Raw genomic sequence first — 57,671 nt, forward strand, 5'->3', positions numbered from 1 at the left:
GGGGACCCTGTGGGAGAGTAGGACGCCGCCGAACAATCATTCACAGAGAACCCCCATCCGGGAGACCGGATGGGGGTTCTCTGCATTTCCGGGGCTCCAGGGCCTCAGGGCCTTACCGAGGCGCAGCCGGCCGGGCCCGCCGCCTTCCGGCCCGGACACAGACGATGAGCAGATCCACCACTGACATCAGCACCGTCAGCACCGTGCGCACGATGACGGCGAACACTATCTGGGTCCGGTTCCACACCATTGACGACACCACTCCCTTTCGGCCCCGACCGGGCCACCGACGAGCATGAGAACCAAGCACACAACACGAAGGCCGGCCGGAGGCGCGCGCCTCCGGCCGGTACTCGCCCAACTGACCGTCAGGGTGCGATCGTCACCTTGAGCCCCGCTCCCCGCTCCAGGATCTCCAGAGCATCAGCGAACCGGTCCAGGGGGAACGTGTGGGTGATCAGGTCGTCCACCCGGACGGTGCCGTCGGCGATCAGCTCCAATGCGCGGGCGTTCTGGGCCGGGCTGGAGGAGTTGGCACCCACGATCGTGAGCTCGCGGTAGTGCACGAGGTTGGCGTCGACGGCGGTCATCGGAGCGCCCTGGGGCAGTCCGCCGAAGAGGCTGATCCTGCCTCGCCGCGCGGCGTACCGGACGGCCTCCTCCTGTGCGGGGACGGAGGCCGAGGCGGTGATCACGACGTCGGCGCCGAGTCCGTCGGTGAGCCGGAACACCTCGTCGGTGACGTCCGTGTCCGCGGCGCAGATCACCCCGTCAGGCTCGACCAGCTCGGCGGCGCGGGCCAGGCGCTCGCGGTTGAGCTCGACCAGGAACACTCGGGAGGCGCCCCTGGCGCGGGCGAGCCGTGCGTGCAGGCAGCCGATTGGCCCCGAGCCCACGATCACCACGTCGTCCCCGGCACCGACCCCGGCGAGTTCCTGTCCGTTGAGCACGCACGCGAGCGGCTCCGCGACGGATGCCTCGGCGAAGCTCACGCCGTCCGGGATGCGGTGCACCCCGCCCACGGCGACGACCTTCTCCGGGACGACCATGTACTCGGCGAATCCGCCGTCGTAGTGGTAACCCATCGCCTCGAAGTTCGGGCAGACCGTCATCCGCCCGCGCCGGCACTCGGGACAGTGCCCGCACGGGATGGCGCCGATCACCTGGACGCGGTCGCCCACCGCCCAGCCCTCGACGCCGATGCCCAGCTCCACCACCTCACCGGCGATCTCGTGGCCGAGCACCCGCGGCGGGTCGATCCGGTGGTTGCCGTACTGGTAGATCTTCAGATCGGTGCCGCAGAGCGAGGTGTTGTGGACCTTGAGCTTCACCTCACCCGGACCGGGTGCGGGCTCGGGCGAGTCCTCGATGAGGATCTTCTCGGGAGCGTAAAAGCGCGCAACCTTCACTTCGCTGACTTTCTCGTAGGGGAACAGTCCAAGGGGCCCGGAGGCCGGGAGCGCGGGCGGGCGCCTGCTCAGCTCGCGCCGGGTGCGGCGCCGGCCAGGGCCCTGAGGCCGAGCAGCTCCTGGGCGCGCTCCACCACCGCGGCGGTGCTGACCCCGAACTCGGCGAGCACCTCGTCACGGGGGCCCAGCGGCAGGAACGCGGGCGGCAGTGCGATCTCCGCCGTGCCGGGCCGCCTGCCGGGGGCGTCGGCACGGTCGGCCTCCGCGAGGTGGGAGAGCAGGTCGGTGTAGAGGCCGGAGCCCGCCACCAGGTCCTCGACGGTGATGACCGCCCGGTGCGCCAGTGCGTCGGCGAACACCTCGCCGACCGCCGGTCGCAGCCGTACGACCTCCCACACCGTGGACGAGATGCCGTGCCGGCGTTCCAGCTCGTCCGCTGCGGACATCGCCGTCTGCACCGTGGCCCCGTGCGCCAGCAGGCAGAGGTCCCTGCCGCGGCGGCGCAGCAGGGCGCTGGTGCGGGCGCCGTCGGGCTCGTCCCGCAGGGGTTTCCACTTCGCGTACCGGACCACGGTCGGGCCGCTCTCGCGGGCGACGGCCGAGCGGAGCAGGCCGGTCAGCTGGGCGCCGCTGGTGGGCGCGTAGATCTCCAGGCCGGGGACGGTACGGAGCAGCCCGACATCGTAGATGCCGTGGGACGAGGCGCCGTCGCCGCCGGTCACCCCGGCCCGGTCGACCACGAAGGTGACCGGGAGTCCGTGCAGTGCGACGTCGTTGACGACCTGGTCGAGCGCGCGAGTGAAGAAGGTGGCGAAGACCGGGAAGACGGGACGGCAGCCCTCGCTGGCCAGTCCGGCGGCGAGGCCGACCGCCAGCTGTTCGCAGATCCCCACGTCGTGGTAGCGCTCGGGGAAGCGGCGCTGGAACTCCAGCAGGCCGAGGCTGTCCGGCATCGCCGCGGTGATCACGTGAACGCGGGGGTCCTGTTCGGCGAGCTCGCACAGGGTGCCGCCGAGCACGTCGCCCCACGACCGGCTGCCGAGCGGGAGTTGTACGCCTTCCCCGGCCGCGCCGTCCCCGACTTCGCCCTTCCCGAGTACGCGCTCCCCGGCCGCGGACGGGTTCCCGACGCCGGCCGCCACTGGCCCCGGCGCGGCCGGGGCCGTCCCGCCGACCTGGTGCAGCCGCATGATCTCGTCGCCCTCGGCCTCGGACCAGCCGAGCCCCTTCTGGGTCCGCACGTGCACCACGACCGGTCCGTCGGTGTCCGCCGCATCCGCGAGGGCCGCCTCCAGCTTCCCGAAGTCGTGGCCGTCGACCGCGCCGACGTAGCTGAACCCGAGTGCGGTGAAGAAGAGTTCGACGTTGCGCTGGTCGTCCGCTCCGCCGGTCTCGGTGTCGCAGGGCTCTCCGAGGGTCAGGCGGCTCATGGTCCTCGCGTAGGACCTCCCGTTGTCGTTGTAGACGATGACCACGGGCTGCCGGCGCACGCCGATGGCGTTGATGGCCTCGTAGGCCACGCCTCCGGTCAGCGCGCCGTCACCGATGACCACCACCGACCTGGTCCCGCGGGCCAGGGTGATGCCGAGCCCCCAGGCCGGCCCGGTGGAGGAGTGGCTGTTCTCCATCAGGTCGTGCGGGGATTCCGCGCGCGACGGGAACCCGGACATCCCGGTCCGCTGCCGGAAGTCGACGAAGCCGCCGGCGCGCCCGGTGAGGATCTTGTGGGTGTAGGCCTGGTGGCCGATGTCGAAGATGATCGGGTCGTCGGGGGAGCGGAACACCCGGTGCAGGGCGATGGTCAGCTCGACCACGCCGAGGTTTCCCCCGAGGTGCCCGCCGGTCCGGTTGACCTCCGTGATCAGGAAGCTCCGGATCTGCGCGGCGAGGCGCTCGCACCCCGCCGCGTCCAAAGCGCGGACCGCCTCCGGGGTGAGGCCGTTCAGATCGAATTCGGTATCGGATCCGGTAGCGAATTCAGTGTCGTTGCCCTTGACGCCAGGCGCAGCCACGAGGAAATCCTTTCACGAGAAAAGACACCGCTACTTCAGCAGCGTCAGCTGGATCCGGACATTCGTCTGCTGGTAGTCCACGACCGTGTCGCGCAGCCGGCGTAGGTACTTGAGGTAGAGGTCGAAGTTCTGCTTGCGGGGCAGTTGCACCAGCAGGCTGCTGAACTTCAGGACGTCGGCGAGCGCGGCGTCCATCAGGCCGATCTGGTCCCGGATCTCATCGCACAGCTCCTCGCCGAGGGCCGCGGTGATCGTCGGCTCGCCGAGCAGGTAGTGCAGGTAGTGCTGGACCGGCTGGAACCGGTTCTGGATGTGCTTGTTCAGGCGGGACTGGTCGTTGAAGAGGACGGCGCCCGCCGCGAGGATCTCGTCGGCCCGGCGCTCCCAGTCGGCGATGAGTCGGTCGATCCCGTCCACACCGACGACCACCGGGGTGACGTACCGGCTGAGCCGTCCGTCGTACAGGCGCAGTCCGAACTCGGCGAACACGGCGCGGAACGCCTCCAGCGGGGGGAGGCCGACCAGTCGGTCGATGACGGCCGAGGGCCGGATCTCGGTGACGGGGACCAGGCCGTCCTCCGTGTACGCGAGGTTCTCGGCCAGCTTGGCGAACGGGACGGGCTTTCGGTCGGCCCGGAAGTTCGGGTCCGGGCTGGTCTTCGTGTAGTAGACGGTGTCCTCGTCGTCGATGTCCACGACGAGCCACTCGGTGAGGTAGGGCGTGCCGTCGGTGTGCACCAGGGACACCAGGAGGGCCACGTGCGAGCCGGCTCCCACGGCGGCCCGGATCTCCTTGGCCAACTGCTCCCGGGGGACGTCGCGTTCGGCCCAGGAGTCCCGGCAGACCAGCTCCATGAAGCCGTTGTGGCGGCTGATGATCGGGACGTCGCCGGTGATCTCGAACTGCCAGTCGTAGCAGCGGTCCATGAAGAGCAGGGGGAACGCGGGCGAGTCGCGCAGGATGCAGTAGCGGTGGAAGACGTGCCGCTCGTGGCACACGTAGTACTGGGACCGGTCGAGCTGTACCTCACGGCGGGCCTGCTCCGAGGCGGTCATGGCGACGTCATTCGTCTCGGTCACCGTCACTCCTTCACTGTGGGTCGGCGGATTCACCGGGGTGGTCAGGACGGAAAAAAGAACAGCGGGCAGAACGCGCCGGCAGTCAGGATGAAATCCACGAAGAGATTCACGAAGAGATTTGCGAAGAGATTTGCGAAGAGGATGCACAAAAGGGCTGGAGCGTTGCCGGTCAGATCGTCCGGGCCGCTTCGTCGAGCGCGCGCAGGGCCCAGTCGGAGACGCTGAGGCTGGCCTGGTCGGCCGCGGCCTGCCAGAGCTTGACGCGGTCGGCGGTGATCTCCAGTTGCAGGTCGATCTCGCTGTCCCGGGCCCGGACGGCTTCGCCGGCCTCTCCCTTCGCGCCGTCGGCGGGCGCGTCCGACGCCCCCGCGCGCTCGTTGAGGCTGGCCCGCACCTCGGCGCGCAGGCGATTGCGGGACCACCCGTGGTCCTCCGCCTTGCGCAGCCAGTAGTCCTGCTCCGGATCGGCCAGCGAGGCGACCTCCGCGTGATGGCCGAAGCTGAGCGCGTCCCGCCGGCGGGACAGCGGGAATCGCCGGGCGACCCAGGCGTAGTTCCGCAGGGTCTGGTAGTTCAGGGAGCAGGTCTCGACGGCCTCGCGGTAGCGGCCGCTGTAGGCGGTTTCCCCGTGCACGAGCCAGTCCCCCAGGCACCAGGCGGACGACGCGTGCACCGTCGACAGCAGGCGCCCCATGAGGACCCATTTTTCGTACGGCAACCGGTTCGGCAGGTCGAGACCGGTCCGCGGAATCGAAATGGCGCCGGCCTCGGCTGCCGGCCCGAATTCCACCAGTTGTTTCTGTGACTTTGCCACGTCAGCGGCTGCGGCAACAGCGACTGTCATGCTTTCTCCTCGCAGCGGAACCCGCGATGTGCAGGACGGTGGACGTCCGCGCGAAATCGGCCGGCGAATTCAGCGACGTGCACGGCCTGCGGACGGCGGAGAAAGGTCAGGCTGATGAAGGCACCGCGATCACTGTTTCCCCCGTATTCATCCACTGTTCACCTAAAGTTTGAATTGCGTTCCCCGTAATGCCATCTTGATCATGGCAGGACAGTCCCAGGGGGTCAAGCGTTCGAGACTTCGGGGCCGGACTCGGTGAAGAATGGCGGGAATGTCCGAAACACGCCGGTCATAGTGCGGGCGAACCTTTTAGTGGTGAATCACGTGGTCGCGCGAAGGGCCTTTGCCCGGCCCGTTCCAGCCGCACCCACGGTCGCCGCCGTGCTGTAGGTGCCGGCGGACTGGTCGTACGGCCGCGCCAGGCCGGCCCGCGCCGCGACCGTGCTGTAGGTGCTGGACGCGGGTGTGTACGCCGGGTCGGTGATGATCTCGCCGGCCAGGATGTCGTCGATCCGCCCCATCGTCGCCTCGTCCAGGCGGACTCCGGACGCCGCGGCGTTCTCCCTGACCTGGCCGGGGCGCGATGCCCCGACGATGGCGGCGGAGACCGCCGGGTTCTGCAGCGTCCAGGCCACCGCGAGCTGGGCGAGCGTCAGCCCGGCCTCCTGCGCGACCGGCTTGAGGCGCTGGATCTTCCCCAGGATCTCGTCGGCGAGGAAGTACCTGATGAAGTTGGCACCGTGCTCGTCGGTGGCCCGCGAGCCGGCGGGCGGGGCGGCCCCCGGCAGGTACTTACCGGTCAGCGCCCCCTGCGCGATGGGTGAGAAGACCATCTGGCCGACGCCGTACCGCCGGCTCACCGGCACGACCTCGGTCTCGATCACCCGCCAGATCATGTTGTACTGCGGCTGGTTGGAGACGATCCGGTCCAGCCCGAGGTCGTCGGCTATCCGCATGGCCTCGGCGATCTCCTCGGCCCGCCACTCCGACACCCCGATGTACAGGACCTTGCCCTGCCGCACCAGGTCGTCGAACGCGCGCAGCGTCTCGGCCAGGGGGATCTCGTGGTCGTAGCGGTGCGCCTGGTAGAGGTCGATGTAGTCGGTGCCCAGGCGGCGCAGCGAGGCGTTCGCCGATTCGACGATGTGCTTGCGGGAGAGCCCCCGGTCGTTGGCGCCCGGCCCGGTCGGCCAGTAGACCTTGGTGCAGATCTCGACGGACTCGCGCCGCACGCCGGCCAGCGCCTTTCCCAGGACTTCCTCGGCCTTGGTGAGGGCGTAGACGTCGGCGGTGTCGAAGGTGGTGATCCCCTCGTCCAGGGCCGCGGAGATGCACTCCCGTGCGCTGTCCTCCTCGATCTGCGACCCGTGGGTGAGCCAGTTTCCGTACGCGATCTCGCTGACCTTCAGGCCGCTGTGGCCGAGTTGACGGTATTCCATGCCGATTCCTAGCCGATTCCTCGCTGACCGGTGTGCGTTCCGCCGCTGCGTTCCGCCCGGAGGAAACAGGGCAGAACGGGGGCGGACAGCTCAGTAGACGATCTCTATCGTTTCGTCGAAGCTCTTCAGGAGCTCCGGCAGGCTCGGGCCGCCCGGTATCTCGCGGTGGCGCCCCATGATGTTGCAGAAGTAGTCCGAGATCAGGTCACCGTCCGGGTGGAGGTGGTGGCCCGGTTCCTTGAAGCAGACGCAGAGCAGGACGTCGTCGCGCTCGCGCAGTTCGTCGAGGCCCTCGATCGCGCGGATCATCCCGGATCCCCGGTAGGGCATGTTGTACCAGAAGTAGGTGACGCGCCCGGGGGCGTCCGCCGGCTCCGGACGCGGGGCCCCGGGCTGCCGAAGGGCCGGTCCGGTCCGCCGGTCGAACTCCTCCCGGCCGTCGCAGACCAGGCTGAGGTACATCGCCCGCATGAGATCGTCGCCGCGGGCCTGACGCGCGAGGTCGTAGAAGATCCCACCGGCCCCGGGCCGGGCCGCCGCCTCCAGTACGTAGGGGGTGCCGTCGTGGAACCGGACCTCGGTGTGCGTGGGGCCGTAGGAGATGCCCAGGGCGCGGACGGCGTCGTGCGTCAGGTCGATGACGGTCCGGCGCAACTCCTCCGGCAGCGCCGGGTCCAGCGTGTACAGCCGGTCGGGGAAGTACTGCCCGAAGGACACCTGTTCGGGGTTGTTCGCCAGCAGGAAGTCCGTGGCCGGCTCACCGTCGAACCAGACGGTGTCGACGCTGTACTCGTGCCCTTCGAGGTACTGCTCGACCAGGAACCCGGCGCCCGGCACACCCTCCTGCGCCATGGTGGTGGCGTTGAGCAGGGAGATCTTGCGGACCTGCGCCAGCAGTTCGGCCTCGGACTCGACCCGCCGGACGCCGCAGCTGGCGAAGCCGTGCGTGGGTTTGACGATCGCGGGGTACACGACCGCCGCGAGGTCCAGCCCGGCACGGGAGGCGCAGTAGGTGCCGTGGGGCGTGCTGACCCCGGCCGCCTGCCAGATCTCCTTCATCCGCGACTTGTCGCGGGCCGCGCCCGCCGACGCGACCGGGTTCCGGCCCACGCCGAGGGCCTCAGCCACCGCCGCCGTCGCGATGACGTACGGCTCCTGGTTGGTGAAGGCCGCGACGGCCGGCTCTGCCGCGCAGGCCGCCTCGATGGCCGCCGCCGCCCGCTCCGGGCCGTCGCGCACGTCGAGCCGGAGCAGCCGGATGCCGGCCGGGGGTTCGGCACGGGCGGAGACGAACAGCAGCCGGTCGCCCTCGGCCCGGGCCACCTGCTCCATCGCCAGGGTGAAGTACGCGGTCGTCTCCACGCAGACGAAGGTCCGGTTCACGACCACTCCCCGCTGAGCCGCTCGGCGTTCGCGGCGACGCGGTCGGCGAGCGCGGCCAGGTCGGTGTCCCCGCGCTCGGTGAGCAGGAAGGCCAACCGGTCGATGCCGAAGCCGATGCACAGGGTGGAAGCGGCCAGGCCGCGCTCGTCGCGGATCCGGAAGGCGTCGGAGAAGTGGCTGCCGTGCTTGTTGAGCGAGGCGCTGGCGACCTTGCGGCCGAGGGTGTGCGAGCGGACGGCCAGCTCGATCTTGTTGTCGGAGACGAGCTGTGCGAACAACTGCGCGCCGGCGCCGTCGTTGAAGAACATGTCCGAGGCCGTCTCCAGGGAGAAGTCCAGACCCAGCAGGAGCCCGGTCATGGCCATCAGGTCCAGCAGTTCGCCGTGCATCCGCTCCACCGGCCCGGCGCCGCCGACCACGACGCCCTCGCGCATCCGGAACTCGTACAGGCGCTCCTGGTTGTTCAGGTTGCCGGACTCGTCCCGGAAGACGGAGCCGCCCACCGTCATCACCAGGGCCTCGTCCTCGGCGAAGACCTCGTCCTCCAGGAGCCGGTAGCAGTGCAGACAGGCCGCGGGGTTGAGGAGGTCGCGCGGGGCCTTCAGGTAGTCGAGCACCTGCCGGTCCGTACCCCGTTCGCCCTTCTCGGCCGACCCCCGCCAGAACGGCAGGAAGTCCTCGAACAGGTCGGGGTCGTTGCTCACCGGTGCCACGAAGCTCAGGTGCTGGCAGCCGGTCTCGAAGTATCCCGACCGGTCCACGACCGAACTCGGGATCAGCGAGGGGATCAGCAGTTCCTCCGCGTCGTACGCCTGGGCGATGCAGCGGGTGGCGAAGCGGTCGAGCGCCGCCAGCAGCGCCGCGCTCTCGTGCCCGTACACGTTGATGCCCGAACGCAGCTCCGCCGTACGGCCGGTGACGGCCCGGCGCCCCGGCCGCCGCGCCACCCGGCGCAGCTCCTCGGCGAAGTCGGCCGCCGCGCTGCCCAGGACCGCCGAGGGGAACCGGGCGGGGCGGGCGGTGAGCCAGGTGTCGACGGAGGCCTCGTCACCGGAGTCGAGCAGGGTCCTGCTCCGCACGCCGGGGGGAATCGCGCGGAACCGCTCCAGGATCAGCTGGACGGAACGTTCCAGCTTCTCCCGCGGCACGGAACTCTCCGACACGACCGTCAGTTCGGCCGTGCCGAACTCGACCGCGGTGATCTGCGGAAAGTAGAAACGCAGCTGCGTGGTGAGCGTGTCACGCACCGCCGGCTGTCCGACAGCCGCCTTGATGGTGGTCCTCAGCGTGTTCACCGGATCAGTCAACTCCCAGAAATTCCTTGATCCTGCCCAGCGTCGACACGTCGGACAGCTGGAAGGCCTCGTAGTCGATCTCCTTGCCGAAGTCCGTCTCCATCCTGACCACCAGCCCCATCACGGCCATGGATTCGAGTCCGAGCTGCGTCAACGGGGTGTCCTGGTAGGCGTCGTACTGGTCGCAGACCAGGCTGACGGTCTCCTCCGGCAACAGCCCGCTGAACAACGTACGAATCCATCGGTGGTCCATCGGCGGGGCCTTTCTCGTCCTGAGCTGCCGACGGACGGAGGGCGCCGGCCGTCGGGGGAATGATCCTTCGGCGACGAATACTCTCAGCCACTGCCCGTATCGCGGCAAGAGATTCTCGGCCGCACCGGCTCCGCGACCGGCTCCGCGACCGGCGGGTGTCCCGCCGGCGGGACACCCGCCGGTCGCGGCCCTCCCGCCACAGCTCCGGAGGCAGGCTCCGGCCCGGGTTCTTGCCAGCCTCGCCGACGAGGACTGTCCTGGCTGCCGCGATCACCTGCCGTAGCACGACGACGGCCTGGCCTGTGGTTCCGGGGAGGGAGCCGCAGGCCGGGCCGGGCTACCTGGTGGCGGACTTACCGGGTGGGGGGCGACGATGAACGGGCCGCCGCCACCGACACCCGGCTCATCACCGGCCGCATCACTGGCCTGCGCGCCTCCCGCGTCCAGTGGCCGGGATGCGCCTGGACTCCGTCGACTTCGAGAGCACGGACCCTGGCTCGGCCGCCTGGAGTGACAGCAAGCCCTCCCGCGTCGCCTTCCGCAACTGCAAGCCCTGCGGCGCCCTGCCCGCTCACGCCCGGAGCTCGTCGTCAGCGCCGACGGGCACGCGGTGGTCAGCCACGCCGGTTCGCGCCCGCTTGCAGACCTGGCCGACGCCACCACGCTGACCAGCGCCTGCTCCGAGGCTCTGCGCCGGTTGCGGCCGCGCGGCACCGGGCACGATCTGGTACTCGCGACAGCTGGCGACCTGGAACAGACCGGCGATGGCGGTCAGGAAACGGTTGGCGCCGGCGAAGTCCCGGCCGTGAGGGAAGCGCCGTACAGCGGCGGGCCAGTCACGTCAGGTGTGTGCATGACTACGGACAAGGGGGCGGTCGAGCCGCCATCTTGACCTGAACCTGTCGACAATTCGTTCGACGGCTGTGCCCGCCCGGGGCGCATGCACCCCCTGACGTGCGCCGTCGCGCCCGCCGGTCGAACGCGGGCGGGTGCGTCGGCCGTGGTACCGGTAGAGGCCGGTCGGCGGTCGGCGCGAGGACGGATGCGGGAGGACAGCGATGGCCTGGTACCAGGGGCAGAGCCGGATCACGGTGACGGCGGTGGAGGGGCAGTGGCCGCAGCGGGCGGTGGTGACGGTGCGCGGCGGCCGTCCGGTCGAGATTCCCGGGACGGTCGGGGCGAGCCACCTCGTGGACGCCGAGCGCTGGGAGCTCGACCTGGAGCACCGGCGGGAGGGCGAGTGGTGTCCCAACATCCGCGCGGTGCAGGGGCGCTGGCAGGAGGTTCGGGGTGTGCTGACGCAGGTGGTGCACAGTCGCAACCGGGACGGGGGCGGTGACCGCAGCGACCGGAACCTGGTGCTGCGGATCGAGCGGGTCGAATCGGGCGGCGGCGCGCCGGTGGACGTGGCCGCGCAGGGCCGCGCGACCGCGCCGCGCACCTCGACGGACCGGCCGGTGGCGGCGTCCGGGGCGTCGGCCCCGCGGACTTCCGCCGCGCCGGTGCGCGGGACGTCGACGACCTCGTCGGCGCCGACCGTACGGACCAGCGGTTCGGGGATCGAGTCGGCCGGGTCGGGTTCGTCCGCTCCGTCGCGCGCGGTGACGTCCACCGGTGCCGCGGCGACTCCGCCCTCGACCGGCCGTTCCTGGCGGGGCTGACGGGCGTTCTGAGCCCGCCCGCGTTACGGCGCGTGGCGGATCCGCCTCGGCCGCCCCGCTCCCGGGGCGGCCGAGCGCGGCAGTCCTTCCGTGACCCGGGCGCGTACAGGCGCACCAGGGCACACGCGCACCAGGGCACACGCGCATCAGAGCCCTCATTGATCCACTCGCGACGCACCTGATCTGTTCCGTCGCATTCCTGCACAACCGCCCCAGGCGTCAGGGGAATCACTCGACTATTCCCGTGGAAACCTGGCCGGGTGGCCGGGAAGATCCGGGTGCCACAGTTTCGGCCAAAGAATTCACACCCGTCATCAGGCGTTCCGGGCGTGGCCGGGAGTCACACCAGCGATTTTGCGGTTCCGATTACGGGGAGAGTTGCTTTCCGTTCAATCGCCAGGGGTTGCGAGCGGGTGACCCGCCGTGAAGACTGTTCCGCGTTCGTCGTTCCGAGCGTTCGGGCCGTCACGGTATTGCCCGGTCCTCGCGACGGTCGTGGCAGGTTCCGCACGGTGGTTGCGGGGAGGGATCGCAGGGGGATAGGCATGCTGGGCGCAACGATCGCGCAGGTCAGGGCCGTTGGAGCGGCCGACTGGAGCGTTCGGGATTCCTGTCCGGCCCCGCCTGCGGGGTGAGGTCATTCGGCGGTCGGCCGTTCGCCGCTCACCGTTCCCGCTCACCGTTCCTCCCGTTCGCCGTTCCTGGGCGGTGTGGAATTCGGATCGCATTCGCACCGCCCGGTCGGGGAGCGCCGAAGCGGCCCGGAACGGTTCCCGTGGGGCGCGTGCGGCGCCCTGCCGGGAGCGGTCGGGGATTCCCGTTCGCACCCGCCGGCCGTCATCGGCAGGGCTTCCGTCGATTCCCGTTGTTCCCGCGAGTCTTGAGTCGAGGAGCGCAGGTGGCAGGAAATTTCACGGTGTTCTCCACGCTAATCCGGAATTCATCCGCGGACGCTTGCCGCGCCCGCATCTGAGCACCAGTCGACGGGAGCGTCCGCCCATGCCGTACCCCAGTTCCGCGCCCGTCCGCGAGCGCGCGCCGTTCCTCTTACGCCGCGAACTGCAGCACCGGCTCGACACGCTCGCGCGCACCCACCGGGTGCCGGGCGCCCAGGTGGTGCTGGACACCGGCGCGGAGGTCGTGGCCCTGCACACCGGTGTGGCCGACGCCGCCACCGGTGCGCCCTTCACCGGGGACACCGTCGTGCCGGTGGGATCACTCACCAAGCCCTACACGGCGGCCCTGGTGATGCTCCTCGCCGATGACGGCGACCTCGACCTCGACGACCGGGTCGCCGATCACCTGCCCGAGCTTCGCCGGATGCCTGCAGTAACGATTCGCCAACTCCTCAGCCACACCGGCGGACTGCCCACCGGGCCGGACTCCGACGCCGCCGCCCGGACCACCGTGGCGCACTACCTGTCGTCCGTGTGCACGGCCGGGGACGCGCTCTTCCCGCCCGGGACGGACTTCTCCTACTCCAACGCCGGCTACGTCGCCGCCGGACGCCTGGTGGAGGCGGTGACCGGGATGCCCTGGCACGAGGCCGTGGCCGCCCTGCTGCTCGAACCGCTCGGCACCGTGCCCGTGTTCGTCGACGCGAGCGCACCCGCCCGCCCGGTCGCCGCCGGGCACGCGCTCAACGCCGCGACCGGCCGGGCCCGGCCGGTCCGGCAGAACCTGGCCCCGCTGGAGGCCCCGGCCGGCGCCCTGCTGGCGAGCGCCGCGGACCTCGCCGCGCTCGGCGGCGCCCTGGTCGGCCGGGCCAAGGCCCTGCCCCCCGCCGTCGCCGAGGAGATGCGCCGCCCGCAGCCCGGCGCCCGGCCGGGTGCGCTCGCGGACGGCTGGGGCCCGGGTCTCGCCCTCTACCAGCAGGACGGCCGCCTGTGGTGCGGCCACGACGGCAACGCCATGGGGACCTCCTGCCACCTGCGGGCCGACCCGGACAGCGGCGTGGTGGTCGCCTTCGCGGGCAACGCCGGCGCCGCCACCGCGCTCTGGCGCGAGCTCGCGGCCGACCTGGCCGAACTGGCGGGCGTCCGGGTGCCCGCCGCGATCGCGCCGGCGGGCGCGGGCGAGCCCGTCGCCCTGCCCGAGTGCGCGGGCACCTACCGCAACGGTTCGATCCGGTACCGCGTCGAGCCCGCGGGCGACGGATCGTCCACGCTCTCCGTGGACGGGGACCTCCCGCTACCCCTGCGCTGTTTCGCCGACCTCTCCTACGACCTGCTCGCCCCCGACACCGGCCGCCCCGAGCCGGGCGGGCGCTTCCACCGGGATCCCGCCACCGGCGTGATCGACCGGGTGCAGGTGTCCGGGCGCACGGCGCGGCGCGCCGACCCCGCCTGAGGCGCCTTCCGCCCGCCGGCCGCTGCCCGTCGGCCGAGGCGTCCGCCGCCGTGCCGACGCCGCTCCACCGGGCGCACCCCCCGCTCCCCCCCGGCCCCCGTTCCCGGGCCCGAGGGCCGGCCCCCGCCTGCCCCGGCGCCCGCATCGCCTCCTCCCCGTCCGGAAGGACCTACCGCCATGACCGACCGGCCTGCCCAGCCCGCGCGTTCGTCCACTCCGCCGCAGGCCGGCGACACCCCTGGCGCCCCGGGGACCGATGCCGCCCCGCCGCCGGCGCACCGGACGCTCGACGTGCTGTTCGCCGCCCAGGTGGCCCGCGCGCCGCACGCGCCCGCGGTGACCGACGGCCGGCGCAGCTGGACGTACCGGGAACTGGCCGACCGGGTCGAGCGCCTGGCGTGTGACCTCGCACGGCGCGGCGCCGGGACGGACCGGACGGTGGCGCTGGTCCTGCCGCGCTCGATGGAACTGGTCGCGGCGGAGCTGGCCGTCGCGCGGACGGGCGCCGCCTTCCTGCCCGTGGATCCGGCCTACCCCGCCGGGAGACGGGCGCTGATGCTCGCCGACGCCGCCCCCGCCGTCGTCCTGGACGATCCGGCCCGGGTCCGCGCGCTGCTGGAGACGGACCCGGCCGACACCACGGACCGGGCCGACACCACGGACCGGGCCGACACCGCGGACCGGGCCGACACCGCGGACACGCCCGGCAGCACGGACACGCCCGGTACCGCCGCCGCGCCCGGCACCGGCCTGTCGGGCCCGACCGGCACCGACCACGCGGCGTACGTGATCTACACCTCGGGCTCCACCGGGACGCCCAAGGGCGTGGTCGTCACCCACCGGGGGATCGGCGGCTTCGCCGAGGCGGCCCGCGCGCACTACGCCGTGCGCCCCGGCGACCGGGTGCTGCAGTTCTCCTCGCCCAGCTTCGACGCCTCCGTCCTCGAACTGTTCATCTCCGTGCTGGCCGGGGCCACGCTGGTGATCCCCCCGCACGGCCCCTGGCTGGGCGAGGAACTCGCCGCCGTGCTCGACGAGCACCGCATCACCCACGCCCTCATCCCGCCGGCCGCCCTGGCCACCGTGCCCGGCGGCGCGGGCCGCCGTCTGCGCACGCTGATCGTCGGAGCCGAGGCCTGCCCCGCCGAACTGGTCGACCGCTGGGCGCCCGGCCGGCGCATGATCAACTCCTACGGCCCGACCGAGGCGACCATCGTCGCCACCTGGACCGGCCCGCTGACCGCCGGCAGCGGCGCACCCCCCATCGGCGGCGCGCTGCCGCACACCCGGGCGTACGTGCTCGACGCGGCGATGCGGCCCCAACCACCGGGTGCCGACGGCGAGTTGTACGTCGGCGGGGAGGGCGTGGCCCGTGGCTACCTGGGCCGCCCCGGCCTGACCGCCGGGCGCTTCGTCGCCGACCCCTTCGGCCCGCCCGGCGCCCGGCTCTACCGCACCGGAGACCGCGCCCGGTGGACCGCCGACGGGGAACTGGAGTTCCTCGGCCGGCTCGACCGGCAGGTGAAGATCCGCGGCTTCCGGATCGAGCCGGGGGAGATCGAGGCCGCCCTGCGGGCGCACCCCGCCGTCGACCAGGCCGTCGTCGTGGTCCGGGAGGACGAACCGGGCCGCGAACGCCTGGTCGGCTACGCCACGCCCGCCGACCCGGAGCACGCCCCGGACCCGGCGGAGCTGCGCGCGGCGCTGGCCGCCGCCCTGCCGGCCCACCTGGTGCCGTCCGCCGTGGTCGTCCTGGCCGCGTTGCCGCTCACCCCGCAGCACAAGATCGACCAGCAGGCACTGCCCGCGCCCGCCCGCTCCGGGGCGGCCGCACCCGTCGCCCCGCGCACCGAGCGCGAACGCGCCCTGGCCGCCATCTGGGCCGAGGTCCTCGGCGTCGACGAGGTGGGGGCCACGGACGACTTCTTCGACCTGGGCGGCGACTCGATCCTCGCCGCCCGAACCCTGGCCCGGGTCACCGAGCGGCTGGGCGTCCGGCTCACGCTCCGGGACGTCTTCACCGCGCGGACCGTCGCCGCCCTGGCCCCGCTGGTGGACGAGCGGCACACCGCCGCGCCGCCGGAGCCGATCCCGCCCGCCCCGCGCGAGGAGCCGCTGCCGCTGTCCAGTGCCCAGCGCCGCCTGTGGTTCCTCGACGACCTCACCGTCGGGGGGACGGAGTACAACACCGGCGTGGCCCTGCGGCTGCACGGGACGGCGGACCCGGAGGCCCTGCACCGGGCCCTGGGCCGGCTCGCCGCCCGCCACGACTCGCTGCGCACCACCTTCGCCACCGTCGACGGGCAGCTCGTGCAGCGCGTCGCGGCGGCGGGCGCCCTGCCGCTGCGCACCGCGGACGTCGGCGACCGGCCGGCCGGGGAGCGCGCCGAGGCGGCCGAACGGCTGCTGACCGAGGAGTTGAACCGGCCCTACGACCTGGCGGACGGCCCGCTCGCCCGGGCGCTGCTGGTCCGCCTCGCCGCCGACGAGCACCTGCTGCTGCTGGCGCAGCACCACATCATCACCGACGGCTGGTCGGTGGGCGTCCTCACCCGCGAGCTGGCCGCGCTCTACCGGGCGGAGGTCTCCGGCGAACCGGACGCGCTCGCCGCCCCCGCCCTCCAGTACCCCGACTTCGCGCGCTGGGAGCAGCACCGGCGGACCCAAGCCGGAGCGGAGGACGCGCCGGACCTCGCCTACTGGAAGCGGAACCTGGCGGAGCTGCAACCCCTGCAACTGCCCACCGACCGGCCCCGGCCCGCCCAGCGCACGACGAACGGCGCGGCGCACCGCCACCGTCTCCCGGCCGAACTGGTGGCCCGGCTGCGGCACCTTGCCGCGGGCCGCGGCACGACGCTGTTCACCCTGTTCGCGGGGGCGTCCGCGCTGCTGTTCTCGCGCTACTCCGGCCAGCGGGACGTGGCGTTCGGCACCGTCACCACCGGGCGCGACCGGCGGGAGCTGGAGGAGGTGACCGGTTTCTTCGTCAACACCGTGGTGCTGCGCGGCGACGTGGACGAGCGGGCGACGGTCGACCGGTTCGTGGAGAGCGTGCGCACCACCCTGCTGGACGCCTTCGCCCACGCCGCGGTGCCCTTCGACCGGGTGGTCGAGGAACTGGCCCCGCCCCGCGACCCGAGCCGCACCCCGCTGGTCCAGGTCATGGTCGTCCAGCAGAGCCCCACCACGCCGCCGCCCGCCGCAGGCCTGCGCTTCGACGACCACCCGCTGCCCCGCCCGGCCGCCCGGTTCGACCTGGTGCTGGAGTTCACCCCGGAGGACACCGACGGCTGCGCGCTGACGGTGGAGTACAACACGGACCTGTTCGACGCCCGGACGGTGGCCCGGATGGCCCGCCACCTGCACCGCCTGCTGGCGGGCATGGCGGACGGCCCGCAGCGCATCCTCGCCGAACTGCCCATGCTCTCCGAGGGGGAGCAGCGCACGCTGCTCGACTCCTGGAACCCGCCCGCGCACGCCGCCGGCGACCTCCCGGACACCGTGCTGCCCGTGCTGTTCGAGGCGCAGGCGGCCCGCACGCCCGGGCGGACCGCCGTCGGCTGCGGCCCGGTGCGGCGGGACTACGCGGAGGTCAACCGGCGGGCCAACCGCCTCGCCCGGCTGCTGGTCGCCCGGGGCGCGGGCCCCGAGCGGCTGGTCGCGCTGTGCCTGCCGCGCTCCGCCGACCTGCCGTCGGTGCTGTGGGCCGTGCTCAAGTCGGGTGCGGCGTACCTGCCGGTGGACCCGGGCTACCCGGCCGAGCGGATCCGCTTCATGCTGGCGGACGCCGGGCCCGCGCTGGTCCTCGCCACCCGGGAGACGGCGGCCGCGCTGCCCGAGGGGTGGCCCGTCCTGCTGCTGGAGGACGGCGCCGACCTGGCCGCCGACGCCGGCCCGGCAGGCACCGGCCCGGCGGACCGCGACGACACCGGGGACGCCGGGGACGCCGACCTCACGGACGCCGACCTCACGGACGCCGACCGCCTCCGGCCGCTGCTGCCGGAGCACCCCGCCTACGTCATCTACACCTCGGGGTCGACCGGCCGGCCCAAGGGCGTCGTGATCACCCACCGCAGCGTCGTCGCCCTCGCCCGCTGGGCGGCCGAGCGGTTCGGGCCCGGCGGGCTGGACCACGTGGTCGCCGCCACCTCGCTCAACTTCGACGTGTCGGTCTTCGAACTGCTCTGCCCGCTGCTCGCGGGCGGGAGCGTCGAGGTGGTCGCCGACCTGGCCGCCCTCGCCGAGGAGCCGGCCCCGCGCCGCGTCGGCCTGGTCAGCGGCGTGCCCTCGGTGATCTCCCGGCTGCTCGCCGGGGGCGCCGCCCCGGTCGACGCGGGCACCGTCGTGCTGGCCGGCGAGGCCCTCTCCGCCCAGGCGGTGGGCGACCTGCGGCGCGCCCTGCCCGGCAGCGCGATCGCCAACATCTACGGCCCCACCGAGGCCACCGTCTACGCCACCGCCTGGTTCGCCGGTGACCGGCTGCCGGAGCAGGCGCCGCCGATCGGCAGGCCGCTCGCGCTGACCCGGACGTACGTCCTGGACCCCGGGCTGCGCCCGCAACCGCCGGGCGTGGTCGGCGAGTTGTACCTCGGTGGCGGCGGCCTGGCGCGCGGCTACCTGGGCCGCCCCGGGCTCACCTCCGCCCGGTTCGTCGCCGACCCGTACGGCGCGCCGGGGGAGCGGATGTACCGCACCGGCGACCGGGTGCGGTGGAACGCCGACGGCGACCTGGAGTACCTCGGCCGGATCGACCAGCAGGTCAAGGTGCGCGGCTTCCGGATCGAACTGGGCGAGGTGGAGGAGGCGCTGCGGCGCTGCGAGGGCGTGGCGGAGGCGGCCGCCACCGTCGCCGACGGCGGGGGCAACCGCCGCCTGGTCGGCTACGTGGTCCCCGTCCCGGGCGGGCGGGTGGAGCCCGAGGCCGTACGCCGGGCGCTCGGCCTGGCCCTGCCGGACTACCTGGTGCCCTCGGTCGTCGTGCCGCTGCCCGCGCTGCCGCTCAACCCCAACGGCAAGCTCGACCGGAGCCGGCTGCCCGATCCGGGGCCGGCCGTGCCCGCCGTACGCCACGTCGCCCCCCGGACCCCCGCCGAACAGGCGCTCGCCGCCATCTGGGCGGAGGTGCTGCGGCTGGAACGGGTCGGCGCGGACGACAACTTCTTCGACCTCGGCGGCGACTCCATCCTCGGCATCCAGGTGGTGGCCCGCTCCCGGCAGGCAGGGCTGGCGGTGACCTCCGGGGACCTCTACCGGCACCAGACGGTCGCCGCGCTGGCCCGGTGCGCGGACGACGCCGAACGGCCGGCCGTGACCGCCCGGGTGGCCGCCACCGGGGCGGGCGTCCTGACCCCGATCCAGCGCTGGTGGCTCGACCGGGCCGCGGGGCGCGCCGGGCACTTCAACCAGGCGCTCTCCCTCCTGCTGGGCGCCGACGTGGACCGGGCGGCACTGGAGGACGCCCTGAACGACGTGGTCGCCCACCACGACGCGCTGCGCTCCGCCTTCACGGCTGACCTCGTAGAGCCCGATCCCGCAGAGCCTCGCAGCGGCGAGATCGGTACCGGCGCCGGGGTGCGCTGGCGGATCGACGAGCGGGCGCCCCGGATCCGCCTGGGCCGGCACACGGGCCCGGACGGCGACACCCCGCACTTCGGCCCCTTCGACCTGGGCGGCGGCGACGGCCCGCTGCTGCGCGCCGTGCTGCACGAGCGCGGTGCGGGGCGGCCGCCGGTCCTGCACCTGGCCGTCCACCACCTGGTCGTCGACGGGGTCTCCTGGCGGGTGCTGGCGGAGGACCTCGACACGGCCTACCGCGCCCGCCGCGACGGCCGGGACGGGGCGGCGGCCCTGCCGGCGAAGTCCTCGCCGCTGCGGCAGTGGGGCGAGCGGCTCGGCGCCCACGCCGCGGCCGGCGGCTTCGAGGACGAGACGGAGTACTGGGCGCGGGCCGTCCCCGCGCAGGACGGCGACGCCCCGGCGGACCCGTTCCCGGCCGACCTCGCGGGGGCCGACACCCACGCCTCGGCCCGCTCCGTCACCGTGCGCCTCGACCCCGCCGACACCGCCGCCCTCCTGCGCACCCTGCCCGACACCTACCGCACCCAGGCCAACGACGTGCTGCTGAGCGCCCTCGGCCGGGCCCTGTGCGGGGCGAGCGGGCAGGAACGGGTCGTGGTGGACGTCGAGGGGCACGGCCGCGAGGAGCTGTTCGCCGACCTCGACCTGAGCCGCACGGTCGGCTGGTTCACCACCCGGCACCCCGTGGCGCTGGCCGTGCCCGCCGGGGCCGACTGGGACGGCGTCCTCAAGCGGGTCAAGGAGCAGCTGCGCGCCGTCCCCCGACGGGGCCTCGGTTTCGACGCCCTGCGCCACCTGGGGCGCCCCGGCACGGCCCCCGACGCCCCGGCCGCGCGGATCAGCTTCAACTACCTCGGCCGGATGTCCTTCCCGCAGGACGCGGCCGGGCTCTACCGCGGCACCTTCCGGCCCCTGGAACTGGACGCCGACCCGCGCGTCGAGCGCCCGCACGCCCTGGAGGTGGTCGGCCGGCTGGACGGCGACGCGCTGGAGTTCAGCTGGTTCTACTCCGGCGCCGTGCACCGGCGCGACACCGTCGAGGCCCTGGCCCGGCGCTTCGCCGCCGAGCTGGCCGACCTCGCGCGGTACGCGGCCCGCCCGGGCGCCGCCGGGCGCACCCCGTCCGACTTCCCGCTGGCCCGGCTCGACCAGGCGGCCGTGGACCTGATCACCGGCGACGACCCGGGCGCGGTGGAGGACGTCCTCCCGCTGACGCCGACCCAGTCCGGGATGCTCTTCCACGGCCTCGCCGAGGAGGACAGCGGCGCCTACTTCCAGCAGCTGGACTTCGTCCTGGACGGCGTGCCCGACCCCGGGCGGCTCGCCGCCGCCTGGCAGTGGGTCACCGACCGCACCCCGGTGCTGCGCGCCCACGTCCGCTGGCAGGAGGTGCCCGAGCCGCTGCTGGTGGTGCGGCGGCGGGCGGCCGTTCCGGTCGGTCACCTGGACTGGCGCGAGCTGCCCGAGTCCGAGCGCAGGGGCCGGCTGGCCGAGCTTTTGGACCGCGACCGGGCCCGCGGCCTGGACCTGGCCCTGGCCCCGCTCCAGCGCCTGCTGCTCATCCGCCTCTCCGACACCCGGGTGCGCGTGCTGTGGTCCTTCCACCACCTCGTCCTGGACGGCTGGAGCCTCTTCCAGGTGCTGTCCGACGTGTTCGCCGTGCACGCCGCGGCGGCCCGCTCCGGGCCGGAGGCAGGAGAACTCCCGTCCGGCACCGAACCCTTCGGCACCGAACCCTTCGGCACCGAACCCTCCTTCGGCACCGTCCCGTACGGCACGGTGCCGGAGCGCCGGCCCTACCGCGACTTCGTGGCCTGGCTGCGCGAGCGCGACCCGGCGGAGGCCGAGCAGCACTGGCACGGGCGCCTGGCCGGGCTGGCCGAGCCGACGCCGCTGCCGTACGACCGCGAGCCGCGCCAGAGCCACCGCGCGGAATCCACCCGGGCCGTGCCGTTCACCCTCCCCGCCGCCGAGACCCGGGCGCTGGAAGGCCTCGCGCGCAGCTCCGGCCTGACCCTGAACACCCTGGTCCAGGGCGCCTGGGCGATCCTGCTGGGCCGTCAGGCGAACCGGGACGAGGTGGTGTTCGGCACCACCTCGTCCGGGCGGCCGCCCGAGCTGCCCGGCGTCGAGTCGATGACCGGCCTGTTCATCACCACCCTGCCCACCCGGACGGCCGTGCCCGCCGGCGGCACCCTGCTCGACTGGCTCCGCACGCTGCAACGGGAGCAGGGCGAGGACCGGCGCCACGGCTTCGTCCCGCTCACCCGCCTGCGGGCCGCCACCGACCTCCCCGAGCAGACCGCCCTGTTCGACAGCATCGTCGTCTTCGAGAACTACCCGGTCGAGGACGACGCGGCCGCCGCGCACGGCCTGCGCCTGCGCGACCTGGACGGCATCGAGACCACCAACTACCCGCTCGCGCTGCTGGCCTACCCGGGGCCGGAGCTGGCCCTGCGGCTGTGCTACGACCCGCGGCTGTTCGACGAGGCCACCGTCCGGCGGATGGCCGGGCAGCTCACGGCCGTCCTGACGGGACTGCCCGGGAGCGCCGGGAGCGCGCCCGCGCGCGTGCCGCTGCTGACCGCCGGGGAGCGCCGGCGGATCCTCGTCGACTGGAACGCCACCGCCGTCGAACGGACCGAGCGCGACATCGCGGACCTGTTCGCCGAGCAGGTGCGCCGCAGCCCGGACGCCGTCGCCCTGGAGGCGGGCCACGAGCGCCTCGGCTACCGCGACCTCGACGCCCGCGCCGCCGCCCTGGCCGGCCGGCTGGCCGCGCTCGGCGTCGGCGTCGAGCACCCGGTCGGCGTGCTCATGGACCGCTCCGTCGACCTGGTCGTCGCCCAGCTGGCGCTGGTCCGGATCGGCGGGGTCTACGTGCCGCTGGACGCCAGGGCGCCGCGCGAGCGGCTGCAGCTGATGCTGGCCGAGGCCGGCGCGGACCTGCTGCTCACCGACGCGCACGGGGACCGCATGGCCCGCGAACTGCGGCCGGACGGGCAGGTGCTTCGCGTCGACGGGCAGACCTTCGCCGACCGGCCGGTCCCGGCCGCCGTCCCGGTGCCCCACCCCGACAACGTCCAGTACCTGATGTTCACCTCGGGCTCCACCGGCACCCCCAAGGGCGTCGCGGTGCGCCGGCGCGACGTCGCCGCGCTCGCCCTGGACCGCGCCTTCACCGGCCACGACCGGGTGCTCGTGCACTCCCCGCACGCCTTCGACGCCGCCACCTACGAGCTGTGGGTGCCGCTGCTGCGCGGCGGCACCGCCGTGCTGGCCCCGCCGGAGGACCTGGACGCCGCCACCGTCCGCCGCGCCGTCACCGAGCAGGGCGTGCAATGCCTGTGGCTGACCGCCGGCCTGTTCCGGCTCCTCGCCCAGGAGGACCCGGGCTGCCTGCGCGGCGCCCGGGAGGTGTGGACCGGCGGCGAGGCGGTGCCCGGCGCGGTCGTGCGCCGCGTCCTGGAGGCCTGCCCCGACCTCACCGTGGTCGACGGCTACGGCCCGACCGAGACCACCACCTTCGCCACCCGCCGGGCCTTCCGCCCCGGGGACCGGCTGCCCGCCGTGCTGCCGATCGGACGCCCGCTGGACGACACCAGGGTGTACCTGCTGGACGGCGCCCTCCAGCCGCAACCGCCCGGCATCACCGGCGAGTTGTACATCGCCGGCGCCGGAGTCGCGCGCGGCTACGCGGGCCGGCCCGGCGAGACCGCCGCCCGCTACCTCGCCGACCCCTTCGGGCCGCCCGGCGGCCGGATGTACCGCACCGGCGACACCGCCCGGTGGAGCGAGGACGGCGAACTGCACTTCGTGGGCCGCGCGGACGACCAGATCAAGATCCGCGGCTTCCGCATCGAACCCGCCGAGATCGAGGCACGGCTCACCGCCCACCCGGCCGTCGCGGAGGCCGTCGTCTCGCTCCACGAGGACGCGGGGCGCAAGCGGCTGGCCGCCCACCTGGTGCCGGCCGGTGGCGCCGAGCCGCCCTCCGCCACGGCGCTGCGCGCCCACCTGGCCGCCGACCTGCCCGACTACATGCTGCCCGCGGCCTTCGTCACGGTCGCCGAACTGCCGCTGACCGCCAACGGCAAGGTGGACCGCAGGCGGCTGCCCGCCCCCGACTGGTCGGCGGCGGGGAGCCGAGACCACCGCGCCCCGACCACCGACACCGAACGCGTCCTCACCGCGATCTGGGCGGAACTGCTCGGCGTGGAGCGGGTCGGGGTCGACGACGACTTCTTCCTGCTCGGCGGCGACTCGATCCTGAGCATCCAGGTCGTCTCCCGCGCCCGCGCCGCCGGTCTCGCGCTGTCCCCCCGCGACCTGTTCCGGCACCCCACCGTCGCCGCGCTGGCCGCCGCCGCCGGCACCGCCGCCACCGTCGCCGGCACCGAACCCGTCAGCGGAGAGGTGGGCCTGACGCCCATCCAGCACTGGTTCCTCGACCCGCACCCGCCGTACGCCGCGTCCTTCGACCAGTCCGTCGTGGTGGAGGCTCCCGGCGAGGTCGACCCGCAGGCCCTGCGCCGCGCCCTGGCCGCCCTGTGGGCCCACCACGACGCCCTGCGCTGCCGCTTCACCACCGGGGAGGACGGCGCCTGGCAGCAGCACTGCGCCCCCGCGGACGCCGCCGCCCCCGAACTGCTGGAGGTCGTCGACCTCGGCGCCCTGGACCGGGCGGCGGCCGAGGCCGCCGAGGCGCGGGCCACCGAGGCCGCGCACGCCGCGTTCCGGCTGGACACCCTCCCGCTGCTCACCGCCCGCCTGTTCACCACCGACGGCACCCGGCCCGCCCGGCTGCTGCTGGCCGTCCACCACCTGGTCGTCGACGGCGTCTCCTGGCGGATCCTGCTGGAGGACCTGGAGACCGCCTACCGGCAGGCCGTGGAGGGCCGGCCGCTGCGCCTGCCCGCCCGCACCACCTCCGTCCGGGAGTGGACCCGCCGCCTGCGCGAGCACACCGCGGCCGGCGGCTTCGCGGACCGGCGCGACCACTGGGCGGCGGCCGCCCGGCACTGCGCGGCCGCGCTGCCGGTGGACGGCGACGGCGGCAACACCGCCGCCGACCTGCGCGCCGTCACGGTCCGGCTGGACCGCGAGCGCACCGGGGACCTGCTGCGCAAGGTCCCCGGGGTCTACCGCACCCGGATCGACGACGTCCTGCTCACCGCCCTGGGCCGGGTGCTCGCCGAGTGGACCGGACGGCGCACCGTCGCGATCGGCCTGGAGGGGCACGGCCGCGAGGACCAGCTGTTCGAGGACGTCGACCTGTCCCGCACGGTCGGCTGGTTCACCTCGCTCCACCCCGTCGCCCTCGACGTCCCGGACGGGGACTGGGGCACCGCGCTGAAGGCCGTCAAGGAGCAGCTGCGGGCGGTGCCGGAGCGCGGCCTCGGCTACGGCGCGCTGCGCCACCTCGCCCGGGACGAGCGGCTCGCCGGCGCCCCGCTCCCCGGGATCAGCTTCAACTACCTGGGCCGCTTCGACTGGTCGGTCGACGGCGCCGCCCTGGTGCGCGCCGTCCCCGGCGGCCTCGGCGGCGCGGAGGCGCCCGGCACCGAGCGCCCGCACCTGCTGGACGTGATCGCCCGGGTCGAGGACGACCGGCTGGAGATCGGCTGGTACTACAGCGCCGGCCGGCACCACGAACGGACCGTCACCGCGCTCGCGGACGCCATGCTGCGCGCCCTGGAGGACCTCGTCGCCCACTGCGCCGAGCCCGGCGCCGGCGGCCGCACCCCCGCCGACTTCCCGCTGGCCCGGCTGGACCAGGCGGCGGTGGACCGGATCGCCGGGGACGGCCGCTCCGTCGCCGACGTGTACCCGCTGACGGCGATGCAGGCGGGCATGCTCTTCCACAGCCTGCTGGACCCGGACGCCCACACCTACGTCAACCAGGTCCAGCTGGTCCTCTCCGGGATCACCGACCCGCACGCCCTGGCCGCCGCCTGGCAGCAGACCGTGGACGCCAACGCGGTGCTGCGCACCCGGCTCGCCTGGCAGGACACCGCCGAACCGCTCCAGGTCGTCCAGCACCGGGCCGCCGTCCCGGTGACCCACCACGACTGGACCGGCCGCCCGGCCGACCGGATCGAACGGGACACCGCCCGGCTGCTCGCCGAGGACCGGGCGGCCGGCCTCGACCTGGCCGCCGCACCGCTGATGCGGCTGACCCTGGTCCGGCTGTCGCCGACCCGGGTGCGGGTGGTGTGGACCTTCCACCACGTCCTGCTCGACGGGTGGAGCGCGGCCCAGGTCTTCGACGAGGTGTGCGAGCGGTACGCCGCCCTGGCCGCCGGGCGCCGGCCGAACCCGGCCGCGCGCGCCCCCTTCGCCGACTACCTGCGCTGGCTGTCCGGGCAGGACCCGGCGCGGGTCGAGCGGTACTGGCGCGACACGCTGGCCGGGTTCCCCGCCCCCACCGAACTGCCCCGCGACCGGCGCCCGGCCGAGGCGCACCGCGCCTCCTCCTCCGCATCGGTGCGGGTGACCCTCGACAACGACCTGTCGGAGCGGCTGCGGACCACCGCCCGGCAGGCCGGGCTGACCGTCAACACCGTGCTCCAGGGCGCCTGGGCGCTGCTGCTCTCCCGCTACGGCGGCGGGGACGACGTGGTCTTCGGCACGATCGTCTCCGGCCGGCCCGCCGAACTCCCGGGCGTCACCTCGATGGTCGGGCTGTTCATCAACGCGCTGCCCACCCGGGTGCGGATCGACGCCGGCCGCTCGCTGCTGGAGTGGCTGCGGGAGCTCCAGGACGCCCAGTCGGAGGCCCGCCGCTACGACGCCGTCTCCCTGGCGCAGCTCCAGAACTGGAGCGAACTGCCGGGCGGCACCGCCCTGTTCGACAGCATCGTGGTCTTCGAGAACTACCCGTTCGACGCGCAGGCGCTGACCAGGCACGGCCTGGGCGTCGAGACCGAGCACGTCCTGGAGCCGACCAACTACCCGCTCGGCGTGGTGGTCGCTCCCGGCGACGCCATCGCGGTCAGCCTCGACCACGACCCGGCCGTCTTCGACACCGCCACCGTCGAGGCGCTCGGGGCGGGCCTGCACACCCTGCTGACGGCGATGGCGGACGGCCTCGACCGGCCGGCGGCCCACCTGCCGCTGCTCGACCCGCCGCGGGGGCGCGCACTCGTCGACCGCTTCGGCGGGGCGGCGGTCGAGGCACCGCAGGACACCGTGCCGGAGGCCTTCGCCCGGCAGGCCGCCCGCACGCCCGACGCCCCGGCCGTCCGCTGCGGCGACGTGCTGCTGACCTACCGGGAGCTCGACGAACGGGCCAACCGGCTGGCCCGGCTGCTGATCGCGGCCGGTGCCGGGCCCGAGCGGTTCGTCGCGCTCGCGCTGCCCCGCACCGCCGACCTGGTCGTGGCGCTGCTGGCGGTGCTCAAGAGCGGCGCCGCCTACCTGCCGGTCGACCCCGGGTACCCGGCCGAGCGGATCGCGTTCCTCTTCGCGGACGTGCGGCCCGACGCCGTGGTCACCGACACGGAGACCGGAGGACGGCTGCCGGCCGGCCCGTTCACCCGGATCGTGCTCGACGACCCGGGGTGCGCCGAACGGCTCGCCGCCGCCCGCCCCGACGCCGTGCGCGACGACGAACGGCTCGGCGCCCTGCTGCCGCAGCACCCCGCGTACGTCATCCACACCTCCGGCTCGACCGGCCGCCCCAAGGGCGTCGTGGTCGCCCACGCCTCGGTCCTGGCCCTGACCGACTGGGCCGCCGCCGAGTTCGCCGACCACGGCCTGGCCCACGTGGTGGCCGCCACCTCGCTCAACTTCGACGTGTCGGTGTTCGAGATCTTCTCGCCGCTGCTCGCCGGCGGCCGCGTGGAACTCGTCCGGGACCTGCTGGCCCTGGCCGAGCGCACCGGGCCGTGGCGGGCCGGCCTGCTCAGCGCGGTGCCCTCCGCCCTGGGCGGCCTCCTCGCGGAGGACGCCGTGCACCTCGGCGCCGACACCGTCGTCCTGGCCGGCGAGGCCCTGCCCGCCCGCATCGTGCGCCGGCTGCGCGAGGCCGTCCCCGGCTGCCGGGTGCTGAACATCTACGGCCCCACCGAGGCCACCGTCTACGCCACCGCCTTCGCCTGCGACCCCGCCGACCCCGACCGCGACCCGCCGATCGGCCGCCCGGTCGGCGGCGCCCGGGCCTACGTCCTGGACGACCGGCTGCGCCCGGTGCCCGTCGGCGCGCCGGGGGAGCTGTACCTGGCCGGCACCGGCGTCGCCCGCGGCTACCTGCGGCGCCCGGGCCTGACCGCCGCCCGGTTCCTGCCCGACCCCTTCGGCCCGCCCGGGCGCCGGATGTACCGCACCGGGGACCTGGTGCGCTGGACGGCCGACGGCGACCTCTGCTACCTCGGCCGCGCGGACGACCAGGTCAAGGTGCGCGGCTTCCGGATCGAACTCGGCGAGGTCGAGGCCGCCCTGGCCCGCCACCCGCAGGTGTCGGCGGCCGCCGCCCGGGTCGTCGACCACGACGGCCACCGGCGCCTGGTGGGCTACGCGGTGGCCCGCGACGGCGGGCTGCCGAGCCCCGTCGAGTGGCGCGCCTTCCTCGGGAGCACCCTCCCCGACCACCTGGTGCCCGCGCTGGTGGTGCCGCTGGAGCGGCTGCCGCTCGGCGCCACCGGCAAACTCGACCGCCGCGCGCTGCCCGCCCCGGTGTGGGCCGCCCCGGCCGCACGCGGCGAGCGACCGCCGCGCACCGAGACCGAACGGACCCTCGCCGCGATCTGGCGCGAGGTGCTCGGCGTGCCCGACGTGGGCGCGGACGACAACTACTTCGCGCTCGGCGGCGACTCGATCCTGGGCATCCAGATCGTCTCCGCGGCCCGCCGGGCCGGCCTCGCGCTCACCCCCCGGCACCTGTTCGCCCACCAGACCCTGGCCGAACTCGCCCTCGCCGCCGAGGAGTCGCCGAGCCCGGCGGTCGCCGCCGAACAGGGCGCCGTGATCGGCGACGCCCCGCTCACCCCTGTCCAGCACTGGCTGCTGGACACCCTCGGCGGGGACACCGCCCAGTTCACCCAGTCGGTCTCCTTCACCCTCGCCCCCGACACCGAGGAGCCCCTGCTGCGGGCCGCGCTCGCCGCCGTCCTGGACCACCACGACGCGCTGCGCCTGCGGTTCCAGCCGCTCGGCGACGGGCGCTGGCGCCAGCACGGCACCGCGCCCGGCGAGGCGCCGGAACTGCGCACGCACCACCTGCCCGCCGCACCGGCGCAGGAGCGCGAGGCGACGCTGCGCGAGCTGGCCGAGCGCCTGGCCGCGGGCTTCGACCTGGCCGAAGGGCCGCTGCTGCGGGCCGCGCTGTGCCGCTTCGACGGCGAGCGGCACCCCGTCCTGCTGCTGGCCGCGCACCACCTGGTCGTCGACGCGGTGTCCTGGCGCGTGCTCCTGGAGGACCTGGACACCGCCCACCGCGCGCTGAGCGCGGGCGAACGCCCCGACCTCGGCCCCAAGAGCACCTCCTTCCGGGCCTGGGCCGAACGCCTCGCCGAGCACACCGCGGCCGGCGGCTTCGACGACGAGCACACCCACTGGTACGGCCTGGAGCACGGCGCCGCGACCGCCCTGCCGACCGACCTCGACGGCGCCAACACCGCCGCCACCGAGGAGTCGCTGGACCTCGCCCTGGACGCCGAGGACACCCGGCGGCTGCTCCAGGACGTCCCGGAGGTCTACCGCACCCGGGTCAACGACGTCCTGCTCTGCGCCCTGGGCCGGGTGCTGGCCCGCTGGACCGGCCGGGACCGGGTGACGGTCGCCCTGGAGGGCCACGGCCGCGAGGAACTGTTCGACGGCGTCGACCTCTCCCGGACCGTCGGCTGGTTCACCACGCTGTACCCCGTGGCCCTGGACGTGCCCCTGGGCGCCGACACCGGCACCGCCCTGAAGACCGTCAAGGAGAACCTGCGCGCCGTACCGCGCGGCGGGCTCGGCTACGGCGCCCTGCGCCACCTGCGGCCCGCCGCCACTGTCGAGCCCCGGCTGCCCGACCTGCCGCAGATCGGCTTCAACTACCTGGGCCGGCAGGACCGGACCCCCGCCCCCGGCGGCCTGCTGCACGCCCCGGCCGGCCCGCTCACCGGTGGCATGGACCGGGCCGCGGACCGGCCGCACCTGCTGGACGTGCTCGGCCGGGTGAGCGACGGGAGGCTGGCGTTCACCTGGTCGTACTCCCGCGCGGTGCACCACCGCGCGACCGTCGTCCGGCTCGCCGCCGAACTGCTGGACGAGCTGCGGGAGATCGTCCGCCACTGCGCCGCGCCCGGCGCGGGCGGCCGCACCCCCGCCGACTACCCGCTGGCCGCCCTGGACCAGGCCGCCGTCGACCGACTGGCCGGCACCGGACGGGACGTGACGGAGATCCAGCCGCTCACCCCCACCCAGACCGGCATGGTGCTGCACGGCCTGGACGAGGCCGAACACGGCCTGTACGTCGAGCAGATCACCTTCGTGCTGGACGGCGCCCGCGACCTGCGGCCGCTGGCCGCCGCCTGGCAGCACGTCGTCGACCGCACCCCCGTGCTGCGCACCGCCGTCGTCCTGCGCGACGTGCCCGTACCCCTTCAGGTGGTCCACCGGGACGTGACGCTGCCGGTCACCGAACACGACTGGAGCGCACTGCCGGAAGCCGAGCGCGAAGCCCGCCTGGAGCGGCTGCTCGCCGACCAGCGGGCCCGCCCGCTGGCCCTGGACCGGGCCCCGCTGATGCGGCTCGACCTGATCCGGCTCGGGCCGGACGCGGCGCGCGTGGTGTGGACCTTCCACCACGTGCTGCTCGACGGGTGGAGCGTCTTCCACGTCCTGTCCGACGTCCTGGCCGCCCACGCCGCGCTCGCCCGCGGCGACCGGCCGGGCCTGCCCGAGCGCCGGCCCTTCGCGGACTACGTCGGCTGGCTGGCCGCCCGCGACACCGGCGCCGCCGCGGAGCACTGGCGCGGCGTCCTGGCCGACCTCACCACCACCGCGCTGCCCTACGACCGCAGGCCCGCCCCGGGCGACACGGCCCGCTCCGGCACCTGGCTCTCGCACCGCCTGGACGAGGCCGAGACGGACCGGCTCCAGGAGTTCGCCCGCCGGCACCGCCTCACCCTCAACACCCTGGTGCAGGGCGCCTGGGCGCTGCTGCTGTCGCGGTGGAGCGGGGAGCAGCGGGTGTGCTTCGGCACCACCGTCTCCGGGCGCCCGGCCGACCTGGCCGGCTCCGACGCCATCGTCGGCCTGTTCATCACCACCCTGCCCGCCCGCGTCACCGTCGACGGCGCCCAGCCCTGTGCCGCCTGGCTGCGCTCGCTCCAGGAGGAGCAGGCCGAGGACCGCCGCTTCGACCACCTGCCGCTGGCCGCGATGCACGGCCTTAGCGGGCTGGCCCCCGGGACGGCGCTGTTCGACAGCCTGGTGGTCTTCGAGAACTACCCGGTCGGCGACGCGACGGCCGGCGCCCACGGCCTGCTGATCCGCGAACTGGACGCCAGGGAGGCCACCAACTACCCGCTCACCGTGGTCGTCTCGCCCGGCGACCGGCTCGCCGTCGAACTCGGCCACGACCCCCGGTACATCGACCGGAACACCGCCGGGAAACTGGCCGCCCAGCTGCTGCACACCCTCGCCGCACTGGCCGGCTCGGACGGCACCGCCCGGCTGGACGACCTCGACCTGCTGCCGCCCGGGGAACGCGAGCGGCTGCTGCGCGGCCCGGCCCGCCCGGCGGGCGCCCCGGTGCCCCCGGCGGCCCTGCCCGCCCTGGTCGAGGCCGCCGTGGACCGCCGGCCGCACGCCCCGGCGCTGAGCGCCCCCGGGCTGGAGCTGACCTTCGCCGAGGCCGAGGCGCACGCCAACCGCCTGGCGCACCGGCTCATCGCGCGCGGCGCCGGCCCCGGCGAGGTGGTGGCCCTCCTGCTGCCGCGCTCGGCGGACATGGTGCTCGCCCAGCTGGCGGTGGCGAAGACCGGCGCCGCGTTCCTACCGATCGACCCCCACTACCCCGACGAGCGTGTCGAGTTCATGCTGCGCGACGCCGCGCCCGCACTCACCCTGGACGCCAAGGAGGTCGCGGCGATGCTGGCCGCCCCGCCGGACGGCGCCCCCGACCACCGCCCCGCCGACCCCGACCGGATCCGCCCGCTCGACCTGGACGACCCCGCCTACGTCATCTACACCTCCGGCTCCACCGGCACCCCGAAGGGCGTCGTCCTCACCCACCGCGGGCTGGCCGCCTTCGCCGCCGCCGAGGCCGAGCACTACCGAGTGGCGCCGGGGGACCGGGTGCTGGCCTTCGCCACCCCCAGCTTCGACGCCTCCGTGCTCGAACTGTGCATGTCCCTGCCGCACGGCGCCCGGCTGGTGGTGCCCGCACCCGGACCGCTGCTCGGCGCCCGACTGGCCGAGGTGCTCCGGGCGGAGGCGATCACCCACACCCTGCTGCCGCCGGCCGCCCTCGCCACCCTGCCCGCCGACACCCCCGGCACGCTTCCCGCACTCAGGACCCTGGTGGTCGGCGCCGAAGCGTGCGGCGCCGACCTGGTGGCCCGCTGGGCCCCGCACCACCGCATGGTCAACTCCTACGGCCCCACCGAGGCCACCGTGGTCGCCGCCTGGTCCGCGCCGCTGACCCCGGACGGCGCCGCGCCGCCGATCGGCCGCCCGCTGCCCGGCACCGGCGCCTACGTCCTGGACGCCCGGCTCCGGCCGGTGCCCGACGGCGTCACCGGCGAGCTGTGGCTGAGCGGACCGGCCCTGGCCCGCGGCTACCTCGGCCGGCCGGGCCTGACCGCCGCCCGCTTCACCGCCGACCCGTACGGGCCGCCCGGCACCCGGATGTACCGCACCGGCGACCTGGTGCGCCGCGACCACCGGGGCGAACTGCACTACCTGGGCCGCACCGACCACCAGCTCAAGCTGCGCGGCCACCGCATCGAGGCGGGCGAGGTCGAGGCCGTCCTGGCACGCCATCCGGCCGTGCTGGACGCCGTGGTGACGGTGCGGGAGGACGAGCCCGGGCTGCCCCGCCTGGTCGCCCACCTGCTCGCGGCCCCCGGCGCCGAACCTCCGACCGGAGCCGAACTGCGCGCCCTGGCCGCCCGTTCCCTGCCCGGCCACCTCGTCCCCTCGGCCTTCGCCGTCCTCGACCGCTTCCCGCTCACCGCGAGCGGCAAGACCGACCGCGCCGCGCTGCCCGCCCCCGACCCCGAGGAGGAGCAGCGGCCCGACCGGCTGGCGCCCCGCACGCCCACCGAGGAGGCCGTGGCCGAGATCTGGGCCGAGACCCTGCGGACGGCCGTGGGCGTGACGGACGACTTCTTCCAGCTGGGCGGTGACTCCATGCGGGCCCTGCTGATCGCCTCCCGCGCCAACGATGCCTTCGGCGTCACGCTCACCCCCCGCGACGTCCTGGTCTCCCGCACCGTGGCCGCCCTGGCGGAGCTGGTGGAGGACCAGGTGCTGAGCGAACTCGAAGACGCCGCGTCCGGCGGCCCCGACGATGACGAACGGTGACGAACGGTGATGAACGGTGAGGATCCGACGACCATGACGCCTTCGAAGCGAGACCGCGCCGAGGCCCTGCCCGCCGACCTGCGCGAAGCGCTGCGCCTGCGGCTGGCCGGGCGCTCCGGCGGCGCCCGGGCCGCCGCCGACCGGTCCATCCCGCAAGCCGACCGCAGCCGACCGCTGCCGCCCTCCTTCGTCCAGCAGCGCCTGTGGTTCCTGGACCGGCTGCGCCCCGGCGACCCCCGCTACAACAGCGCGGTCGCCGTACGGTTCACCGGCCCGCTGGACCGCGCGGCGCTCGCCGGGGCGCTGGCCGCCGTCGTGGCCCGCCACGAGGGGCTGCGGACCACCTTCGACGAGGCCGACGGCCGCCCGGTGCAGACCGTGCGGCCGGCCGGGCCGGTGCCGCTGCCCGTCCGGGAGCCGGCCGGCGGGGAGAGCCTCGACGCGATCCTGCTCCAGGAGTACTCCCGCCCCTTCGACCTCCGGCAGGGGCCGTTGCTGCGCGCCCTGCTGGTGCGCGAGTCGGACCGCTCGCACGTCCTGCAGGTGACGGCGCACCACATCGTCACCGACGGCTGGTCGATGGGCGTCGTCCTGGACGAGCTGTGCACCGGCTACGAGGCCCTGGCCCGCGGCGCCGCCCCGGACCTGCCCCCGGTGGCGGTCCAGTACCCGGACTTCGCGGTGTGGCAGCGCGAACAGCTCTCCGGCGCCCGACTGGAGGGCCAACTGGCCCACTGGAAGGCGAAACTGGCCGGCGCCGTGCCGCCGGAGCTGCCGCTGGACCACCCGCGCCGCGGCGAGGAGGCCGGCCCCGGCGCCGTCCACGCCTTCACCGTCCCCGCGCCGCTCACCGCCCGGCTGCGCGAGCTCGCGGCCGAGCGGCACGGCACCCTGCACACGGCCCTGGTCGCCGCCACCCAGGCGCTGCTGGCCCGCTGGTCCGGCCAGCAGGACGTCACCGTCGGCTCCCTGACGCCCGGGCGCTCCCGCACCGAGCTGGAACGGGCCGTCGGCTGCTTCGTCAACACCGTCGTCCTGCGCACCCGGGTCGAGCCCGCCGGATCCTTCCGCGACCTGCTCGCGGCCGCCACCGAGACCGGCAACGACGCGCTCGCGCACGGCGACACGCCCTTCGAACGGCTCGTCGAGGCGGTCGGCGCACCCCGCCAGGCGGGCCGCAACCCGCTGTTCGACGTGCTGGTCCTGCTGCACCCCGCGCCGCCCGAGGCCACCACCCCGCCGGGGTCGGCGCCCACCCCGGTCGCCGTGCCCCGGCAGGCTGCCACCTTCGACCTCAGCGTCGAGTTCGTCCCGGACGGCGAGGCGCTCACCGGCCTGCTGGAGTACCGCGCCGACCTCTTCGACGCGCCCACCGCACGCCGGATGGCCGACCAGCTCCTCCTGCTGCTGGACGGCGCCGCCGCCGAACCCGACCGCCCGCTCGGCACCCTGCCGCTGCTCTCGCCCCGGGAGACCCGGCAGGTCACCCGGGACTGGAACGCCACCGCGCTGCCCGTCGAGGACACCAGCTACCCCGAGCTGTTCCGGCGCAGGGCCGCCCTGACCCCGCACGCCCCGGCCCTGGTCGCCGGAGCCGAGCGGCTCGACTACGCGACGCTCGACGCCCGCGCCAACCGGCTCGCCCACCAGCTCATCGCCCGCGGCGCCGGCCCCGAACGGCTGGTCGCGCTGCGGCTGCCGCGCACCGCCGACATGATCGTGGCGATCCTCGCCGTCTGGAAGGCCGGCGCCGGCTACCTGCCCCTGGACCCGGCCCTGCCGGCCGAGCGCCTGCGCCACCTGCTCGACGACGCCCGCCCGGCCCTGGTCCTGGACGAACAGGCGCTCCGGGCGCTGCCCGACACCGGCCCGGACACCGACCCCGGCGACGACGACCGGACGGCCCCGCCGCACCCCTCCAACACCGCGTACGTGCTCTACACCTCCGGCTCCACCGGCCGCCCCAAGGGCGTCGCCGTCCCGCACCGCGCGGTGGTGAACCTGCTCGCCGCCCACCGGGCGGGCTTCGTCGCCGACGCGGGCGGCGGGCCGCTGCGCGTGGCGCTGACCGCCTCGTTCTCCTTCGACACCTCCCTGGAGGGCGTGCTGCTGATGGCCGACGGCCACCCGCTGCACCTGGTCGACGAGACGACCCGGATGGACCCGGCCGCCCTGGTCGAGTACGTGGTGCGCCACCGCATCGACTTCCTCGACCTGACGCCCTCCTACCTGCGCCAACTGCTGCCCGCCGGGCTGCTCGACGACCCGCGCCACCGCCCCCGGGTGCTGATGCTCGGCGGCGAGGCCGTCGGGCCCCGGCTCTGGCGCGAACTCGCCGGGCACCCGGACGTCGCCGCCTACAACTACTACGGCCCCACCGAGTGCACGGTCGACGCGCTCGCCTGCCGCATCGCGGGCGGTGACCGGCCGCTGGTGGGCCGCCCGCTGCCCAACCTGCGCGCCTACGTCCTCGACGACCGGCTCCAGCCGGTGCCGCCCGGGGTGAGCGGCGAACTCCACCTCGCCGGCGCCCAGGTCGCCCGCGGCTACGCCGGCCGGCCGGGGCTGACCGCCGCCCGCTTCACCGCCGACCCGTACGGGCCGCCCGGCGCCCGGATGTACCGCACCGGCGACCTGGCCCGCTGGACGGCCGACGGGAGCCTGGAGTACCTCGGGCGCGCCGACGACCAGGTCAAGGTGCGCGGCCACCGGATCGAACCCGGAGAGATCGAGGCGGCGCTGCTCGACCTGCCGCAGGTCGCCGCGGCCGCGGTCGCCGCCGTGCCCGACGCGCGCGGCCACACCCGGCTGGCGGCCTACCTGGTCTTCGCCGACGGCGCGGCCCGCCCGTCCGCCGACCTGCGCGCCGCCCTGCGGCGGGTGCTGCCCGACCACCTGGTGCCGTCCTCGTTCACCGCGCTCGACACCCTGCCGCTCACCACCAGCGGGAAACTGGACCGCCGCGCACTGCCCGCCCCCGACCCCGAAGGCGAGGGACGAGAAGGGGAGTTCGTCGCCCCGCGCACCCCCGAGGAGGAGACCCTCGCCGGGATCTGGGCCGAGGTGCTGGGCGTGGCGCGGGTCGGCGTCACCGACAACTTCTTCGAGCTCGGCGGCGACTCGATCCTGAGCATCCAGGCCGTCTCCCGGGCCCGCGCCGCCGGCCTGCGGATCGGCTCCCAGGACGTCTTCCGCCACCAGACCGTCGCCGACCTGGTCGCCGCCGCCCGCCCGGCCGCCGCCCCGGCCCCCCGGCCGCGCCGCGCGGACGGGCCGGCCCCGCTCACCCCGGTCCAGGAGTGGTTCTTCGCCGCCCACGGCCCGCTGCGCCACTTCACCATGTCGATGCTGCTCGACCTGCCGCGCGACCTCGACGAGCCGGCCCTGGACCAGGCGCTGCGGGCGGTCCTGGCCGCCCACCCGGCGCTGCGCACCCGCTTCACCCGCGCCGGGGGCACCTGGCGCCAGGAGCCGGTCGCGGACCCGGGCACCGGGCTGCTGACCAGACTCGACCCGCCCGCCCCCGGCGCCGACACCGGCTCCGAAGCGGCCCGGGCCGAGGCCGCCGACGCCGCCCGCGCCGCCCTGGACCCGGCCACCGGCACCCTGCTGCGCGCCGTCCTGTTCCGGCCCCGCGACGACGCCCGGCCCCAACTCGTCCTGACCGCCCACCACCTGGCCGTCGACGGGGTCTCCTGGCGGGTGCTGCTCGCCGACCTGGAACAGGCCTACCGGCAGGCGGCGGCCGGGGACGCCCCGCACCTGGAGCCCGAGCCCACCCCGTTCACCGACTGGGCCCACCACCTCGCCGAACTGGTCCGGGCCGGGGGCCTCGACGACGACCTGCCCTACTGGAGCGCCGAGACCCGGACGCCGGCCGCCCCGCTGCCCGTCGACCACCCCGGCACCCCCACGGCCGGCTCCGTGCGCACCCTGCGCACCCGGCTCGACCGCGCCACCACCGAGGCCCTGCTGCGCAGGGTCCCCGAGGCCTACCGGACCCAGGTCAACGACGTGCTGCTCAGCGCGCTGGGCCGGGCCCTCGCCGACTGGACGGGCACCGAACGGGTGACCATCGCCCTGGAGGGCCACGGCCGCGAGGAACTCCTCGACGGCGTCGACCTCTCCCGGACGGTCGGCTGGTTCACCACCCAGTACCCCGTCACCCTCGCCCCGGCCGGCCCGGCCGGCGCCCCCGACTGGGCCGCCACCCTCAAGCAGGTCAAGGAGCGGCTGCGCGCCGTACCCCGCCGGGGCCTGAGCTACGAGGCCCTGGCCCGGCTCGGCTCGCCCGCGGCCGGCGCCCTGAGGGACCGTCCGCTGCCGCAGGTCTGCTTCACCTACCACGGCCAGTGGACCGCCCCCGGGACCGGCGACTTCGCGCCCGCCGGCCAGGCGCCGGGCCGGGAGCTCGCCCCCGACGAACCCCTGGACCACCTGCTCGACGTCTCCGCCGTGGTCGCCGACGGCGAACTGGAGCTCACCTGGCACTACAGCGACCAGGCGCACGAGGCGGCCACCGTCCGCGCGCTGGCGCAGGCCACGGCCGAGGCGCTGACCGGCATCGTCGAGCACTGCGCCCGCCCCGGCGCCGGCGGCCGCACCCCCTGCGACTACCCGCTGGCCGGACTGGACCAGGCCGGGGTGGACCGGATCGCCGGCGACGGGCGGGACGTCGAGGACCTGCTGCCGCTCACCCCGCTCCAGGAGGGCATGCTCTTCCACCGCCTGGTCGGCGGCCCCGACGACGTCTACGTGGACCAGGCCGGCCTGCTGCTGGAGGGGGTGGGCGACCCGCACGCCTTCGCCCTGGCCTGGCAGCGGGTCGCCGACCGCACGCCCGCACTGCGCACCTCGGTGGTGTGGGAGGGCGTCCCCGCCCCCCTCCAGGTCGTGCGCCGAGGCGTCCGGCTGCCGGTGACCCACCTGGACCTGCGGGCGGTCGACCCGGGCGAGCGCGCCGACCGGCTGGCCCGGCTGCGCGCGGACGACCTCGCCCACGGGCTGGACCTCACCACCGCGCCGCTCACCCGGCTCACCCTGGTCCGGCTGCCCGAGGCCCGCCTGCACCTGCTGTGGACCTCCCACCACCTGATCCTGGACGGCTGGAGCCTGGCCCAGGTGCTCACCGACGTGTTCGAGGAGTACGCGGCCCTCACCACCGGGGGCGTGCCGACACCGGCGGTGCGCCGGCCCTTCGCCGACTACGTGCACTGGCTGGCCGGGCAGGACAGCGCGGCCGCCCGCGCGCACTGGCGGGCCGTCCTGGACGGCTTCGCCACCGCCACCCCGCTGCCCGCCGACCGCGCCCGGCGCGAGGCCCACCGGGCCCGCTCGGCCCTCGCGCACACCGCCGGCCTGTCGCCGGAGGCCTCCGAACGGCTGGCCCGCACCGCCCGGCAGGCCGGGCTCACCCTCGGCACCGTGGTGCAGGGTGCCTGGGCCCTGCTGCTCTCCCGGTACAGCGGCGAGCCGGACGTGCTGTTCGGGACGACCGTCTCCGGACGCCCCGACGAACTGCCCGGCGTCGAGTCGATGATCGGCATGTTCATCAACACCCTGCCCACCAGGGTCCTGGTCGACGGCCGCCGCACCGCCGCCGACTGGCTGCGCGACCTCCAGGAGGCCCAGGCCGAGGCCCGGCGCCACGCCGCGGTCTCCCTCGCCGAACTCACCGCCTTCAGCGGCGTGCCGTCCGGAGGCACGCTGTTCGACAGCATCGTCGCCTTCGAGAACTACCCCTTCGACGACGCCCGCGCGGCCGGCAGCGGGGTGCGCCTGGTGGAGGTCACCTCCCGGGACGCCACCAACTACCCGCTCGTCCTGCGCGCCTACCAGGGCGGGCACGTCGGCTTCGACCTCGCCTACGACCCGGAGCTGTTCGACGCCGCGACGGTCCGCACCCTCGCCGAGCGGCTCTGCCTGCTGCTCACCGAACTGGCCGCCGGACTGGACCGGCCGCTGCGCGCCCTGGAGTGGACGACCGCGCGGGAGCGGCGGCAGCTGACCGCGTGGGACGGCACCGTGCGGGGCCGCCCCGACCGGACCCTGGTCGACCTCTTCGAGGCGCAGGCCGCCCGCACCCCGCACGCCGAGGCCGTCACCTGCGGCGACGAGCACCTCGACTACGCCGCCCTGGACGCGCGGGCCGGCCGGCTCGCCCACCGGCTGGCCGAACTCGGCGCCGGGCCCGAGCGGTTCGTGGCCCTCGCGCTGCCCCGCACGGCCGACCTGGTCGTGGCCGTCCTCGCCGTCCTCAAGACCGGCGCGGCCTACCTGCCGCTCGACCCGGGCCTGCCCGCCGAACGCCGCGCCCAACTGCTGGGCGACGCCGCCCCGGTGGCCCTGCTGACCCACGTGCCCGGCGTGGCGCCCGAGAGCGTCGAGCACGGGGTGCCCGTCCTCTCCCTGTCGGACCCGCAGCTGCGCGCCGACCTGGCCCGGGGCCCGGCCGCCCCGCTCGCCGCCGGGCACCGCCCGCTGCCCGACAGCCCCGCCTACGCCATCTTCACCTCCGGCTCCACCGGCCGGCCCAAGGGCGTCGTGGTGCCGCACGCCAACGTGGTGCGGCTGTTCGAGCAGACCAGGGGCGTGTTCGGCTTCGGCGCCGAGGACGTCTGGACGCTGTTCCACTCCTACACCTTCGACTTCTCGGTCTGGGAGCTGTGGGGCCCGCTGCTGCACGGCGGCCGGCTCGTCGTCGTGCCCGAGGACACCGCCCGCTCCCCGGAGGACTTCCTGCGGCTGCTCGTGGACGAAGGCGTCACCGTCCTCAACCAGACCCCGTCCGCCTTCCACCCGCTGGCCCGCGCCGACGCCGAACACCCCGAGCTCTCCCGCCGGCTGGCGCTGCGCACGGTGGTCTTCGGCGGCGAGGCGCTGGACGCCGGCCGCCTCGCCGACTGGTACGACCGCCACCCGCAGGACGCGCCGCTCCTGGTGAACATGTACGGCATCACCGAGACGACCGTGCACGTCACCCAGGCCCCGCTGGAGCGCGCGACCGCCGCCGCCGGCGGCCCCGCACCGATCGGCACCGGCCTTCCGGACCTGCGGCTGTACGTCCTCGACGCCGACCTGGCCCCGGTGCCCCCGGGCGCCGTGGGCGAGCTGTACGTGGCGGGGGAGGGCCTGGCCCGCGGCTACCTCAACCGGCCCGGCCTGACCGCCACCCGCTTCCTCGCCGACCCCTTCGGCGCCCCCGGCACCCGGATGTACCGCACCGGCGACCGGGCCGCCCGACAGGCCGACGGCACCCTTCGCTACCTGGGCCGCGCCGACCAGCAGGTCAAGATCCGCGGCTACCGGATCGAACCCGGCGAGATCGAGGCCGCCCTCCAGACCCACCCGGGCGTGGGCGCCGCCACCGTGGGCGTGTACCAGGACGCCTCCGGCACCCGCCGGCTGGTCGCCCACGTCGTCGCCGGCCCGGGCGCGGCCCACCCCCCGGCCGCCGCCGACCTGCGCGCCCACCTCGAACGGCTGCTGCCCGCCTACCTGGTGCCCGCCGCGTACGTCCCCCTGGCGGCCCTGCCGCTCACCCCCAACGGCAAGCTCGACCGGCGCGCGCTGCCCTCGCCCGGCCCGGAGGGCTTCGCCGCCGGCCGGCAGCGCACCGCGCCCCGCACCCGCGCCGAGCGGCTGGTCGCCGCGGCCTGGACGGAGGTCCTGGACACCGGGGAGATCGGCGCCGAGGACGACTTCTTCGCCCTGGGCGGCGACTCCATCCTCGCCGTCCGGGTCACCGCCCGGCTGCGCGCGGCCTTCGGGGCGGCGGACCTCTCGCCCCGGCTGCTGTTCACCCACCCGGTGCTGGCGGACCTGGCCGAGGCCCTCGGCTCGCCCGGCGGGCCGGGCGCGGCGGACGGCCCGTCGGCCCTGGTCATCCCGGCCGCGGACCCGGCGGCCGAGCCGCCGCTGTCGTACGCCCAGCAGCGGCTCTGGTTCCTCGACCGGTTCGACCCGGGCAGCACCGAGTACACCTCGCTGTCCGTGCTGCGCCTGCGCGGAGCGCTCGACCGGGCCGCGCTGGGCACCGCCCTGGACGCCCTGGTCGCCCGGCACGAGGCGCTGCGGACCACCTTCGCCGAGCGGGACGGCCGCGCCCGGCAGGTGGTGCGCCCGCCGCAGCCGGTCGAGCTGCCGTGCGAGGACCTCGCCGGGGCGACCCCGGCGGCCCTGGACGCACTGCTGGAGCGGATCGCCGCCACCCCGTTCGACCTGGCCACCGGGCCCCTGCTGCGGGCCCGGCTGGTCCGGACGGCCGCGGACGAGCACGTGCTCGTGCTGGCCGTGCACCACATCGCCACCGACGGCTGGTCGATGGGCGTCCTGGGCCGCGACCTGGGCGAGCTGTACGCGGCGGCCCGCGAGGGGCGCCCGCCGCGGCTGCCCGAGCTGCCCGTGCGCTACACCGACTACGCGGCCTGGCAGCGCGCGCGCACCGACCTCGCCGAGGCGGACCTCGCCCACTGGCGCCGGACCCTGGACGGCCTGACCCCGCTGGAGCTGCCCACCGACCGGCCGCGCCCGGCCGTCCGCACTCGGGACGGCGCGCTGGTCGCCTTCACCCTGCCCGCCGGGCTGACCGCGCGGCTGCGCGAACGGGGCCGGGAGGTCGACGGCACCCTCTACACCACCCTCCTGGCGGCCTGCCAGGTCCTGCTCGCCCGCTGGTCCGGGCAGCAGGACATCGCGGTGGGCACCGTCACCTCGGGCCGTGAGCAGGGCGAACTCCACGACGTGGTCGGCATGTTCGTCAACACCCTGGTGCTGCGCGGCGCCGTCCGGCCGGAGCTGTCGTTCCGCGAACTGCTGGCCGCCGCCCACGGCACCGTCCTGGAGGCCCTCGCCCACCAGGAGGTGCCCTTCGAACGGCTGGTGGACGCCCTCCAGCCGGAGCGCGACACCAGCCGCACGCCGCTCTTCCAGGTCATGGTGGCCCTGCACAACCTCGGCGCCGAGGTGCCGAAGCTGCCGGGCCTGACGGTGGAGCCGGTCACCCCGCCCGTCCACGGCGCCACCTTCGACCTCTCCTTCGACTTCGTCGAGCGCGACGGCGGCCTGACCGGCTACCTGGAGTACAACACCGGGCTGTTCGACGCGCGGACCGCCGAGCACCTGGCCGGTCGGCTGGGCACCCTGCTGGCGGCCGTGGCCGAGGCGCCGGAGACGGCCGTCGGGGCGCTGCCGCTGATGACGGCCGACGAACGGCGCCGGGTGCTGCGCCAGGGGCGGGGCGCGCCGCTGCCCGCGCCGGACACCACCTTCCCCGCCCTGTTCGAGGCGCAGGCCGCCCGCACCCCGGACGCCACCGCCCTGGTCGCCCGGGACGCCACCCTCGACTTCGCCGCCCTCAACGCGCGGGCCAACCGGCTCGCCCGCCACCTCGCCGCCCTCGGCGCCGGCCCGGAACAGGTGGTCGCGGTCCGGCTGCCGCGCACCTCGGACCTGCTGGTGGCGCTGTTCGCGGTGCTCAAGGCGGGCGCCGCCCTGCTCTTCGTCGACCCGGACCTGCCCGAGGAGCGGGCCGCCCTCCTCCTCGACGACACCCGGCCCCGGGTGGTGCTGACCGCGCAGGCCCTGCGCGAGGTGCCGTGGGCGGCCCTGCCCGCCCACGACCTGACCGACGCCGAGCGGACCGCCCCCCTGCTGCCGCAGCACGCCGCCTACCTCGTCCACACCTCAGGCTCGACCGGCCGCCCCAAGGGCGTCGTCGTCGAACACCGCCAGCTGGTCAACCTCTGCCGGGACCACCAGGAAGGCCTGGTCGGGCCGCACACCGCCGACGGCGGGCGGCTGCGGGCCGCGCTGAGCGCGTCCTTCTCCTTCGACACCAGCTGGGAGGGCCCGCTGCTGCTCGCACTGGGCCAGGAGCTCCACCTGATCGACGAGGACGTCCGGCTGGACCCGCAGGCGTTCTGCGCCCAGGTCGTCGACCGCCGCCTGGACCTGGTCAACGTCACCCCCTCCTTCCTGCGCGAACTCACCGCCGCCGGACTGCTCGCCCCCGGCCCGCACCACCCGCGCCTGCTGCTGGTCGGCGGCGAGGCCGTCCCCGCCGCCGTCTGGCGGGAGCTGTGCGCGGCGTACGCGGACCTCGGTGTCACCGCCTACAACATGTACGGGCCCACCGAGTGCACCGTCGACGCCGCCTACGCCCGGTGCGCGGACCACCCCGAGCGCCCCGTCATCGGCCGCCCCGGCCGCAACCTGGGCGCCTACCTGCTCGACGGCGCCCTGCGGCCGGTGCCGCCCGGCATGCCGGGGGAGCTGTACCTGGCGGGGGAGCAGGTCGCCCGCGGCTACCTGAACCGGCCCGGGCTGACGGCCGCCCGCTTCCTCGCCGACCCCTACGGCCCGCCCGGGGCCCGGATGTACCGCACCGGCGACCTGGCCCGCTGGGACGCGAACGGGCAACTGGAGTTCCGGGGCCGGGCCGACGAACAGGTCAAGGTCCGCGGGTTCCGGATCGAGCCCGGGGAGGTGGAGGCCGCCCTGCTCGCCCACCCGGACGTCGCCGACTGCGCGGTCGCCGCGCGCGAGCACGCCGGCCGTACGGTGCTCGTCGGCTACCCGGTGCCCGCCGGCCGCCGCGTCCCGCCCGCCGAGGAACTGCGGACCTGGCTGCGCCGGACGCTGCCCGACCACCTGGTGCCCGCCGCGTTCGTCCCGCTGGCCCGAATACCGCGGACCACCGGCGGCAAGACCGACCGGCGCGCGCTGCCCGCGCCGCCCGCCCAGCCCGACCGCACCACCCCGTACGTCGCGCCGCGGCCCGGTGCCGAGGAACGGCTCGCCGCGATCTGGGCCGAGGTGCTGGGCGTGGAGCGCGTCGGTACCCGGGACAACTTCTTCGCGCTCGGCGGCGACTCCATCCTCAGCATCCAGATCGTCTCCCGCGCCCGCGCCGCCGGGCTCGCCCTCACCACCAAGGACGTCTTCCGTCACCAGAACATCGCCGAACTCGCCCTGTGCACAGGAGATCTGACTGATCATCGGGAACCCGGCGAAGCCGAGCCCGGCGAGGCGCCGCTCACCCCGATCCAGCACTGGTACCTCGACGGCCGCCGCCCCGGCGACGCCCTGCGCTTCACCATGACCCAGCGCCTGGAACTGGCCCCCGGCACCGATCCGGCGGCCCTGCGCCGGGCGGTGCTGGCCCTGGTGGAGCACCACGCGGCCCTGCGCACCCGCTTCCACCGCACCGAGGCCGGCTGGCGCCAGGAGGCGCTCGCCCAGGGCGCGGACGGCGTCTTCACCCACCACGACGTCATCGACCCGGGCCTCACCGGCCATGACGTGGAAGCGCAGGTCCAGCGGGCCGCCGACGAGGCCCAACGCTCCCTCGACCCGGTCGAGGGCCGGGTGCTGCGCGCCCTGTTCTTCGACCGCGGCCCCCGGCAGCCGGGCCAACTCGTCCTCACCGTCCACCACCTGGCCGTGGACGGCGTCTCCTGGCGCATCCTGCTGGCCGACCTCGAAGCGGCGTACCGCACGGCCCGCGCCGGAGCCCCCGTCGCCCTGCCGCCGACCGGCACGTCCTACGGCCGCTGGGCGACCCGGCTGGAGCGGCACACCCGCGCCGGCGCCCTGGACGGCGACCTCGGCCACTGGACGCGCACCGGCGCGGCCCCGGCCGACCTGCCCGCCGGCCGCCCGGCCCCTGACACCGGCGCCCCGAACACCCACGCCACCGCCGCCACCGTCCAGGTGACGCTGGACGAGCGGACCACCGAGGCGCTGCTGCGCCGCGTCCCCGAGGTCTACCGCACCCAGGTCAACGACGTCCTGCTCAGCGCCCTGGGCCGCACCCTGGCCCGCTGGTGCGGCCGGGACACCGTGCTGGTCGGGGTGGAGGGGCACGGCCGCGAGGACCTCTTCGAGGACCTGGACCTCTCCCGGACGGTGGGCTGGTTCACCGCCGAGTTCCCGCTCGCCCTGCGCGTCGACCCCGACGCCGGATGGCACGACACCCTGCGCTCGGTCAAGGAGCAGCTGCGCGCCGTCCCGCTGCGCGGACTCAGCCACGGCGCGCTGCGCCACCTGCGGCCGGACGGCCCGCTGACCGGCTCGGCGGCGCCGCAGATCGGCTTCAACTACCACGGCCGGTGGGACACCCGCGGCGGCGCCGACGGCCTGGTCCGCGGCGCGCTGCCCCCGGCCGGTCGCGACACCGACCCCGACGAGCCCCGCCCCTACCTGCTGGACATCACCGGCGCGGTCCAGGACGGCCGCCTCGAACTGGCGTGGACCTACCCCGCCGCCGTCTACGACGAGGCGACCGTCCGCGGGCTCGCCGAGGAGACGGCCGCCGCGCTGCACGAGGTGGCCGCGCACTGCGCCCGCCCGGACGCCGGCGGCCGCACCCCGTCGGACTTCCCGCTCGCCGGCCTCGACCAGGACCGGCTGGACCGGCTCGTCGGCGACGGGCGCGAGACCGACGACGTGCTGCCGCTGACGCCGCTGCAGTCCGGCATGCTCTTCCACGGGCTCGTCGACGCCGACGGCGCCTACGTCGACCGGATCGCGGTGCGCCTGGCCGGCGTCGCCGACCCGCGGGCCTTCGCCGAGGCCTGGCAGCTGGTCGCCGACCGCACCCCGGCACTGCGTTCAAGTGTTCACTGGCGCGGCCTGCCGCACCCCGTCCAGGTGGTCGCACGGCACGCCGCACTGCCCGTCCGCCACCTCGACTGGCACGACCTGACGCCCGGGCAGCGCGCCGACCGGACGGAGCGGCTGCTCGCCGAGGAGCGCGCCGCCGGGATGGACCTCGCCACCGCGCCGCTCACCCGGCTGACCCTGGCCGCGCTGCCCGGCGACGAGGTCCTGCTGCTGTGGTCCACCCACCACCTGATCCTGGACGGCTGGAGCACCGGACAACTGCTCACCGAGGTGTGCGAGGAGTACGCCGCGCTGACCGGCGGCCCGCAGGCGCCCCGGCCGGTCCGACGGCCGTTCGCGGACTTCCTGGGCTGGCTGCGCGACCGGGACGAGGAGGCGGCCGAGGCCCACTGGCGCGGCCTGCTGGCCGGATTCACCGGCCGGACCCCGCTGCCGTACGACCGCCCGCCGACCCGGGCCCACCGCGCCCGCTCCAGCGCCGCCGCCCACCGCGAACTGGACGAGACGCTCTCCCGCCGGCTGCGCGAGAACGCCGCCGCTGCCGGGCTGACCGTCAACACCGTGGTGGAGGGCGCCTGGGCGCTGCTGCTGGCCCGCTACAGCGGCGGCGACGACGTGGTCTTCGGCACCACCGTGTCCGGGCGCCCGGCCGAACTGCCCGGCGTCGAGTCGATGATCGGCCTGTTCATCAACACCGTGCCGACCAGGGTCCCGATCCCCTCGGGCGGCGTGCTGCCCTGGCTGCGGGAGCTCCAGGAACGCCAGAGCGACGGCCGCCGCTTCGACCACCTGGCCCTGCCGCGCGTCCAGGCCCTGAGCGAGGTGCCCGCCGGGGAGCCGCTGTTCGACAGCATGGCGGTCTTCGAGAACTACCCCGTCGACGAGTCGGCCGCCGACCGGACCGGGGTGCGGGTGGTCGAGGTGCGCGCCGACGACGCCACCACCTTCCCCTGGTGCCTGCGCGCCCACCTGGCCGAGCGGCTCGGCTTCGACCTGGCCTACGACCCCGCGCTCTTCGACCACCGGACGGCCCACGGCGCGGCCGACCGCCTGGTCCTGCTGCTCACCGCCCTCGCCGACGGCCTCGACGGCGACCTCGCCGAGCTGGACCAGCTCACCCCCGCCGACCGGGAGCAGCTGGCATCCTGGCACGGCACCGCCCGCCCGGCGGCGCCCTGCAGCCCGCTCCAGGTCTTCGCCGAGCAGGTCCGGCGCACCCCCGGCGCGCCCGCCGTGCGCGACGGCGACCGCGAACTGACCTACCGCCAGCTCGACGACTGGTCCGACCGCCTGGCGGCCCGGCTGCTGGCCGACGGCCTGGCCCCCGAAGGCCGGGTGGCGCTGCTGATGGACCGCTCCGCCGAACTCGTCGCCGCCCAGCTGGCCGTCCTCAAGGCGGGCGGCGCCTACCTGCCCGTCGACCTCCGGGCCCCCGAGGAGCGCCGCCGCGCCCTGCTCGACCAGGTCGGCGCCGCCCTGCGGCTCACCGCCGAGCAGGTCGCCGCCGTGCGCACCGGCGCGGCCGGGCCGGTGGCGCCGACCCTGCCGCCCGCCGACCCCGACCGGCTGGCGTACGTGATGTTCACCTCGGGCTCCACCGGGGTGCCCAAGGCCGTGGCGGTACGCCACCGCGACGTGGCCTCGCTCGCCACCGACAGCCGCTTCGCCGACGGCCGCTGCGCCCGGGTGCTGCTGCACTCGCCGGTCGCCTTCGACGCCGCCACCTTCGAGGTCTGGGCGCCGCTGCTGGGCGGCGGCTGCGTGCTCGTCGCCCCCGACGGGCCGGTGGACGCCGCCCTGCTGCGGCGGCTCGCCGGACCGGACGGGCCGACGGCGCTGTGGCTCACCGCCGGGCTCTTCCGGCTGCTCGCCCAGGACGCGCCGGACTGCTTCGCGGGCCTGCGCACGCTGTGGACCGGCGGGGACGTGGTGCCCGCCGCCGCGGTGCGCCGCGTCCTGGCGGCCTGCCCCGGGCTGACCGTGGTGGACGGCTACGGGCCCACCGAGACCACGACCTTCGCCACCGCCCACGCCGTCGCACAGGCGGCGGCGGTGCCCGACACCCTGCCGATCGGCCACCCCCTGGACGACCGCCGCGTCCACGTCCTCGACCGGCGCCTGCGGCCCGTCCCGCCGGGCTGCGCGGGCGAACTGTACCTGGCCGGCGAGGGCGTGGCCCGCGGCTACCTGGGCCGGCCCGGCGAGACCGCGGCCCGCTTCCTCGCCGACCCCTCCGGCCCGCCCGGCGCCCGGATGTACCGCACCGGCGACCTGGCCAGGCGGCGCCCGGACGGCACCGTCGAGTTCCTGGGCCGCGCGGACGACCAGGTGAAGATCCGCGGCTTCCGGGTCGAACCCGGCGAGGTGGAGGCCGCACTCGCCCGCCACCCCCAGGTCACCGACGTCGCCGTGGTCACCCGCGAGGACCGGCCCGGCGCCCGGCGCCTGGTGGCCTACGTGGTCGGCCCGGCGGGCGCCGAACCCGAGGAACTGCGGGCCTTCGCCGCCCGCGCGCTGCCCGACTACCTCGTCCCCACCGCCTTCGTCCCGCTCGCCGCCCTCCCGCTGAGCCGCAACGGCAAGGTCGACCGGGCGGCCCTCCCGGCGCCGGACGAGGAGCACGGGAGCGGACGCCGCGCGCGGGTCGAGCCGCGCACCGAGGCCGAACGCCGCACCGCCGAGGTCTTCGGCGACGTCCTGGGCATCCGGCCGCCCGGCGTGGAGGACGGCTTCTTCGAGCTGGGCGGCGACTCCATCCTCAGCATCCGGCTCGCCGCCCGCCTGGCCGAGGCCTTCGGCGCCGACCTCACCCCCCGCGCCGTCCTCGACCACCCCACCCCGGCCGGCCTGGCCCGCCTGCTCACCGAGGAGCAGGGCCGCCCGGGCGGGCGCCCGCGCGTCCTCCCGGTCGTCCGCGACGGCGCGGCGCCGATGTCGTACGCCCAGCAACGCCTCTGGTTCCTGGAGGAGTTCGCGCCCGGCGGCGCCGAGTACGTGACCGCGCTCGCGCTGCGCCTGCGCGGCGCCCTGGACACCGACGCCCTCGGCGCGGCCCTGCGCGCCCTGGCGGCCCGGCACGAGTCGCTGCGCACCACCTTCGACAGCGTCGACGGCCACGGCGTCCAGCTCGTCCACCCGCCGCAGGACGTGCCGCTGCCGCTGCACGACCTGTCCGGCCGGCCGGCGCAGCCGCGGGCGGAGGCCCTGCGCGGCCTGCTCGCCGCCGAACGGGCCCGCCCCTTCGACCTGCGCCGCGGACCGCTGCTGCGCACCGCCCTGGTGCGGCTGGCCGAGGGCGACCACGTGCTGGCCCTGACCCTGCACCACATCGTCACCGACGGCTGGTCGACCGCCGTCCTGCTCACCGATCTGGCCCACCTCTACCGCGCCGAACTCGGATCCGGGGAGGGCCGGTTGGCGCCGCTGCCGGTGCAGTACGCCGACTACGCGCACTGGCAGCGCACGGTCGGCGCCGCCGGGGCCGACCAACTCGCCTACTGGAAGGAGCAGTTGGCCGACGTCTCGACGCTGCGCCTACCCACCGACCGGCCCCGGCCCGCCGTGCGCACCACCAACGGGGCCACCGCCCGCCTGGAGCTGCCCGCCGACACGGCCCGCCGACTGGCCCGGGTCGGCCGGGAGCGCGGCGCCACCCTGTTCACCACCCTGGTCGCCGCCGCGCAGGCCTACCTCGCCCGGCTCGGCGGCGACCAGGACATCGCCGTCGGCACCGTCACCTCGGGCCGCGAGCAGGCGGAGACCCAGAGCCTCGTCGGCTTCTTCGTCAACACCCTGGTGCTGCGCTCGCGGGTGGAACCCGCGCAGCCCTTCGGCGACTTCCTCGGCGCGGTCCGGCAGACCGTCCGGGACGCCTTCGCCCACCAGGACGTGCCGTTCGAGCGCGTGGTCGACGAGGTGCAGCCGGTGCGCGACACCAGCCGCAGCCCGCTCTTCCAGGCCCTGGTCGTCCTCCAGAACACCCCGGCCGCCGACCTCGACCTCCCGGGCCTGCACGTGACCGACGTCGAGACCGACACCACGCAGGCGGCCTTCGACCTCGCCCTGGAGTTCGCGGAGGCCGACTCCGGCGCGCTGCACGGCCTGATCACCTACAACACCGACCTGTTCGACCCGGCCACGGCCGAGCGGATGGCCGGCCAGCTCGCCACCCTGCTGACCGCCGTCGCCGAGGACCCGGATCGCGCCATCGGCGCGCTGCCGCTGGCCGGTGACGACCAGCTGGCCGCCGAACTCGACCGGGCGCGCGGCACCTTCCGGCCCGTCCCCGAGGCGACCCTGGCCGAACTCTTCGAGCGCCGGGCCGCCCGCACCCCCGACGCGGTGGCGCTGCTCGACGGCGGCCGCGAGCTGAGCTACGCCGAGGTGGAGCGGGCGGCCAACCGGCTGGCCCACCGGCTCATCCGGCGCGGCGTGGGGCCGGAGCGGCTGGTCGCCCTCGCCCTGCCCCGCTCGGCGGCGGCGGTGGTGGCCCAGCTCGCCGTCGCCAAGGCCGGCGGCGCCTTCCTCCCGGTGGACCCGGACTACCCGGCCCCCCGGCGGGAGTTCATGGTGCGCGACGCGGGCGCCCACCTGGTGCTCGACGACCCGGCCGAGGTGTGGTCCGCCGCCGGGCCGCAGACCCCGCCCACCGACGCCGACCGCGCCACCGGCGCCGACCGTTACACCCCGCCCACCGACGCCGACCGCGCCACCCCGCTCACCCCCGGACACCCGGCCTACGTCATCTACACCTCCGGATCGACCGGCACGCCCAAGGGCGTCCTGGTGACCCACGCCGGCCTCGCCGCCTTCGCGGCGGCCGCCGCCGAGCAGTACACCGCCGGCCCCGGGGCCAGGGTGCTCCAGTTCGCCTCGCCCAGCTTCGACGCCTCCGTCCTGGAACTCTGCGTCTCCCTGCTCAGCGGGGCCACCCTGGTGACGGGGGAGGAGGGTCCGCTCGTCGGCGAGCGGCTGGCCGAGGTCCTGGCCGAACGGCGCATCACCCACGCCCTGATCCCCCCGGCGGCCCTGGCCACCGTGGACCCGGAGACGGCCGCGACGCTGCCCGCGCTGCGCACCCTGGTCGTCGGGGCGGAGGCCTGCCCGGCCGATCTGGTCGACACCTGGGCCCCCGGCCGACGGATGATCAACTCCTACGGCCCCACCGAGGCCACCGTGGTCGCCACCTGGACGGGCCCGCTGTCGCCGGGCACCGGCGCACCCCCGATCGGCCGCCCCGGCGGCGCCGCCCGCAGCTACGTCCTGGACGCCGCCCTGCGGCCGGTGCCGCCCGGCGTGACCGGAGAGCTCTGGCTGGCCGGCCCCGGCCTGGCCCGCGGCTACCTCGGCCGCCCGGGACTGACGGCCCAGCGGTTCCTCGCCGACCCGTTCGGCGCGCCGGGCGACCGGATGTACCGCACCGGCGACCTCGCCCACCGGGACGCCGACGGCGAACTGCGGTTCGCCGGCCGGGTCGACGACCAGATCAAGCTGCGCGGCTTCCGGATCGAACCGGGCGAGATCGAGAGCGCGCTGCGCCGCAGCCCCCTGGTGCGCGACGCCGTCGTCACCGTGCGCGCCGACGCCCCCGGGAGCGGTACGGGCTCCGGGGCCGGCCGGCTGGTCGCCTACGTCGTCCCGGCGGTCGGGGCCGTAGCGGGCGGTGCCGCACCGGAGGGCGACGGCGACGGCGAGGCCGTCGCGGGCCTGCCCGCCGCCGAACTGCGCGCCCACCTGGCCGGGTCGCTGCCGCCGCACCTCGTGCCGTCGGTGTTCGTCCCGCTGGAACGGCTGCCGCTCACCCCGAACGGCAAGCTCGACCGGCGGGCCCTGCCCGAACCCGGTCCCGCCCAGGCCGCGGCCGGTCCGCGCCGGGCGCCGGGCACCGACACCGAACGCCGGATCGCCCGGATCTGGGCCGACGTCCTGGGCATCGAGGAGGTCGGCGCCGACGACAACTTCTTCCTGCTCGGCGGCGACTCCATCCTCAGCATGCAGGTGGTGTCCAGGCTGCGCCGGGACGGCCTGTACCTCGCCACCCGGGAGCTCTTCACCCACCAGACGGTGGCCGAACTGGCCACGGTGGTGCGCACCGCCCCCGACCGGGAGGACGACGGCCCGGTCACCGGGGACGTGCCGCTCACCCCCATCCAGGAGTGGTTCCTGACCACCCCGCGCGCCGCCCACCACCACTTCAACCAGTCGACCCTGCTCGAACTCGGCGCCGACCCCGACCCGCAGGCACTGCGGGCCGCGCTGGACGCGCTGCTCGAACACCACGACGCCCTGCGCCTGCGCTTCACCCGCGACGAGACGGGCTGGCACCAGTTCAACCCGCCGCCGGCCCCCGCCGAGGACCTCCTCGTCCGGTACGACCTGACCGGGCAGAGCGCCGAGGCCGCCGACGCGGCCATGGCCAAGGCGGCCGACGAACTGCACGGCGGCTTCGACCTGGTCCGGGGCCCGCTGCTGCGGGCGGCCCTGTTCACCGGCGCCCCGGACCGCCCGGCGCTCCTGCTGCTGGTCGCCCACCACCTGGTCGTCGACGCCGTCTCCTGGCGCCTGCTGCGCGACGACCTGGAGAGCGCCTACCGGCAGGCCGCCCTGGGCACGGCGATCACGCTGGGGGAGCGCGGCACCTCCTACCGGGACTGGGCGCTCCGCCTCGCCGCCCATGTCGCCGACGGCGGCCTGGACCACGAACTTCCCTACTGGGACGAGGCGGTGAGCGCCGCCGAGGTGCTGCCCGGCCGACCCGCCGAGCCCGGTGCCGCCGACCCCGGCGCGGCAGAGCCCGGGACCGTCGAGCCCGGTGCGGCCGAGACCGCGACGGTCACCGTCGAACTGGACGAGGAGGACACCGAGGCACTGCTGCGCGCGGCCCCGGCGGCCTACCGCACCCGCGTCAACGACGTGCTGCTGACCGCCCTCGCCCTGGCACTGGCCCGCTGGACCGGCCACGAGCGGATCCGGCTGGACCTGGAGGGGCACGGCCGGGAGGACGTCGTGGAGGGTGTGGACCTGTCCCGTACGGTCGGCTGGTTCACCACCATGCACCCGGTCACCTTCCACGTCCCCGACCCCGAGGACCTCGGCCCGGACCGCGACTGGCGGGCCCTGGTGAAGTCGGTCCGCCGCCAGCTGCGCGCCGTGCCGGGCAACGGGCTGGGCTTCGGCGCCCTGCGCACCTTCGGCCCGCCCGAGGTCCGCGAGCGCCTCGCCGCCGGCGCGCACGGCCAGGTGGTCTTCAACTACCTCGGCCAGTGGGACGCGCGGCCCGAGACCGCCGGCGACGGCCTGGTCCGCGCCGAGCACGGCTCCTTCGGGCAGGACCACGACCCCCGCGACGGCGGCTCGCACCCGGTGGAGGTGGTGGGCGCGGCGCAGCACGGGCGCCTCGCCTTCACCTGGCACCACCGCCCCGCCCTCCACGACACGGCGACGGTGCGCCGGGCGGCCGAGGAGTTCGCCGTGGCGCTGCGGTACATCGCCCGGCACGCCCGGGGAGGACGGTGACGGCCGCCCACCCGCCGACGACCACCCGCCGCTGAACCCCCTGCTGTCAGACCACCGCTGTCAGACCACCGCTGGAAACCCGGCAACGACGAAGGAGTACGACATGGACGAGAACACCCGCTACCAGGTGCTGCGCAACGACGAGGAGCAGTACTCCCTCTGGCCGGTCGACCTCGACGTGCCCGCCGGCTGGCAGCCCGTCGGCCAGGAGGGCACCGAGGCGGAGTGCACCGCCTACGTCGACGAGGTGTGGACCGACATGCGGCCGCGGAGCCTGCGCGAGCGCATGGAGAACGCCGGATCCTGACCGGCCGCAGCACGCCCGTCCCACGACAACCCCGAGGAGCTGACCGTGACCCCTTCGCTGCGCACCGAACACCTGGAGTTCATCCCCTACCGGGCCGAGGACGAGGACGCCTTCGTCTCCCTCCTCCGCGACGCTGACGTGTGCAGCTGGATGGGCCAGGACCTGGTGCCCGAGCCGCAGATCCGCGCGCTGTTCCGCGCGATCCTGACCGACGTGTACCCGCAGCAGCTCTTCGACGTGTGGGGCCTGTGGCTGGACGGGAGGTACGCGGGCCACGCCGAGGTGAAGAAGACCGGGAACGTCGACGGCCACGAGCTGGTCACCGCCCTCGCCCCGGAGTTCTGGGGCCGGGGCCTGGGCACCGAGGTGGTCCGCGGTCTGGTCCGTTACGCCGCCGATGAGTTGGGGCTCAAGGAGGTCTACGGCATGGTGGGTGCGGAGAACGCCCCGAGCCTGGCGATGTCCCGGCGGCTGGGCTTCCGGCACCTGCGCGACGTCGTCGGGGACGACGGCTCGGTGACGAAGGTGGTGGTGCTCTCGACGACCGGCCAGGCCTGACCGGGCCCGGCCGGGTACGACCGCGGCCCGCGGCGCGTCCGGTCGCGCCGCGGGCCGCTGACGTGCGTGCCCGCTCAGCGGGCCGGTACCGCTCCGCTCGGCGCTCCCGGCCCGCTCGGTGTTCCCGCCGCGCCGCGGCCCAGCAGCAGGGCGAGGTCGTCGGCCTGGCAGCGGATCTCCGGGATGGCGGTGGTCTCCAGCAGGTTGCCGCGCCGCAGCGACCCCAGCGTCCACAGCGGCGCCGGCGCCCGGCCGCCGGTGGGGAGGAGGCGGCCGTCGGCGGCGGTGTCGAAGCCGCCGCCGACGGGGGCGGGGGAGCCGAGGCCGGTGGTGAGCAGGTCGGTGATCAGCGGGTCGTCGACCCGGGTGAGTTCGGCTTCGGAGCCGGTGCAGTTCAGCACCGCCCCCACCCGCAGCGCGCGGCCGTCGTCCAGCCACACGTCGATGACCTCGGCCACCTCGCCGGGGCCGTCCGCGGTGGTCTTGGCGTCGGACACGGTGCCCCGGCCGATGCTGACCAGACCCGCGTCGACGGCGGCGCGCAGGGCCCTCGCGCTGACCGGCGGGATCCGGTGGCGGTGGGCCTCCCAGAGCCGGAGGTCCCGGGCCAGCAGCCGGGCCTGGTCGGCGGGCGGGAGCTGCTGCCACAGGGCGCTGGTGAGGGGGCGGAGGCTGTCGACCCCGGCCCGCCAGTCGCCGTGGACGCGGCGGCAGCGGGCGATCTGGCACAGCACCGCCCGGCGCAGCGCGGGCAGCCCCGCACGGGCGTCGAGCCGCGGGACGGCCGGTGCGTCCGGGGTGGTGAGCGGGGTGGCGGCGTGCGGTCGGGGGACCAGGCCGTTCCGGGACAGGGCGTGGACGACGCGTCCGGGGCGTTGCAGGCTGAGCGCCATGTCGACCATGGTCAGGCCGGTGCCGACGAGCAGGACGTCGCGGTCCTCGGGGACGGCCGCCAGGGCGCCGGGTGCCCAGGGGTCGGCCAGGAACCGCCCGGAGTCGCGCAGCCCCGGCGGTGCCCAGGTGTGGCCGGGTGCGAAGTTGCCCAGGGCCAGCACCGCCGCGTCGACGTCGAGCGGCGGCCCGTCGCGCAGCCACAGGCGCAGCGGCGGGGTGGTCGCCGACGGTCGGTGGGTGAGCCCGACGACGCGGTCGGGCACCCGGACCAGGTCGGGGGTGCCGGGGCGGTCGGCCGCCGCCGCCAGGCTCTCGGCGAGGTAGCGGCCGAAGAGGCGCCGGGGGACGAAGTCGTGCTCGCCGCCGCGGTCGCCGAGCCAGCGCACGAAGTGGCCGGGGTCGTCCCGGTGGGCGCTCATCTGGCCGGCCCGGACGTTCAGCAGGTGGTGCGGCGCGTCGGTGCCGAACGCCAGCCCCGGGCCCGCGGGCCCGGGGTCGATGAGCCGGATCCGGGCCGGTGCGGGTCTCCCGGCGGCCGCGTGGTGGAGCAGGCGCAGCGCCGTGAGGGTGCCGGCGGCGCCTGCGCCCACCACGGCGATCTCGTGCGGGGTGCTGCTCTGGTTCACGGCGGCCGCGTCGGACGCGGCGGGAGACGTCATGCGGCCAACATCGAGCCGATCGCGCCGCCGCGTCCAACGACGGTTCATAGGCCCCTCGCCAAGCAGGACTTATGGCCCGGTGGCTCGGTGTCGCGCCGTCCGGGGCGGGGGTGATGGTCACGTAGGGTCCGGAGTTCGACACGTTCCGTCCCATAAGGAGAGTTTGGGGGCGCTCCGCCGCTCGCCGTCCGGGCCTCTGGTTAGAGGGTGTCACGAAAGCTGTTGACCTCTCGCGCGAGTCTGCGTTATAACTTCTAACGAACGCGCAAGCCTCTATCGAGCGCGGGGTCATGACAGCCGCGTTCGCAGCTCGACGGGCAACGCCCGCCCACCAACTGACACCCGACCAAGGGGAACCCATGTCCGGCACCCGCAGCACCGGCGTCCGCGCCGCCCTGTTCGCCGTCCCGCTCGTCGTCAGCCTCCTCGGCGCCGCGGCGGCGCCCGCCGGGGCCGCCACCTCGCACCCCGCCACCTCCCTGACCTGCCACGGCCAGGGCGTCGACCCCCGGGCCCAGGTCCGCTACCGGGCCGAGACGGTGATCCACGCGCCGCTGCACACCATCTGGAAGCTGCAGACCGACGTGGAGCGCTGGCCGTCCTGGCAGGGCCCCGTCGCGAGCGCGGAGCGCCTCGACGACGGCCGCCTGCGCCCGGGCTCGGCGTTCCGGTGGACGACCCCGCTCCCGCCCAACCCCGCGACCACCGCCACCAGCCTGGAGATCGTCTCGACCGTCCAGCAGCTCAAGCGGGAGTCCTGCCTCCGCTGGACCGGCCCCGCCGTCGCCGAGGGGCTGCACATCGACGGCGTCCACGTGTGGAACTTCACCCGGGTCAGGGGCGGCGTCCGGGTGAGCACCGAGGAGACCCACACCGGCCCCCAGGTCGACGCGGACGTCCCCGCCGCCACCGCGATCCTGCGCCAGGGCCTCGACGGGTGGCTGCACGACCTGAAGACCACCGCCGAGGCCGACGCCGAACAGGGCTGACAGGGCCTAGTCGGACAGGGCTTCGAGGGCGGCCCGGGCGGCGTTGTGGCCGGGGATGCCGCTGACTCCGCCGCCGCGGACGGCGCCCGCGCCGCACAGCAGGACGTTCGGGCGGGCCGTCGCCACGCCCCAGCGGGCGGCGGGGCCGTCCACCGGCCCGGTCGTGAACGGGAAGGAGAGGTCCCGGTGGAAGATGTGGCCGCCGGGCAGGCCGATCTCCCGTTCCAGATCGAGCGGGGTTTTGGCCTCCACGCAGGGCCGGCCGGTGGCGTCCGGCGCGAGGCAGTCGGCGATCGGTTCGGCCAGCACCTCGTCCAGTTGGGCCAGACTGGCCGCCAGGGCGCGCTCCTTGGCGGCCGGGTCGGTGAACAGCCGGGCGGGCATGTGCAGGCCGAACAGGGTCAGCGTCTGGAGGCCCTGGCGGACGGCTTCGGGGCCCAGGATGGTGGGGTCGGTGAGGGTGTGGCAGTAGATCTCCGACGGGGGCGCGGAGGGCATCTCGCCGGCCGCCGCCTCGGCGTAGGCGGTCTCCAACTGCCGGTAGCCCTCGGCGATGTGGAAGGTGCCCGCGAAGGCCTCCCGGGGGTCCGCGCCGGTGTCCCGGAGCCGCGGCAGCCGGCGCAGCACCAGGTTGACCTTCAGCTGGGCGCCCTCGGGCGCGGGCCCGGGCTCCTCGCCGAGGAGGCGGGCCAGGGTGGCCGGGGCGGCGTTGACCAGCACCCGGCGGCCCGCCGCGGTGGCCTCGCCGCCTTGGTGGCGGTACGTCACCTCGGCGTCGCCGTGGCCGTCGGTGGCGATGGCGGTGACCTCGCACCCGGTGCGGATCTCGGCGCCGGCGGCCAGGGCCGCCCCGGCCAGCGCGTCCGTCACCGCGCCCATGCCGCCGACCGGGACGTCCCAGTCGCCCGTCCCGTTGCCGATCACGTGGTAGAGGAAGCAGCGGTTCTGCCGGAGCGAGGGGTCGTGGGCGTGGGTGAAGGTGCCGATCAGCGCGTCCGTCAGGGCGATCCCGCGAACCAGGTCGTCGCTGAAGGTCCGTTCGATCGTCTCGCCGAGCGGCCGTTCGAACAGGGTGGTCCAGGCGTCGTCGTCGGCGATCCGCCGGCGCAGTTCGGCACGTTCGGGCAGCGGCTCGGTGAGGGTCGGGAAGACCCGTCGGGCGACCTGCCCGGTCATGCCGTAGAAGCGCTGCCAGGCCTCCCACTCCCGGTCGGTTCCGGTGAGCGCCCGGAACGCCTCCGCGGTCCGGCCGGGGTCGGCGGCGTCCACCAGCAGGCCGGTGGGCTTCCCGTCCCGGACGGTCGGCGT

17 protein-coding genes (1 of these 17 running past the window's edge) are annotated in these 57,671 nt (G+C 75.5%); 7 read left to right on the plus strand and 10 right to left on the minus strand.

Annotated elements, in window-relative coordinates; all coding sequences use genetic code 11:
* Positions 1 to 368 precede the first annotated feature (368 nt).
* From ACIQVZ_RS31025 to ACIQVZ_RS31060, 8 genes are all read right to left on the minus strand, one after another.
* Positions 369 to 1,409: a zinc-dependent dehydrogenase gene (locus ACIQVZ_RS31025; protein ID WP_402454466.1), complete on the minus strand. Its 1,041-nt coding sequence runs from the start codon at positions 1,407 to 1,409 to the stop codon at positions 369 to 371.
* Positions 1,410 to 1,477: 68 nt separating this feature from the next.
* Positions 1,478 to 3,421, minus strand: a complete 1,944-nt coding sequence (locus ACIQVZ_RS31030; protein ID WP_402454468.1) for a 1-deoxy-D-xylulose-5-phosphate synthase — start codon at positions 3,419 to 3,421, stop codon at positions 1,478 to 1,480.
* A gap of 30 nt (positions 3,422 to 3,451) precedes the next feature.
* Positions 3,452 to 4,501, minus strand: a complete 1,050-nt coding sequence (locus tag ACIQVZ_RS31035; RefSeq protein WP_402454470.1) for a hypothetical protein — start codon at positions 4,499 to 4,501, stop codon at positions 3,452 to 3,454.
* Between the two features lie 169 nt (positions 4,502 to 4,670).
* A complete protein-coding gene (locus tag ACIQVZ_RS31040; RefSeq protein ID WP_402454472.1) occupies positions 4,671 to 5,345 on the minus strand; it encodes an LmbU family transcriptional regulator in 675 nt (224 codons plus the stop codon).
* A gap of 320 nt (positions 5,346 to 5,665) precedes the next feature.
* The gene (locus ACIQVZ_RS31045) at positions 5,666 to 6,784 is read right to left on the minus strand and encodes an aldo/keto reductase family protein (RefSeq protein WP_402454475.1); all 1,119 of its coding nucleotides are present in this window, start codon (positions 6,782 to 6,784) and stop codon (positions 5,666 to 5,668) included.
* A 90-nt stretch (positions 6,785 to 6,874) separates the two neighbouring features.
* Positions 6,875 to 8,167 carry an ATP-grasp domain-containing protein gene (locus tag ACIQVZ_RS31050; protein WP_402454476.1) on the minus strand — a complete coding sequence of 431 codons (1,293 nt, stop codon included), beginning with the start codon at positions 8,165 to 8,167 and terminating at the stop codon, positions 6,875 to 6,877.
* A complete protein-coding gene (locus ACIQVZ_RS31055) occupies positions 8,164 to 9,462 on the minus strand; it encodes a hypothetical protein (protein ID WP_402454478.1) in 1,299 nt (432 codons plus the stop codon). Before ACIQVZ_RS31055 ends, ACIQVZ_RS31050 begins: the two co-directional genes overlap by 4 nt.
* A gap of 4 nt (positions 9,463 to 9,466) precedes the next feature.
* Entirely contained in the window at positions 9,467 to 9,691 is a 225-nt protein-coding gene (locus tag ACIQVZ_RS31060; protein WP_402454479.1) for an acyl carrier protein, read from the minus strand.
* A gap of 1,082 nt (positions 9,692 to 10,773) precedes the next feature.
* Between ACIQVZ_RS31060 and ACIQVZ_RS31065 the strand changes: the two genes are divergently transcribed.
* The 6 genes from ACIQVZ_RS31065 (at position 10,774) to ACIQVZ_RS31090 (ending at position 53,821) form a co-directional block, all read left to right on the plus strand.
* Positions 10,774 to 11,376 (plus strand): hypothetical protein, encoded by a 603-nt coding sequence (locus ACIQVZ_RS31065; protein WP_402454481.1) that lies wholly within the window; start codon positions 10,774 to 10,776, stop codon positions 11,374 to 11,376.
* 999 nt (positions 11,377 to 12,375) lie between these two features.
* Positions 12,376 to 13,725, plus strand: coding sequence for a serine hydrolase domain-containing protein (locus tag ACIQVZ_RS31070; RefSeq protein WP_402454484.1), 1,350 nt, complete (start codon positions 12,376 to 12,378; stop codon positions 13,723 to 13,725).
* Positions 13,726 to 13,902: 177 nt separating this feature from the next.
* Positions 13,903 to 32,817: a non-ribosomal peptide synthase/polyketide synthase gene (locus ACIQVZ_RS31075; protein ID WP_402454485.1), complete on the plus strand. Its 18,915-nt coding sequence runs from the start codon at positions 13,903 to 13,905 to the stop codon at positions 32,815 to 32,817.
* A 33-nt stretch (positions 32,818 to 32,850) separates the two neighbouring features.
* Positions 32,851 to 52,956: a non-ribosomal peptide synthase/polyketide synthase gene (locus ACIQVZ_RS31080; protein ID WP_402454488.1), complete on the plus strand. Its 20,106-nt coding sequence runs from the start codon at positions 32,851 to 32,853 to the stop codon at positions 52,954 to 52,956.
* A gap of 103 nt (positions 52,957 to 53,059) precedes the next feature.
* On the plus strand, positions 53,060 to 53,263 hold the full coding sequence (locus tag ACIQVZ_RS31085) for an MbtH family NRPS accessory protein (protein ID WP_063350451.1): 204 nt from the start codon (positions 53,060 to 53,062) through the stop codon (positions 53,261 to 53,263).
* A 45-nt stretch (positions 53,264 to 53,308) separates the two neighbouring features.
* Positions 53,309 to 53,821, plus strand: coding sequence for a GNAT family N-acetyltransferase (locus tag ACIQVZ_RS31090; protein ID WP_350883866.1), 513 nt, complete (start codon positions 53,309 to 53,311; stop codon positions 53,819 to 53,821).
* A 74-nt stretch (positions 53,822 to 53,895) separates the two neighbouring features.
* On the opposite strand, the gene ACIQVZ_RS31095 is transcribed toward ACIQVZ_RS31090, so the two are convergent.
* Positions 53,896 to 55,374 (minus strand): FAD/NAD(P)-binding protein, encoded by a 1,479-nt coding sequence (locus ACIQVZ_RS31095; RefSeq protein ID WP_402454490.1) that lies wholly within the window; start codon positions 55,372 to 55,374, stop codon positions 53,896 to 53,898.
* A 359-nt stretch (positions 55,375 to 55,733) separates the two neighbouring features.
* On the opposite strand from ACIQVZ_RS31095, the gene ACIQVZ_RS31100 reads away from it, so the two are divergent.
* Positions 55,734 to 56,363, plus strand: coding sequence for an SRPBCC family protein (locus ACIQVZ_RS31100; RefSeq protein ID WP_402454491.1), 630 nt, complete (start codon positions 55,734 to 55,736; stop codon positions 56,361 to 56,363).
* Positions 56,364 to 56,369: 6 nt separating this feature from the next.
* On the opposite strand, the gene ACIQVZ_RS31105 is transcribed toward ACIQVZ_RS31100, so the two are convergent.
* Positions 56,370 to 57,671, minus strand: partial view of a phytoene desaturase family protein gene (locus tag ACIQVZ_RS31105; RefSeq protein ID WP_402454494.1) — the 3' portion only. It continues 282 nt past the right edge of the window; 1,302 of the gene's 1,584 nt are visible here — the last part of the coding sequence; its start codon lies off the right edge, out of view — the gene reads right to left on this strand; the stop codon is at positions 56,370 to 56,372.

Origin of the sequence: Kitasatospora sp. NPDC098663 (assembly GCF_044760075.1) — a bacterium.
Lineage (GTDB): Bacteria > Actinomycetota > Actinomycetes > Streptomycetales > Streptomycetaceae > Kitasatospora.

Bases quoted from the DNA above. Each gene is read 5' to 3' on its own strand.
- ACIQVZ_RS31085 (WP_063350451.1), top strand. From the start codon at position 53,060: ATGGACGAGAACACCCGCTACCAGGTGCTGCGCAACGACGAGGAGCAG.
- ACIQVZ_RS31100 (WP_402454491.1), top strand. From the start codon at position 55,734: ATGTCCGGCACCCGCAGCACCGGCGTCCGCGCCGCCCTGTTCGCCGTC.
- ACIQVZ_RS31075 (WP_402454485.1), top strand. From the start codon at position 13,903: ATGACCGACCGGCCTGCCCAGCCCGCGCGTTCGTCCACTCCGCCGCAG.
- ACIQVZ_RS31040 (WP_402454472.1), bottom strand. From the start codon at position 5,345: ATGACAGTCGCTGTTGCCGCAGCCGCTGACGTGGCAAAGTCACAGAAA.
- ACIQVZ_RS31070 (WP_402454484.1), top strand. From the start codon at position 12,376: ATGCCGTACCCCAGTTCCGCGCCCGTCCGCGAGCGCGCGCCGTTCCTC.
- ACIQVZ_RS31095 (WP_402454490.1), bottom strand. From the start codon at position 55,374: ATGACGTCTCCCGCCGCGTCCGACGCGGCCGCCGTGAACCAGAGCAGC.
- ACIQVZ_RS31065 (WP_402454481.1), top strand. From the start codon at position 10,774: ATGGCCTGGTACCAGGGGCAGAGCCGGATCACGGTGACGGCGGTGGAG.
- ACIQVZ_RS31080 (WP_402454488.1), top strand. From the start codon at position 32,851: ATGACGCCTTCGAAGCGAGACCGCGCCGAGGCCCTGCCCGCCGACCTG.
- ACIQVZ_RS31045 (WP_402454475.1), bottom strand. From the start codon at position 6,784: ATGGAATACCGTCAACTCGGCCACAGCGGCCTGAAGGTCAGCGAGATC.